This is a genomic window from Acinetobacter sp. YH12045 (genome assembly GCF_013419925.1).
Classification (GTDB): domain Bacteria; phylum Pseudomonadota; class Gammaproteobacteria; order Pseudomonadales; family Moraxellaceae; genus Acinetobacter; species Acinetobacter amyesii.
Map to the genome: position 1 here is coordinate 57672 of NZ_VOZE01000001.1, position 54227 is coordinate 111898.

A 54227-nucleotide genomic window follows, 5' to 3' on the forward strand; every position below is an offset into this window, starting at 1 on the left:
GGGTACAGTAAAGGCTCAATTTCTTTGGTTTCACCTGGTTCTAAACCCAATTGAACTAAATCGATGGCACCAATACGTGTACGAATTAAACGTAAAGTCGGGAAACCTACTGCTGAAGTCATACGACGAACTTGACGGTTACGACCTTCGCAAATTTGGATTTCAACCCAAGAGGTTGGAATGTTTGCACGGAAACGTACAGGAGGATCACGATCCCATAACCATTCTGGCTGTTGCACTTTAATGGCTTTGGCTGGCAAAGTCATACCATCTTTTAGCTCAACGCCTTTACGTAATTGTTCAAGCGCTTCTTCTGTGATGTCGCCATCGACTTGCACTAAGTAGGTTTTGAACTTTTTATTTTCAGGATTGGTGATGTACTGATTTAAACCACCATGATCGGTTAAAAATACCAAACCTTCGGAGTCCATATCTAAACGACCTGCAATACGTAGACTAGGATCGTCCACGAAGTCAGATATGGTCATATGCGCTTCGTCTTTACGGAATTGGGAGAGCACGTCATATGGCTTGTTTAAGATGACAATTTTCATACTAAATATCTAAAATATAAAGAGTAAATAAAATAGGGTGTGAATGTTACCCGTTTAATTACCCGTTTTAAGAGAGTTAGGCCCAATAATAAAAAACAAAGCCCACGAATATGTGGGCTATTGTATCAGGTTTGCGGTTTATATTCTTCGACCTTATTTTTTACATATGATGCATACCAGAAAACATCTCTATCAGTAACTCGGATTGGTTGTTGAATGTCTCCTGAATTTATAAGCGAGTAAAACTTTTCTCGACCAATCGACATAAGGTCCATAAATTCCTTTGCTCTGACTCGACGATCAATTTCCATCAAGACACCTCCTTCAAACTTTCCACAACATTTCTAGGCAACCCACTCAAATAACAACTAAATAAGTGGTAAAGCTCATCCGCGTTCATTTCATTTACTTCGATCATTCCGCCTGTGCCACTCACTACACGCTGACGAGACCAACCGCGCATATTGAAAGTAAACTCATTGTCGTAATCGACCGCATTCACAATCGCATTAAACAGTTCAACTTCCTGCGCATCCCAATTTTCAAAGTAAGGCATGTCTTTAGAAGTTAAGTTGTCAATTTGGAGCTGAGCGAATTGGGGTTTTGTTAATTGGATTTCAGTCATTGGCTGGCTCCTTATGCTCAGTCGCAATATCCGCACCACAGAAAGGGCAATAATTTAATTCAACGCGATTGCCTCGTGATTTACCTGCAACAATTGAAATTCTTCGGGAATCCATATCTCTTCGAGATTTGATTTGAGCTGTAATATCACCATAACTATTGGAAGTTACCTCTGATAACGCCTCACACATATTTATCCAATTTCCTGTGTTTTCACACTTCGCCTTTTCAATTTCGGTCATTGGTTGGCTCCTGTGTTGTCGGTGGTAATGGGTGGTACATCCAGTGACTAACATCAGAGCGAAGGTGTGTGGAATGAGCTGCAATAAATGTGTTACTTGAGTAGTAGCCATCCAAAATCACATCATCTATATCTAAGTAAAACAATATATCTTGGTCTTCGCGCGGCAAATCAGTCTCAACAGAAACCCATCCCGGCACCGCTTGGGCTTTGGCTTGCTTCGCCAAGCAAATCAAACAGGGCTCTTCATCTGAATACTGACTATTAAAAATACCAGTAGGTGATTCGCATTTTTTTAAGTGCTCATCACAGAGTAGCGACTTAATTTTTTGATCTGTTTGGGCTTTGGCTTCAAGCCACATATGCCAACCACATAAAGTTTCACGATCTTCATAATTACCATCTTCATCAAGATCAAACTGGCAGCCACGAGCGCCTAATTTATTGTCGAAGGCAATCTCAAAAGCTTGCTTTTCTTGAATATCCATCACGCCACCGCCTCAATATTTATATGCTTTCCATCAATAAGCACCTGAATTGAAATCACGCCTTGTGTGCGATCTTCCATTAATTTTTTAAAAAGAGCGGGTGCAATCATTAGCTCTTTTTGTGTCGTTTGCGCAGGTCTAACCGCAATGGTTTCAACAGCAATAAGCAGTGCGCGAATTTCTTTATTTGTGATTTGATTCATCACGCCACCTTCGCCAAATTACTCATCATCACAGCCTTGCGATACTTGCCAGCCATGGCCCATTTCAAATCCCGAATAAAACCTTTCCCATTGTTGAAATACTGCTTTAGAAAAAGCTCATAACGCTGGGATAGGTATTCGTCCAATTCGTAAAACTCTTTAATTTCGTGACGCTCGAAAGGAATCACGCTGCGTTTCACACCATCGCTAAATTGCTTTTTTACAATCATGGCGTTTTTCTTAAGTTCAATTTTGTGACCGCCACGGTCTAGCCATTCTAAAAACGCTGGTGAAATATCATTGGGTAGTTTCATGCTGCCACCTCATATTCTGCATTCAGTTCAGTCATTGCTTTATCGACGACAATGTTGAAATTAATAACTGCTTGCTCAACACCCACAATGTCCAAATCTTTTGCAAATATCCGAATAATCACGATTTGCAGATGCTCAGGCAGGCGAGGATCAAAGCTAATAAAATCACACCATTTGCGACGAGTACACGCCAATTGCCAAGTGATCTGCGGGATGTATTCCGCGGGCACTTCTTTAGTGAGCAACGTATTTAAATGAGTTGTAGTGGCAGGGCACTTAACCTCAATTTGACCATCCAAATTGATCAATCCATCAGGCGATGCACCGCTTAATTTAATGACTGGGTGATCAATTAACCCTGTGCCTTTAACAAAATTACCTGTCTCATTTTCATAAGCGGCAATCGCATTTTCTTCCTGATCTATACCCCATTGCATTGCTTTTGAGGTTGGAGTTTCCTCCTGAACACCAGTAATGCGCTCAGAAAGAATTGTTAATGTTAGGGCGTTGTATTTCTTACCTTTAACTGGTTTTGCGCCAATATCTTTAATGCGGCTTGCAGTCACTTTGCCGCAGCGATCTGCAAACCAACCTTCACTACGCTGGAGAATGGTCATAAGTTTCTCCTTGGCGTGCTAAAGCTTGATCAGCTAGTTCAGCTATTTGTTTAAGATTTACTGAATGAGTGGTCCAAAAAATACGTTTGTGTTCACCTTTAGGCAGGTTTGCATACGCAGAGCTCAATCGATCCGATCCATACTGAGCCTCATTTTGAAAATGCGGCAAGTGGTCTGCTTCAAATTTCAAATATTCAGCATTACTTTCAGTAGGGTTTACATCCATCATTGGTGCGTGATCTAGCAGTTCATCCTCTGAATAAACACCCAAAATCACATCAGGGAAGTGAAGGCGTGCCAACTTTTTAGTTGCTAAATATGCAATTTGCTGCTTGGGATCATTCACCCATAATGGCGAATTACGAACAGTACCAACCTGAGCAAATGACACATCAAGCACGCGTGGATTTGAATCGCCTTTAATAGTTACCCAAGTGCGGACGCCAATATCATGAGCTTTGCAAGTCTTACCATCTACCTTTGACCAGTCGCCATACCACTCGTAATCAGGACGGCCAACAATAGGTCCCTTAGAGATAATGACCGCATTAATTAACTGAGCTTCATAACCGAGATTTCCGTTCACAATATGGGTTTTTTGAGCCACTGCAAAAGGATTCATATCCCACTGCATAGCTTGCATGGTTACCGCTAGACAATCACCAGGTTGTCCCTGTAAATGTTTTGGCACAGTGATAGTTGCTTTACTCATAAAGTCCGCAAAAGACACCATGTTTTGCATCGCCACTGGATCAAGCACAAGGTTGGAAGTTTGTGAATTTACTGGCAATACTGGATTTGTTTGAGCTACTGCATTCATATTCTTATTCCTTAAAATTTGATCGATACGTGAGGAACTAAGCCTTTATTGATTGCGTTCAGAATGGCTTTACCTTGATCAACACCCACACCAAGATCAGTCAAGCCTTTAAGCGCTTCGCCACAGATTTGCTTTCTGTGCTCAACATCAGCCAAACGTGCTTCTTCTGCCTTACGTGCAGCCTCAGCCTGAGCAAACTGTTCAGCCTCAATGCGCTTACGCTCATTCTCAGCAGCTTGCACAGCACGCAATTCAGCAGCCTCTTTTTCAGCTTTTAATCGAGCTTCACGCTGTTCTGCCTCAGCCTTTTCACGCTGTACACGTTCAGCTTCAAAACGTGCTTTTTCCTCCGCTTCGCGAGTAGCTTTTTCAGCAGCTTCGCGGGCAATACGCTCTTCATGTTCACGCTGTAATCGAGCCTGTTCAGCAAGGCGAAGGCGTTCTAATTCAGCTTGTTCGGCTTCGTATTTTTCACGAATGGTCAGGGCGGTGCGTAAAGATTCAAGTGTTTCAAATTTGGCCAACTTGGCTTGCTCCTCATATTCTTCCAAAGATGAGTCAATCACTAAGTTTTCAAGATCGCTTATCGAATCTTTAATATTGATTGATGCCCATGGGTTTTCTGGGTTTTGGCAAATAGCCGCAGTCATTCGAATCACATTAATAAATTGCTCATGCTTCGCCACACGATCCTTTTCCGCCTGTTCCCAAGCATCACGAGGTGCCAAGATTTCATTGCGTAGCTCATCAAACTTCTTAACAGTTGCAATGCGGTCATCATCAATAAGCTTGATTTGAGCCTTTTGCTCGGCAACCAACTCTTTGCCGCACTTTTCAATAAAAGTCTTGGATTTACTAATTTTTAGAGCGAGTGAGCCAATCTGATCTCGTCCTTTTTTAGTGGTCACATCAGGCACATGTGAACGCGCTTCTTGAGCAATGCGCTCGAATAATTCAGCAGTACCGCCTGGTGTGCGAAATGCAGATACAACAATGTTTTGATCCGCGATTTCTAATTCGAATTTCGCATTCATCCGTAAATCTCCTCTGCCATATCTTCCGCAACATAAGTAGCCTGCTGTTCACACTCATCTTTGAAATGTTCTTCCGCCCATTCTTCGATAAGCGTGTTTAGCTGGTGTTGTTGATCTGGTGTTAAGTGAAAAGGCTGACCTTCGATTGCTGACACGCTTTCAAGTTTAATAATGGTGGCAGTGGTCCCTTCGATAGCTTTCCATGATGGAATGTCAATCCAGTGATCTTGCTGTGGGTCAGTTGTCTGATTCACATTGAAAGATGTGTCGCAAGCCAAAACTGGCATTGAACATTCGATTAATGCATCGCTATAAGCATCTGACTTGTGCATTAAAGAAAATTGCACTTTGCCATCTTTAATTGCGATGCCAGAAACCACTTTCATATCTGGGAAAACAGCAGCGACACAAAAAGAGTCAAAATTTGCTTTGATGTTCATGAATTGGACTCCTTGAGTGAGTCTAGGTAGTCTTTGCGCTCTAGGCCTTGCTTATATCCACGCTCAAAAGCTGCTTTGGTAGCTTCTGCTTGCCCACCAACAGCACCCATCCATGAGATATGCTCAAGAAGATCAAGCAATACTTTATTTGCTTCAGGATTTTTTGGGTTTTGGAAATACTCAGATGAATATTCACAACCATCTTGAGATTCATATTTTAAATTTGCGGAAAACTTTTTAAGACTCATCACACACCTCCCTTAATTGCCACAACAGCCTGACGATCCATTTGTTCAGCGTGCTTATAAAAAGCCATTAGAGCTAATCCAAAGAATATTGAAATGAGCAGGGCGATAGCGAAGAAATTCTTTGCGCTATTTTCAAGGCGCTCTTGTTTAGATTTAAGCGCAGATAGATTTACAACCATCTTGCGGTTTTGGTTCGATATCAACTTGCGAATAAGTTGACGGCTTGATTCTTGTTGTTCCATAATGTTCCCCGTAGTACATGCCCCGCATCCGCCAAGATTGTTCGGGGCTTTTTATTGATTACGAGGTTTATGTTCAGATAATTGAACTCTAATGTCAATACTTTGAACACTGAAAAGTAAAAAATAATTCAGAAAACTGAACATGTATTTATTTTTTTGAATAAAAAAGCCCGCGCAATGGCGGGCTAAAATTATGATTTTATTAGACTAGATTGAATTTTTTAGCAGGTCTGAACGATCCAACATATTTACCAACAAGCATGCAGTTTTCTTTAAGTGGAATGACTTGCTCACTCCAATTTGGGTTTAATGGTTTTAAGTAGTACCCATTGGTTTCAACAATAAGAGCTTTAAATGTTGCTTCTCCGTCACATTTAACCACAACCATTTCGCCTGTTTGAATATTTCCCAACTCCCAATCAGGATCTATACAAATTTTCTCACCCTCTTCAAAGTGTGGTGCGTTGCTTAAACCCCTAACTTCTAAATAAAAACTTCTTTTGCCTGCACCCGGCACAAGCGGAAGCATTTCACACTCTTCGATATTATTAATAGAATCCATATCCGTCCAACTACCTGCCTGCACCCATGATATTACTGGTGCATAACCTACTGATGCAATTGGACTTAATGATACATTTCCGTCTAAGCGACCTGATTTGTCGTCGTCTTTACCTGTCAATATCCATGTTGAAGTTGTTCTTAACGCAGTTGCAAGTGAGTCTAAATATTTTGCACTTGGGCTGTTAGGTCCATTAATCCAACCAGACACAGTACCTCTTGCAGCACCAGTGGCTCTCATCAGATCAGCTTGCGTTAATGAAAGCTCTTCCATCCTTAAAACAATTCTTTCAAATACTGCTTGCTGCATTTTAAATCCCCTTATTTTCTCTGTTCAAAAGTATGAACAATTAATTTGACAATTACCTGAACATGTTGTTCAATAAATTGAATGAAATTGTTCAAGGTTTTGAATATGAATATCCAAGATCTCATCAATCATTACGGAGTTAAAAACAAATCCCAATTAGCGATAAAGCTAAAGGTGGGCCGCTCAACAATGACTGAATGGGAAGACAACGGAATCCCTCCGCAAATACAAGCAACTTTCGAGGTGCAAACAAATGGTGTGCTTAAAGCAGATCGTTCAGCCTTGAATTTACGATTTAAAACGTTTCGTGATTCTGAAACGAAGCCACAAGCCTTAACGGCATAACCAATAAAAACACCAAGGACCAGGGGAGTCTTACCAGTGGGAGTCGACGAAATGCAAGAAGCCTTAAATTTAGGTTTTCTAGATATAAACGGGAAGAAAACCGATTCTACATCGGTGCGAATGACGCATGAAGCACTGCAAGCCATTGACGCTTTGGCTGCCATGGGTGATGTAACGCGTTCAGAGTGGATTCGTGATGCTGCCATAGAAAAGCTCATGAAATTCAAGAAACAACATGAGTATCTCAGCAAAGCATTCGGTAATACCACGAATACAGTGAATACATCGTGTGAAAACGAAAAAAGCCCAGTGGGTGCAACCACTGAGCCTTCGTGTAAATAATCAAGGGGATTAAATACATGGAAATTTTAACACAGAAAAATCAAATGATCAGCTTGGAAATTTCAGAGCTAGTTCAGTCTCGTCATGACGATGTAAAGCGCTCAATAGATCGCTTGATTGAGCGTGGTGTCATAGCACGTCCGCCAATGGCGGTTGTAGAAAAAGAAGCGAATAGTCGAATCTACAAAATTGAAGTTTACGTTTTTTCAGGCGAGCAAGGAAAGATGGATTCCATCACTGTGGTTGCTCAGCTTAGTCCTGAATTCACAGCGGCTTTAGTAAAGCGTTGGTATGAGCTTGAAAATGCTCAAGCCAAATTACCCCAATCATTTGCCGAGGCACTTCAACTCGCAGCGGATCAAGCGCGACAACTCGAACTTGCAGCACCAAAAGTCCAGTACTTCGACACAATTGTAGAGCGAGCAACTTTACTTAATGCCACACAAGTAGCTCAAAAAATTGGAATGTCTGCCGTAGCTATGAATAAGCAGCTTGATCTACTAAGCGTATACAGTCGTGGTGTGAAGCGTGCTCGCGTATTCCAACAATGGTTTATCGATAAGGGTTTTGGTGAGCTTAAGCAAACTGAGCTTGGATTTTCTCAACCAATGTTCACAACCAAAGGTGAAGCATGGGTAATTGAGAAGCTGGTGAGTGAAGGAGTGGCGGCATGAAGAATCCAACACTTGAAAGTTTTTTAAAAGATGTTGCTTCGCATCAATTGACCGTAAATTTAGATCAAGGTGTGTATAGAGATATCACGGTTAAAAAACCCCACTCAGTAGATATGCATTACAACATCACAACTCGACCAGGGTTCTTAATTTTCACTGGTGATATGGGTGATTTTATCTTTGAGCGCACTAATGACATGTTTGGCTTTTTTCGAAGTCAAGATGATGCGTATTGCATCAACACAGGGTATTGGGGTGAAAAAGTACAAGCAGGTGAAATCAGTAAGTTTGATCCAGAAACGGCATGCAATTCAGTAAAACAATATCTTACTAATTTTATTGATGATTTAGACCTTTTAGACTCAGAAGATCAAGAAAAGTCAAAACTAGCATTGGAAGCGGTGAACGACTTTATAGGTGGAAATCAGTATTCAAGTGAATTTGATTTTTGGCAAGAAATTAATTCTTGGGATGCGGATGAGGCTGGTGGTCTTGAGCTAAATGATTTTTGGGAAGCGCCAACCACAGCTAAAACCTACCACTTTGTTTGGGCGTGTTACGCCATTGTTCACGCAATCAAGTTGTATGACACATACAAAGAGCAAGAGCGAGGTGTAACTAATGCATAAATACCTACACCATATCGGCGATTTCATGCGTGACACAGTTCACTTGAATGCACTCGAGGAATGTTTTTACCGTCGTGCATTGGATTTTTATTACTTGAATGAAAAACCATTACCCAAAGAAACCCAAGTGGTTTTTCGTCGGTTACGTGCAAATACCGAAGAGGAAAAGCAAGCTGTTCTAAATGTGCTTTCTGACTTCTTTGTTGAGCAAGAAGACGGTTTTCACAATAAACGTTGTGATGCTGAAATCGCTGGATATCAGGCTCATGCCGATAAAAATCGTGAAAATGGGAAAAAGGGTGGTCGTCCACCAAAAAACAAGGACTTGCAAAACCCACAAGAAACCCAGTGGGTTAATTTGGGTTCTGAAAATGAAACCCAAAAAAACCTTAACCATAAACCATTAACCATTAACCAAGAACCATTAACCAATAACCAATATAAATATACGTTTGACCTGAACACGGTGAACACGAAATTGAAAATGGCGGGTCGTCATGAAGTAGATCAGAAATACATTGACCAACTGCAATCACAGTTCGAGTTGTACTACGCAGATCAACACATGGTTGCCAACAAAGCACTGGTGAAATTTGTTCAATGGATTATGCGAAATCAGGATTCTGAAAAACAGAATGCAGCAAAGCCGCAAATACAAACCTCTCAACAACGCACCGCATCTGAAATGGATCGTTGGAAGCAAGGTATTCAAGAAGCTCTCTCAGATGAGGTGATTGATGTAACGCCAAAAAAGCCATTTGTGATTCAGGAGGTGGGTAATGCCTAACATCACTACTCAGGACGTTATGCGTCTGATCAATAAAATGCGTGTGAACTACGGCAAGAAGTTTGTGGACCAGTGGGCAGGTGTTGATATCGCTGAACTCGCTCAAGAGATGCTTGAAAACTACCAAGGTTTGACGGTTGAAGATTTTACTCGTGGCATGGCTCGCATGAAGCGTGAAAAGTGGCCACCAACAGTTCCTGAATTCAGAGATTGGTGTGAGCCTAAATCAGAAGAATGGCTTGATGCGCATGAAGCTTGGGCTATTGCGAAAAATTCAATCGAAATGGGTACTGGTCGCGAATTGACAGTGGTGTGGACTGAGCAAGCAGCGAAAGCATTTGAGAAGTGTGCCGACTTGGTTGCTACTGGTGATAAGTATCAATTGGCTGAAGCTAAGAAGATCTTTACTGCTGTGTATGAACGATTGGTTACTGAAGCGAAAGACCTTGGTGTTAAACCGGTTTACACAACAAGTCTTGGTGTGGATAAGGATCAGCAGATTGCAGCAATTCAACAGGCTCAATTGGAGGGATTTCTACCAGCACCCGAAGCAGCTGCACAACTTGAATACAAGCAATCAAGCTCAGAGCTAAATCAAGACGCTCAGAAATTCAAAACAACTGCTCAAGAAGCGTTAGCGAAAATCCAAGATCTGATCAAGCGCGAACCCGTAAACAAGATGAACGAGGTTTTGAAAGATCCTCAGGAAGTTGAAAGCATGGAATTCGAGCATGTGGATCCATTCGATAATTTTGAGCAATACAAAGCTAGTCTTGGTTTTGAAAACAAGAAGATCCCATTTGCTTTGAGATTTATGGAAGAGGATCAACGTGTAGGAGGTGGGGTGTGAGTTTTACTGTTCCAGAGAAATACAGAATTAAATCAGGACCATTGGCGAGCAGTGATAGCTATGGAAATAATGGTGCATTTTGGGTGAAGACCAAGAAATGTGTTTTCACTGTCATTGCTAGCGATCAAATGAGCTGGGAGCATGTCAGTGTTTCACTTCCGTCACGCTGTCCAACTTGGGAAGAAATGTGTTTCATAAAGTCCTTATTTTGGAGTGAAGATGACTGTGTAATTCAGTATCACCCACCTAAAAGCGACTATGTGAATAACCATCCATTCTGCCTGCATTTATGGAGACCAACTGAGCAGACTCTGCCAACACCACCAAGTTTTATGGTTGGCAAGGCGGGTGCAGCATGAAACACCCTAAAGATAATCAAACCGTGGATTGGTGTCGCTCACAACATGCGGTAGCTCAAGGCGAAAAAATGATTGTGGTTTTAAGCCATATGTTATCCAAAAGTGGGAAATCAAGCGTTGCAGACGTGTTGGCCTTGGTGGGTGGCACTAAGCGAAGTGTACAACGTTACTTGGATCAATTAACCCAAGCGGGTTATGTGCAGCGCGATGATGCATCACCTGCGGGTTTTACGGCTACTAATAAAACAAAGCAATTATTTGGGGTGAAGGGATGAAAGCAAACGAGTTTGTTAAAAAACATGGTTGGGATGAAGCCTCCAAAATTGTTGAAGAAACGCCACTCAATTGGTGCTTTGCATGTGTGGATTTAAGGGATTTAGAGGTTAAAAGATCATACCCATCACACAGTGAATTTATATCTATTGTTGACTTGGAAAATCTGATTGCAAGTCGTGATTTGGTAGGCATTCATGGTTTGGAAAAATCAAAAGAAATCGTAGCTAATGCGCCAAGCGATGATCATTTTTACTCTTGGACTTTGGGTAATTCAGGTGTAAGAGACAAAACAGTAAATATTGGAAAGCTTCGTAAAGCCATCGCAGACGTGGAGTCATGCCAGTGAACCTAACAATCGAAAAAATGCGGGAAATTGTGGATGGTGCGCCTGAGACTGCAACAGTAATTTGCGATGGAAAATATTACGAAGAGTGGTCGCATAACGGTTGGGTGGTTTCTGATGGTGCTCAGTGGGTTGATTGTAAAAAGCCAAAAGGCCAAATAATTAAATTGGATTCAATTCGCGCAGCCATAGCAGACCACGACCGCACAGACCATGTGAGTGACATCAAGAACCACATTAGTCCAACTACAAAGGTGATTGAGGGATGAATAAACACATTGAAACCATAAAGTTGTTTGGTATAAGCCTGAAATCAGCAGTGATTGAAAATACTGAAACTACAGTTGATTCAATACAGTTAATCGGTAAGGGGTTGCTTGGGTTGCTAATGGTGTTGGGCGACTATGCGGTACGTTTAACTTTTCCAGTGTTAATTATTTTCGCCCTACCCCTAGTCACATGGCTGCGCATTAAGGGTGAGTGCGCCTTAGAAAAAGCCCGCAAAGAAGCAGTGAAAGAATATATGGACAGTATGACTTGTTTGCATCAAAAGGATGGTGCAGATGACCAGCATCTCCCTCGCTGAATATCACGCTCAATACGCGCCCAAGACGAAACCCAAGTCAGGGCGCAGCAAATTTAACGCACAGCGCATTGAAAAGGACGGAATGAAGTTCGATAGCGTCAAAGAGTACAAGCGCTATATCGAGCTTACAGCGCGAATGCAGAGGGGTGAAATTTCAGAGTTACAGTGTCAGGTCAAATTTGTCTTGGCACCTAAGGTGAAATTGGAAGGCGAGAAAAGGGCAAAACCTGAATTGAGGTATTACGCAGATTTCACATACATCGAAAACGGGAAATTCATTGTTGAGGATGTGAAGTCGGCAGTAACACGGAAATTGGCGAGTTATCGCAACAAGAAACACCTTATGAAAACAGTACACGATATCGATATTAAAGAAGTTTGAGGGATTGGGATGAACGCAGCAGCAGAGAAATTTGAACCGTTTGAGTGGCTGACCAAAGGTATTACAGCGAAGTCACCAAACTTCGAACCACAGGCACATGGCACTGGGGAGAAGCCTTTGAATTATGAGGATCGTTTAGGTGCGATTGCGAGTATGGAGACGCAGCTTGCAAAGTCAGTTACAGCGCTTATTGTCTTTGATGGGAAATGCGAAAGTGATTATGAGTATGTGCGTAATCACTTGGTTAAAATTATGTTGGTCAATACTAAGGATGATAAGAAGCGGGAGCCTGAGCATATCACCATGAATCATTTGGCATATTTGGTTGCACGTATGGTAATTGACTTTGCTTTGAATCCCGAGCTTGAGGGGAATTTTACAGCGCAAGGTCGATTGTATTATGCGGGTATTAATTCGATGCAGATGGGTGTAGATGGTTATCGTATGACTTGGAAGAAGTACGAAAATCTAATGAGTTTGGCTTTGGAGTCTGCAATTGATGAAGCATCGAATGCGATTAAAAAGTATAAGAAAAATACTTACAAAGAATTAAAAGCGTAGGTATTTCGTTTTAACGAAGACTAGGGTATAGTTTTACTATACTGGTCGTATTACGGTTATCCGAGACCAAGACTTAAAAGCTCACCAAACGGTGGGCTTTTTAATGCCCTGAGAAATGTTTTTTGTGTAAGCAATATCGGGGCACCTATGGTGGCTTCATTTAATCGTAGTGGTTTAAATCTTTATGCCGCCACCTTATTTAGGAGATTCACATGCTCCAATTTTTAAAATGCTTATTCGGCTTTCATGGTGCGGCTGAAATTGACCACACAATTGATGGTGAAGAAATCAAAGTGTGTCGGGATTGTTTGAAAGAAGTTGATTAAGTGGGTTTTGGTTAGACATGAATGCAATGAATGCATTAAATATCAATAGTTTGCGTATTTTGACTTTTCCATGAGTTGTTTATTTTTTGATATAATGAACCTTTGTAATTTAAACAAAGGAGGCAATATGCCTAATCATTTAATCAAGTGTGTTGGTGGTCCATTAGCATCCCAAGAAGTGGAACAGTTAGGTCAATGGTTCGCGATAAATGAACATGGTCGAAAATCTTACTCAAATTCACAGATATGGAATGGTGAATATGAAGGAAAGTATGTGCTTTCGAGTGTGGATTTGAACTGGGATTCCGATCATTTTATTCGAATGTATATTTGGGAAAGTAATCCAGAGGAAATTAAAAAATTTCTTTACTCGTAAAATTGCCGAACGTATTACGGCACACAAAAGCCCTGTCATTTGATGGGGTTTTTTCTTTTCTTATTTAATCGCTTATTATCGTTAAATATAAATACTAATTGGGCGCAGCAGTGGACTTAAGACAAAAATTAAACCAAGCGAGAAATGCATATATCGATAAATACAGAAGAGATCCTAATGTTATTTTTATAAGCAATAGCTTTTACAGCGAATTGGATGAGATGGTCGGTGGTTTAAATTTATATGATGCAGCCCCAAGGCATTTATGGGGAGCTAATGTAATTGTGGTTTTAACTCCAGATTACATTAAATTTGCTGAAGACTCCGATGTCAGAAAAGCTGCGCAAAGATTCCATAATGATGGATCTTGGGATAGCTACAAGGTTCAAAAAACCAGAACAACAATTGGTAGTGTAAATAATGGTGTGCATATGCCATCTGAAATAATTGAGCTCGAGCCAATTGAATTCAGTAAAGAAGAGATAGAAATCTACTTAATGCAAAATTAATTTTACTGATATGAAAACCCCGTCATTTGATGGGGTTTTTTGTTTTTAGGTGGTGGGTATGGTTGATCGTGTAGAAGCATCAAAGAATTTAGAAGTGTTAAAAGCAAATCAATCACGCTTGATGAACTACAACCATTTGTATTCAAGTTATGCATTTCGCCAAGACTGCGGTGCTGAGTTGAGAAAGATTGGTAAGCAGATCGCAAGCATAGAAGAATTACTTCATGAGAAGCCCAAAACGACTCGCTGAAATTAGAAAGCTACCGTGTGTGCGGTGTGGCAATCCAAACTCACAAGCAGCCCACAGTAATTCGGCAAAGCATGGCAAAGGGCGTGGAATCAAAAGTTCAGATGCATTCACCGTGCCGTTATGCCATTCATGCCACAGCCAATTTGATCAGTACAGGCTGGGCAATCCTGAGGAAAGTGAAAAGCTGTTTGAGCAGTGGTTGGTTAAGACTGAGTTGATGATGGGTAAAAGGGATGAAGAATACTTTTAAACTCGAACCCGCAACATTCGTCATTAAGTCATTTGAAGAAGTAGGCAAAACAATTGCCTACATGCATAAACATCACGCGAATGCGTTAAGTGATGGCAAGCCGTTGGTTGTTCGGATCAATCAAAAAGAAGATGACCGGAGTAGAGCGCAGAATCGCTTGTATTGGATGTGGATGAGTCAGTGGGCCAAGCGTCAAGGCACAGATAAGGAATACGAGCACTTGTATTTTAAGAAACGCATGCTTGCTCGGATTTATGCGCGTGATGATGTTGGACAATACAGAGCCACGTTTGCCGCTGTGACGGTGCTGCGAGAGCAAAAGCATCCGATGTATCAGCAAGTGGCAGATGGGTTAAATGAGCTAATTAGCACAAGGGATGCAACGGTAGATCAGTTCACTGAGTACCTGAATGACATTCATGCGTTTTGTAATAAACATGGGTGTTGGTTGAATACGCCTGATGATTTGATGTTTGCTTGGGAGATGAAGCATGGCGAACCTAACGCCTAAACAGCAAAGGTTTGTCGAAGAATACCTGATAGACCTGAATGCTACGCAAGCCGCGATTCGAGCGGGTTATAGTGAGAAGACTGCAAAGTCGATTGGTCAAGAAAACCTGACTAAACCTGACATTCAAAAAGCAATCGAAGAAGCGCAAAACAAACGCGCTGAACGCACTGAGATTACACAAGATTACGTGTTAAGCAATATTCAAAAAGTCATTGAACGCTGTATGCAGCAAGAAGCTGTTCAAGCAAGAGATGGTTCACCACTCTTAGTGCAAGGACCTGAGGGTGATTTAGCTTGTCTTTTTGAATTTAAGGAGACTGGTGCATTAAGAGGTTTGGAGTTGCTTGGCAAGCACTTGGGCATGTTTAAAGACAAAATTGAGCATTCAGGCGACCCAAACAACCCAATCAATATGAGTTTGAAGGTGGTATTCGAAGATGATGGAGAAGCGAGTACCGAGTAGATTTAAACCGCTTTATACGCACCTAAAAAACAACAAACTATTTTACGTTTATCACGGTGGTCGTGGGGGTGGTAAGTCGTGGGAAATTGCAGACTTTCTACTGATCGAAGGCGCAAAACAAAAGCATCGCATTCTTTGTTGTCGTGAAGTGCAAAAGTCAATTAAACAGTCTGTTCACAAGCTCTTATCGGATCGCATTGCTGCATTAGGCTTGGGTCACTTCTATCAAATCTTAGAAACAGAAATACGTGGTATTAATGGCACTGAGTTTAGTTTTGCAGGCTTACTGAATCATACGGTTGAATCAGTTAAGTCATTCGAGGGTGCAACAATCACGTGGATCGAGGAAGCGCAGACAGTGAGTGCGTTCTCGTTGTCTATTTTGATTCCTACAGTTGTTCGTACCTTTAAGCCAATGGTTATCATGTCAATGAACCCAAAGCTGCCAAGTGACGCTGTTTATTCGCAATACGTGCTTGGTGAGCGTGACGACACGGTTGTGGTGCAGATTAATTACACAGACAACAGGGAATGCCCAGCCGAATTGATTGCACTAGCTGAACAGATGAAAGCCGATGACTATGATCAATATGAGCACATTTGGCTTGGTAAACCCAAAGAGATTGCAGATGGTGCAATCTACAAAGCTGAGTTTGAGCAGATCAAGCGCGAGAATCGTATTTGCAAAGTTCCGCATGATCCAAATTTACCTGTTTATACATCGTGGGACTTAGGGATTCTCGACCCCACAGCGATTTGGTTCTTCCAGATCTACGGTAAAGAAAAGCGCGCTATTGATCATTACGAGGCGAATAACGAGCCGTTGGCGCATTACGCTCGAATTCTTGATGAGAAAGCACGGAAGTTTGGTTATCGCTATGAAAAACACTTTGCGCCACATGACATTGCAGCACGTGACTTATCAAGCGGTGTAAGTCGTGAGCAAACTATGGCCACACTTGGCTATCGAATGAATAAAGGTGCAAGGCTTGGTGTTGAAGATCGCATTGAGGCAACTCGCCAATTCTTAAAAGACTGCTGGTTTGATGCTGAGAAATGCAAACACGGCATTCGGGCATTGCAGAACTATCGTCGTGAGTTCAACGACAAATTAGATCAATTCAAAGCAACACCAGTGCATGACTGGGCTTCACATAGTTCTGATGCATTTGGTGAAGGTGCTTTGAATATTAATAAGATGTGTGAGCCAACTAAATCAGCACCACCTCCGCCACCGCCGCGACAGAATTCTTGGATGGGATAAGATGCTAGATATTTTTATATTTTCAATAATCTTTATTATTTTTGCGCCCACAGCACTTTATTGTTTTGCGAAGACACTAGACGCATTACTGTTTGAAAATTCAGTTGTTAAGTTCTTGATGTTCTTTGTGCTCACATATTTGGTTGCAGTGTCCTTTATAGGAATTATTTATAAGCTTGGGTATGTGTCATGACTGAAGAAAATAAAGATTTACTCACTGAGATCATTAAATTTCGTGATGATGCGCAGAATTACTGGCAACCTATCTATAATCAAGGTCTAAAGGACAAGCGCTTTGTAACACTGAAAGGTGAGCAATGGGATAAAAAGGCGCTTGAACAACGTAAAGCACAAGGCAAGCCAACACTTGAAATTAATCTTGTCCGTACCTATGTGCAGCAGCAGATTAATACAATGCGTCAGAACCGACCACAAGCTAAAGTTGTACCGGTTGATAGTGGTGCTGACCCTGAAACAGCAAAAGTATTGGAAGGCCTAATCAAAGACGTTGAGGAAGCTTCAAACTTTGAGAATGCTTTAGATATTGCAGCAGCCAATCAAGTACATGCTGCGGTTGGTTTTTACCGCATTACGACTGATTACATCAATGAGAAGTCATTCAATCAAGAGCCGCAATTCAAATCTATCGAAAATCCTCAAGCTGTTCTAATTGATCCGCTATCAAGGTCCTTAGATGGATCCGATATGACCAAGGCTTTAGTTTGTGAGTGGGTCGATAAAGATCAGATCGCAAAAGATTACGGTGATGATGCTGTCTCAGATTTTGAGATGGATAAATCAGAAGAGTGGACAAATACAGACGACAACACTGTTTGTATTGCTGAATACTTCTATAAAGATGAAGTGAAAGACACACTCTTGATGCTTGAAGATGGTTCAACTGAGTTTAAGTCTGTTTTGCTTAAGCAATGGACGGAAGATGATTTAAAACAGCTCACAGTGAATGAGCGTGAAACCACACGCACCGAAATCAAATGGGCCAAAGTATCAGGCGTTAAGATTTTAGAAACAGGTGTTTTTCCCGGTGAATACATTCCAATCTTTCCTGTTTATGGCGAAGTGACTTGGGTCGAAAATAAGCGCCATGTTTTTTCATTGGTTCATTTTGCAAAAGATGCACAGCGACTATTCAACTATTGGAAGTCTACTGAAGCGCATATCTTGCAGAAAAACCAAGATGAAATGACGATTGTGGATGATCGTGGTATTGCTGGTTTTGAAGAGTGGCAGAATCCATCGGGTGCAGCTTACCTTCGATTCAAGGCAACTGATGACAATGGCAATCAGATTCCATACCCGACCAAGTTGGGCGCAGCAGCTCCACCAGTGGGTATTCTGAATGCCTCAGAAAATGCCAAGACGCTTATCCCTGATATTCTGAATATGCATGCTCCACAAATGGGGCAAGATGTTAATCAACAATCAGGTGTTGCAATCGGTTTGCTGCAGCGTCAATCAGATACAGCGCAATTTCACTTTCAAGACAACTTAAACAAAACGATTCGTCATTCAGCGCGAGTATTGGTTGGTTTATTCCCAATTCTTTATGACACTGAAATGGTGCGTCGGATTGTTGGTGCGGATGGTGATAGTGAGCTTGTACGTTTGAATGCTGTACCGCAAACACCTGATGAGCAGACACGTGCAATTAACGGTATTCTGAACGATATGTCGATTGGTCGTTTTGACATTCGCATGGACACTGGCCCAAGTTTCAATACGCAGCGTGAGCAGTCATTTGCATTAATGATGCAGCTTGTACAAAGCAATCCAGCACTATTCAATTTGGTTGCTGACTTGATTGTGATTAATTCACCGTTACTGAATGCGAAAGAAATTGCTGAACGTGTGAAAATGCTTGTACCGGCTCAAGCACTTGGTAAAGACAAGATTGATCCTGAGCAAGCCAAAGCGCAAATTGCACAGCTTGACCAGCTTGTACAGAAAATGACAGCCGACTTGGAAGCATTACAAGGTCAATTGAATGACAAGAATGCTGAGCGCAATGTGGAAATCTTCAAAGCTGAATTACAAGCTCAGAAGGATATTCAGGTTGCACAGATTAATGCTGCAAGCCGTGCAGATGTGCAAGAGCTTCGAGGTGTTGTGGATCTAATTAAACAAAATATAAATTGGCAAAACACACCGCCAAATTGGACAGAACAAGGCGAGGGTGTGGACAGTTACGCACCAAGCCAACCGATTTTACCGCAGTCTGATGGATTTGAGTCGCCACCAGATATGACGCAAACAAGCTTACAAGACCCTGCCGCTGAGCAGGGTTTTTTAATGCCTGAAGAAAGTGCTCAAGAACAATTCGCTCCTGAAATTAGCCAATTCGGGGAAAGCGCTACGGCTGAAAACGGTGGAATACCACTATTGGAGAACTTAGATGATGGACAATTCTGAAACTCACGACAACGTTGAAACCGCCGCAACGGAAAATACAGGTGCTGAAAGTCAAGAGACTAAAGAATGGGGTGAAGGCGACAAAGGTACTGAAACACAGGTAAAAGAGGAAACTCAAGAGCCTGAAAAAGCAGAACCTGAGAAGCCGAAGAAAAATCGTGCTCAAGAACGTATTGAGCAGTTAGCGCGTGAAAACGCTGAACTCAAGCGCTGGCGTTCAGAGCAAGAAACAAAAGCAAAAGTTTCAGAAATCAAACGTCCTGTGATCGATGATTTTGAAGACTTCGGGAAGTATGAAGAAGCACTTGAGCAATATCACATTGATAAAGCTGAAGAACGTGTACTTGCCAAGCTTGATGAGCGTGAAAGCAGCAAATCGCAAGAAGCCAAACAAGTTGAAATGCAAACAGCAATTGCTGAACTAGAAGAACAAGGTATTGATTTTAATACCTATGCTCAGAAGGCAGAAGCTTTGCCACAGCTACCAATTCAGCTCGATCAGTTTGGCTTGTCAGCTGTAGACACATTGAAGCTTGCTAAAGATTTGCTGGACGATGAAGATACCTATATTGCTCTCTCGCAGATGAACCAAGTTCAAGCAGCAATGAAGATCGGCCAGATCATCGAAAGCAAAAAGACTAAAACCCCGCCTTCTGTCAGTAAAGCTCCAAAACCAATCAATCCAGTAAAAGCGAATGCTCCAGCTGCTCGAGACCCATCACAAATGAGTGATGACGAGTGGTATGCAGCACGTCGAAAGCAAGCGAAATAAGGAAAAGTAAATCATGGCGAATACCGTTTTAACACATCAAATGATTGCACGTGAAGCAGCGGCAATTTTAGAAGAAGAAGCACCATTTTTAGCGAATATTAATAAAGGTCGCAAAGAAGAATTTGGCGCAGACAACCAAGGCTATAAAAAAGGTGGTGAGGTCACAATTAAAGTGCCAACAGCAGGCAAAGTGTTTGATGGTGCTGAGTTTGCCGAAGGTGGCGACGCAACAGATTTTAAAGAAGACAAAGTTACTTTAAGTCTTGATACTCAAAAGCACGTTGCCCTTGAATTTGGTGCAAAAGAAAAACTACTTGATATTACTGATTTCCGTGAACGTATTTTACGCCCTCAGATTCAGACATTATCCTCTGTGGTTGAAGCAGACCTATTGCAGCGTGCATATAAAGCGACTTCAAACACTGTGGCACTTGGCACAGGCTATGAAGGTTTAGTGGATGCTCGCAATAAACTAAACCAATTCTTAACACCATCAGGTCAGCGCTCTGCGATTGTATCAGGCAAGGCGAACAAGAAAATCTCGACCGAAGTTGCGAAGTTGTTCAATCCTACGCAAACGTCTGACAAAGCTTATTTACAGGGCTTTGTAGGTAAATCGGCAGGCTTTGATATCTTTGAGCATCAATCTACACCTGTGCATACTGCAAATGGTACAGCGGCAACAATCACAACCGCAGGTGCAAACCAATCAGGTGATGTGATTAAGCTTAAAGCAGGCACGGCAGGCACGTTACTTAAAGGCACAATCTTCACGATTGCAGGCATTTATGCCGTTCATCCGCTAACCGGTTTAACTACTGGTGATTTGCAACAATTCGTTGTTCGTGCTGATACAACTGTGGCGACCACTGCAACAGATGTGCCAATTTACCCTGCAATCTCCGCATCACAACCAGGTCAAACAGTAACAGCATTGGCGGCTGATGGTGTTGTGGCAACGGTAGTATCTGTGGCGGGTAACCAAAACCTCGCATTCCATAAAGATGCGTTTACAGCTGCGTTTGCTCCGCTGGGTGTGTTGGCGGGCTGTGAAGGTTATACAGCACGTATGCCAAACGGTATGTCAATCCGTGTGATGACCTTCGGTGACGGTAAATCTGACTCCGAAGGCACTCGTATTGATGTCTTGTACGGTTTTGCTGCGGTACGTGGCAATCACGCTGTTCGTATTACTGAATAATCTAAACCCATGACAACACATGCCCCTTAATTGGGGCGTTGTCATTTTTGGGGTAATGAAATTGAGCGATCTTGATCAAATTTTTGTTCCAAAAGGAACATTAATCCATATTGACGGCATGCCTTTTGAAATCAAAGAAGATACTTATGTACTTGGTTTTAATGAGAATGCGAAACTTACAACACAACTAAGAATTGGTGCGAAAGATGACAAGCGAAAAACAAATTGAACAAGAAATTCAAGACAAAGGCTTAAATGCGCCACGATTAACGCCTGATCTTATTGATTCTAAAATTAAAGGCATTTATTACTCGAATCCGTTACAAGGTGTTAGTCCAGAAACAGCTATGAATGAAGGTACATACCAAAATTTACGATGCCTTACTTTCTGTACTATTGTTCTTGAAAATGGATTTACAGTTACTGGTGAGTCTGCATGTGCAAGTCCTGAAAATTTCGATGCTGAAATTGGTCGAAAGATTGCTTATGAAAATGCTCGAAACAAAATTTGGATGCTTGAAGGTTATCTTCTGAAAGAAAAATTACATCAAGCCAACTTGGATGAACAATTTTAAGGTGAAGCCATGAGTCAAGAATACCCAAAAATGCTCTATTCGGGCGACAAAGAAAGCTATTCAAGCCGCATCATTCACACGGCTGAAGAAGAACAGCAATTCCGCGAAATTGGCCTGCAAGATTATGCGGATCTCCCTAATCCTGAGCCGGAAGTCGAAGAAGTCGCAACAGGTGAAACACCACAAGGTTTTGTGACCACTGAGCAATTTGATGCTGTGGCAGAGCGTTTAGCTGCTGCTGAATCGGAAATTGAGCGCTTAAAACAGGCTAGCGCACCAGCGACTAATGATGGTGTTGTAAACACAAACGCAGTGGACTACAGCAATCTAAGTCGCGATGAGCTTCGTACTTTGATTGTTGAGCAAGGTAAATCCTACAAGCAAAACGACACAATCCCGCAATTAATTGCAATTTTGGAATCTTGATCTATGAACGTCAGCAAACTTATTGAACTATCACTTAAGCAATTGGGTGTGCTAGCAGCGGGTGAAAATGCCGAAGCGAATGAGATTGCTGACGCAGTGGATTCTCTCCGTGGCTTACTTGCACAGTGGGCCACGGAACGTCTTTTTATTTATAAAGTGCAGCCGGTTACTGTGGATTTACACGGTGTTGGTACATATACGCTAAATGAAACGATTCAATCTCTATCAGATCACGCCAAGCTTGATGATGCAGATATCTTGATGATTCGTGACTTGAATAACACAGGCACATATATTCCAGTTGTCTACACCGAGCAGCAACCTTTCTGGAAATTCCAAGTATTAGAAGATGCGAAAAAATTAGAAATTAACGCTTATGTGCTGCCAACTGAGCTTGAATCATTCGATGAAATTGAGCTACCTACAAAATACGAACGACCATTAATTTTAAGTCTTGCGTTAGAAATTGCACCAATGTTTGGCGTGGAGCCAAGCGCACTTTTGATTCGCAACCAAGCAAGCGCAATTGATCTTCTAAAGCGCAGCAATTCAACTCCACTTTATGTAATCAATGATTTACCCGTGGGGGTGCGCTATGGCTGTCACTACTGATCGAATTTGATACAATAAATCTGCGGATAGGGTCGCTCCTGAAAGGCATTTTACCTGAATGCTTTCCGCACTTAATCTCAGGTATTTGCAGAGGTGCAAAATGCAATATCCAGAAATAGATAAAGAGCTTATTGGTAAAAAAATAGTATCTATACGTAGCCAAGAAAAAAGAGTTTTTATAGCAACAAGCATAAGTGAGCACGAAGTTGAAGGGCACACAAACTCAGGTGGGTCTACATGGATTTATCTTGGTATTAGTGATGTTCGCTTAGCCACACAAGAAGAAATACAAAGAGGTGAGCGCTTCCACGGCTCATGTCCCCATAAGTATAGATCGTATTTTGAAATAATGAAAAAGCAGCATATACCACATGAATATCAGGAATACGCAACAGACTTTTCAAAACCCTGCATGATGAGTGTAAATGCTTGGGTTTGTGACTGGTGTGGTCAGCACATTGATCGAGATACTAACGAGGTTTTAAAACCCGCTATACGTTAAAAACCAAGTTTTTAAAAAGCTCAGACCTAAATCTGGGCTTTTTTATTGGGCAAAATTTATGAATATTATCGACATTCCAATCGTCGGGCCGTCATATCATTTAAAAGATTGGTCGATTGACTGCCAGCGCACATTAAACCTATATCCGCAAGCAGTGGAAAGCGGTACCGCGCCACAAGTTTCAGCACTACTACCGACTGAAGGTCTAACCAAGTTATTTGAATTTGTTGGTGAGTCACAGCAATATGCAGCTAAAGTTCGCGGTTTGTATGCGCTTAATGACCGTGTTTTGGTTGTTGTATCAATGCGCCTTGTGGTTATTCAAGACGGCCAGTGGCGTGATATTGGCTATCTGCGTGGACTTGATAAAGTCACTTTTGCTGATAACGGCCTTGAAGTGTTTATGACTGGTAATGATGAGTATGGATTTACAGGTCATGTCTACAATATTGCCGATGATTCACTAACTGAAATTTTAGTGGATGATGGTTCAACTGAAGATGGTAATGGATTCTTTGGGGCATCAACTGTCACTTTCCTGGATGCACGTTTCATCTGGACTGTGCCAAACACAGGGCAGATTCAATGGTCGGGATTGCTAACACATGAAACAGATGCACTGAGCTACGCTACAGCCGAAAGCCGAAGCGATAATTTAATCCGGGTAATTGCAAACAATGGCATGCTTTGGTTGATTGGTGAAAAGACAACAGAAGTTTGGATTTCCACAGGCGATAAAGATGCGCCTTTTGTGCGGCAATCTGGTGCATATATGCCTACTGGCTGTATTGCAAAAGACAGCATTGTTGAGTTTGGATCGAGCTTGATTTGGTTATCTCAAACAGACTTTGGTGCCAACCAAGTGGTGATGACGCAAGGTTATCAAACAGTCCGTATTAGCAATCACGCACTTGAATCCGCATTAGCACGATATGAAAGCACCGAAGATGCTTATGCGTGGTCATATCAACGTGAAGGGCATGCCTTTTACGTGATTTCATTCCCAACAGATCGTAAAACATGGTGTTATGACGCATCAACTCAAATGTGGCACGAGCGTAGTTGGTATAACACTGACAATTCAAATCACGAACATCACCGAGCATACTGCCACTGTTACTTCAAAGGGCAGCACTTAGTTGGAGATCGTGAATTTCCATACATTTACAAACTTGATGCTGATGCTGAAACCGATAATGGTGCTGTAATTATTCGCGAGCGCACAACACCATGTGTAAGCCCGCAAGGCAGTCGCTTGATCTTTGATGAGGTGGAATTGATCTGCCAAGTTGGGCAAGACAATAACACCAAGCCAACCGTAATGCTTGATTGGTCGGATGATCGTGGAAAAACATGGTCCAATGATCGAATAACCGAAATAGCTAATGATATTGGCGCAATTGGTGAATATGAGAAACGCGTAATTTTCCGTCGTCTAGGCCAATCTTTTGGTCGCGTATTTCGGGTTCGTATGACGGATGCAGGGCGATTAATTATTCTTGGCGCAAAGGCAAAAATACGATGACAGTTAAAGTACCCAAGGTTACACAGGTACCAATGCAACAACCAATTTCGCAAAATAATTACATGCACCCTGTTTGGGTGCTTTTTTTTGAGTCATTAGCGAAAGTTGCGAATGAAAACGCTGTGTTTTCAATGCAAAAAATGAGTGGCGAGATTAATCAGGTTGGTGATGAGGTTTTACAGATCAACACCGATCTTACTGACATGAACGCATTAATTGCCGCTATCAACGCAAGTCTTCTTGGGGTTGATTCAAACATCTTAAATTTACAAAGTGCTGTATCTCAACTTCAAAACCAATTACAAGCCCTAACGGTGCGAGTTGAAGCATTGGAGAATGCACCATGATCACAGTAATGCGTGAACATTGGGTCGACTGTATTGATGAGTTGATGCCGCTGTGTATTGAAGTTCACAACATTGATGAGCAGCAAACCTACGGATTGGAGCTTGATTTTGATCGAGACTTATATATTGAGTCCGAGGAAGCAAATCAACTTCATTGTTTGGTGATGCGTGAAAACGGAAAGGTTATTGGTTTTCATTGGATTACGATCAATCCTTTGGCTCGATTCAAAGGAAAAACACAAGCATGTACCGATGTGATTTTTGTTTTACCAAAGTACCGCCGATATTCAAATTTACTTATTCAATGTAGTGATCGATATATCAAAGAGCAAGGTTGTTATATGTGGGCATTAGCCACACTAGATGACTGCTATCGTGGCGCAGTGTGGGAGCGTAAAGGCTTCAAAAAAGCTGAAACTATCTTTATGAAAAAGGTGTGATATGTCAAAAGTCATTGGTTCTATTACTGGAGCAAACAAGCAGGCAAAAGCTGCAACTCAAGCAGCAAATACACAATACAAAGCATCACAAGAATCAAACGCCCTACAAAAAGAAATGTTTGATGAGGTGCGTGCTGATCAAAAACCATATATGCAAGCAGGAACTCAAGCCCTTGGTGGCTTATTAGGTTTAGCTGGGCTTAATGGTGCTGATACATCTCAATTATTGCAGCAAGATCCAAGTTATCAATTTCGTTTAAATCAAGGTCTTGATAGCGTTCAATCGGGTGCTGCAGCTCAAGGTGGCTTGCTAAGTGGTGCTACTCAAAAAGCTCTAAATAATTACGGTCAAAACTTTGCAAGCCAAGAGTACGGCAATGCCTACAACCGCCTTTCAAGCCTTGTGGGTATGGGGCAAAACGCAGCAGCGGGTGTTGGCAATGCAGGTATGCAAACAGCTCAAGCGGTGGCGAATAACACTATGGCAGGGGCGAATGCTGTGGCTGCGGGGCAGGTTGCTGCAGGCAACCGAACAGCTAATAATTTTAGCTCCATGTTAGGTCTTGCCAAAACAGCAGCGGGCTTTATGGGCGGCGGAATGATTTAAAGGTGACTTATGATTGATCCAAGTATTATTATGCGCGGCGCAGAACGCGCACAGTTGCAACAGCAACAAAATATGGAGGCTCTAGGCGAGCTTGGTGGGAGCTTTGGAAAATTGGTTTTAGGTCGTCGCATCAACCAGATGCAGCAACTTAAGCCTGAGGAGCGTCAAGCGTTTGCAAATAACTCAATTTTCTCCACACAGTTAAACGCTCAACTAAAAGCGGATGCTGCAGCTCAAGAAAAAGCAATGTATGACCGCTTAAAAACGGAAGCTGAAATTTCTAAAATTGGCAGCGAGGCGTACAAAAACAACCAACAGGGCGGCGGCTATGCTTTGGATAATTCAGGTAAAAAATTGGGTGCCATTCAAGGAGCTTTTCAACAAGCATCATTGACTGGTGATAAAGCTCAAGTGTTGCTTGGATTAAACGGCTTAGTTCGCACAGGCATGATAAGTTCAGAAGACTACCAAGCACAATCAGCTATCGTTAATGCAATGAATCCTGATGAGCTTAAGCAATATGCAGGCGGTATCAATTTTGCTAATGCGAAAGATCCAGCAGCGCTTCAGTATCAATCTGCCGATAATGCTGCGAATAATGCTCAGTCAGATATTAATAATCAGCGCACCACAAATGCATCGATTTATTCAACAGACGTTGGTGCAAGTACGGCTGATAAAAACCGTGCGGAGCAACATCGACAATTCGATGCAAATTTATATGTTCAGCAAAACAAGCCTTTAGACTACTTTACTGCCGCAGACGGTACTCGATACGCTGTTTATGCTAATGGGCAAGGTATTCCAGTTTCAGGCCCGAGTGGTGCGCCAGTTAAAGCTCAACAAGCAGGTGCAATGAATTCTACGATTCAAGGTGCGATTTTAGACACTGACGATAAAGTGTCATCTACTAAGAACGCTATTACCAACTTAAAGGACGCTCTTAAATACAGCGAAAAAGCATACGATGGCATTGGTGCTGCACAGCGGGCAACTGCACGCGGGCTCTTTGGTGAGGATGAGCGAGCTACAGCTACCACTATGCTTGATAACATTGTGACTGGTAATGCTTTAGAGATGCTAAAATCTACATTTGGGGCAGCACCAACTGAGGGTGAGCGAGCCATCTTGCTTCAATTGCAAGGTTCCGCAAATCTACCTAGAGCGCAACGTGAAGCGATTTACACGCGGGCAATTCAAATGGCTGAGGCTCGACTTGCTTCTAATCAACAGAAAGCAGCTGATTTGCGTAGTGGCACGTATTTTTCGCAACAGCAACAAGGCATCCCGTATGCGAATGCGGGGCAGCAATCACAAAGCACATTTAATCTCTTTGATTAATTTATATGCTATATTTCCCTCATTACGGTGGGGGATATTATGTTTAAAATTATTAGCACATGGATAATAAGCATTGTTTTGTTTCTTTTGGTTGCTTGGTTTTTAACATGGTTGCATGGTTTTTTTGGCGGCAGTGTTTTTTTGATAGTCGTCTTAATACTGTTGCTTGAGCGATATATTAATCGAGTAGAGAAGCAGCTTAATAGGCTGCAGGCAAGAAATATTGAGCTTGAAGAAAAGTGCAATAATCTCACCTGGCAGGTGCATGATATGAAAAATCAGATTAATGATAAGTTTTAGAAAGGGGTGGGCATGAAAAAATCATTATTAGCAGTAGCTCTTATGTGTGCAAGTTTCGGGATTTATGCGAACAGCAATTGCTATGGCAGTGACACTATGTACACATGCACAGACTACAAAACAGGGAACACTCACCAAGTAACAAAGTTTGGTAATAATACTCAGGTTAATTCATATAACAGTCGCACTGGCTCACAATGGAGTCAAAATACACAAACTTACGGAAACCAATCATACACCAATGGTCGCGATCAGAACGGCAATACTTGGCGACACAATACAAACCAACTTGGTAATACTCAGTTTTACAATGGTAATGATAGTAAAGGTAATTACTACAATGGAAGCTGCAACCCTTACGGTGGATGCACAACCAATAGGTACGGACAGTAAAGTTTTAAAAACCCACTTCGGTGGGTTTTTTATTGCCTAAGGAAAAGTTATGGCGAAGCTATCGCAATTACAGCAAGCGTATGCAAACCCCAATATGCGCAAAATGTTGAATCTTATTGCAAGTTCTGAGGGTGTGAAACACGGTTACAACACACTATTCGGCAATCAGCAATTCAATAACCTGGGCGCACACCCAAATGTCCGTAAAGCATTTAAGCAAACTGATGGCACAACCAATCACACCACAGCCGCAGGACGATATCAATTCCTAAATAGCACTTGGAACAATCTAGCTAAGCAGTACGGCTTTCGTGATTTCTCCCCTCAATCTCAAGACTTGGGTGCAATTGCATTGATCGCAAGTCGTGGTGCTTTGGATGATGTGTTGCAAGGTAATTGGCAATCCGCAATCGGAAAGCTCGGCAAAGAGTGGGCATCACTACCAAGTTCCACGTATAAGCAGGGCAAACGCTCTTGGGATTTTGTTAACAAGCATCTAGGATCAAATATTCAACAAGGCAATCATCCTAAATTTGTAGATTTAAAGGCACTAGGGTACAAGCCGCAAACCACCCAACAAACGCAGCCGAATTTTGTAGATCTGCGAAAGCTAGGATATTCGGGCAATCCGCAGCAAAACACTCAACCGCAATTTGTGGATCTGAAAACACTTGGTTACAAGGGATAAATCATGTCTAGCGCAGAACTTAAAGCATTTATTGATAAAGCACAGTCCAGTGGTATGTCGGACATTAATATTTATCTTGCAATGATGGACAGCCCTAAATTTTCAAAAGGAATTAAAAAAGGCAATGATATGGGGATGACAAATCGCCAAATTGCCGCAGGGCTCGGCCTAAATATTCCAGAGCATCGAGCAGTAAACCCACGGCAAGAAGCAGAAAAAGAGCAGGCGAAAAAGGCGGGTAAAACACAGCCTTGGGAATCGGCATTACTTGGCGCATCAGACTTAGGTGCTGGTGTTGTACAAGGTTTTTCATACGCTGCGGATGGTATTAACAAAGGGATTAATAAGGTTGCAGGAACTAAGCTAGACACCAAATCTTATGATCGTTTCACCAAAGGGCGAAAAGACATTGAAAACTTTCATGAGTTACGCCGTCAAGAAAATGGACAGGGTTTTGATGGTTGGCGTTTGGGTGGTCAGATTGCTGCAACAGCACCTATGGCAGCTTTAGGCCGCGGCTATCAAGGGGCTAAAGTATTAAGCCAAGCAGGCGCAAAAGTTGCAGGGCATAATGCTCTAGTAGGTGCGGCTGTGGGTGGTGCAGGCTTTGCCGAGAATGCAGATAAGCGTCTTTCAAACACAGCACTCAGCGCAATAGGTGGTGCGGGTGGTGGTGCAATTGGTGAAAAATTAGGGCAAGGTGTGGCTAAGGCTGGAAATGCAATAAAAAACCAATCGGCACGTTTCTCTACTGAGCAGACTAACCGAATTCTGCAAAGTATTGACAATAAACTAGATGATGCACTCAAAACACAAGGGATGCGCTTAAGTGAACTGTCAGACGAAGTTGCTAATGGCTTGCGTAATGAAGCAAAAAAAGCAATACAAGCGGGCAAAGAGCTGAATCCTGAAGCAATTGCACGCAAGGTTGCACTTGAAAATGTTGGCATCAAAGGCACTCGCGCACAAATCACTGGCAATGCAAAACAGTGGCAGCAAGAAGCGGAATTGGCAAAAGTTCAAGGTGTGGGGGATGATCTGCGTGAAAAATTCATTTCTGACAACAAACAGCTCTCAGATTTATTGGACGAACAAATCACAGCAACTGGTGGAAAATCAGTAGATCAGTTTGGTGTAGGTAAAGATGCTGCTGAATCACTATTAGATCAACATGCATCGAATAAGCAGTTTGTGAAAGAAGCTTACAATGCGGCAAAAAACGCGCCTGGCAATGATGTTTTAATTAATGGGCAAGGCTTCTCAAGCGATGTTTTTACAGCATTGGATGATCAAGCGCTTGCCACTTTCCTACCTGCCGACATTCGCAATATCGTGAAGCAGATTAATGATAACCCGCAGTATTTCACGCTTAGAAAAGGTGAAGAGCTGATTAAGGTTTTAAACAATCATTACAAGTCATCAATGCAAATGGGGGAGCCAACCGCGACAACACATGCGCTTGGTGTGGTGCGACAAGCATTGCAAAATCGACAAGATGAAGCATTGCAAGGTTTGCTATCACAAGGCGGTAATGATGCTGCACAGCTTTATCAATTTGCACGTGAAGCGCATAAAGCAAACAAATCACTGCAAGCCCAAATGCCGATGCTGCAAGACGCTTTAAAACAACAAGCTAAAGGCAGTGTGAATTTTGATGATCTATATAAAAAGCATGTGCTGAATGGCAAAGTTGAGGAATTAACCCAAACTATTGAGGTGCTTAAAAACACCAATCCGCAAGCCATTGCAGATATTCAACAAGAAGTCATCAAGGATATTTCTGCAAAAGCGGTGAATGCGAATGGCCAGTTTAGTCCCGCAGGAATGAAACGCGCTTTGGATGCTCTGGGTGATCGAAAGTTGAATGTGATTTTTTCACCCGACCAAGTGAAACGCTTAAAGGATATTCGTCAAGCTGGGCATTATGCGGTGACACAACCAAACCACGCATACGTGAATAACTCAAATTCAGGCTCAGGTTTGGTTAATTATTTCGCCAAAATTATTGGTGCAATTGATGGTGTTGGTAAGCGCATTCCATTTGTGAGCAATGTTGTCACTGGGCCAATTAAACAAGCTGCACAGCACAACCAAGCAGCTCAAGCACTTAAAGGTGGATCGATTGCCACAAATACTACAAGTGCTGTAAATCCAGCTAGCTTGTCTTTAATAGAAAGACTCGCCCAAGCAGGCGTTCTAACCGGCGCAAACGATATGAAATAACCCTCTTCGGAGGGTTTTTTAATGGGTGAAATTCATGCTCCAACATCGACTAGCAACACCGGTTATTCAACCGAGAATGCACTTCTCCGATAAAGAAGGACAACCACTAATAGGTGGCAAGGTGTATTCATTCAAAGTGGGTGAGGATATTTTCAAGCCTACCTACCGAAATTCTGAGTTTACCGCAGTCAATCAAAATCCAATTTTGTTAGATCAGGCAGGCAGTGCATTAATTTATGTACGTGGATCTGTACAACTTAAAATTTACGACAAATCAGGCGTTTTTATCGAGGAGAAAATTGTGTATCAGCAGCAAATGCGTACGCAGTTTTTCGATAAATATGGCAAGGCTTTAGGTAGTGGAAAAGTATGGACTTATGACTATCAATCTACGATTAAAAAACCTTCGTATGAAAATGCGGATGATACTTTATTAAATCCAAATCCCGTTGTTTTGGATGAAAACGGCTATGGCTCAATCAGCATTGTTGGTGCTTATCGGCTGCGGCAGTACGATAAAAAGGGCGTGTTTGTCAGTGATCAGGATTTTAAAAGGCCGCCTGCGAGAGTGCTGACGAGCACAGTTTATCCGCTGTATTTTGAGGAGGGTGTTGTTACAGGCTTTTCAATGACGAGTGGTGAGCAGCGTGTTGTTATGAATGAAGCATCACTTAAAGATGAGAAAATAGGCACATCTTTTTCAATTTTATCTGCAAGTGTTCGAGATGTTTTCAATCAAACATTGTTGCTTGAAAATGTATCCACAAAATTTTCAATTACTAGCGTTGTAATTCGAGAAGCCGCGAATATCACAACGATGAAACCAGAGGCGGCACTCACAAATTTTGTGCTCAGTGCTGCAAACCAAAAAAATGTGCTGATTTCAAACATAGCACAACCAGAAACAGTGTCTACTGCGTTTGGTTTATTAGGTGCAAAAATAACTAATTAGGAGTAGTTATGAATATTAAATCACACTGTAAAGTTGGGGCTAGATTTAAGCTTATTGCACATAACGGCGACGGTGTTCCTATTCGAGAAAGCGAATGGTTTGATAATCTTGTCTTGAATACTGGGTTGGATAGAATGTCGGTAGGCACATGGATTGACCGATGTTGTGTTGGCACGGGTAATAGCACACCCACACCAGCTCAAACAAATCTTGACAGTTTTGTTGCATCAACTACAACAAGTCAAGTTAATAGTATTGACACGTCGGATATCTCCTCGGCACCACCCTACTTTGCAGCAAAAAGAACGTGGAGGTTTGATGCGGGGGTTGCGGCAGGTAATATCTCAGAAGTGGGGATGGGTTGGACAGATACAGACTTGTGGAATAGAGCGCTAATACAGGACATTAATGGAAATCCGACAACAATTACTGTTTTAAGTGATGAATATTTAGATGTTGTTTCCGAAATCCGAGTATATCCAAGCGAAACTATTAGTGGTTCTTTTGATCTGCTTGATAAGAATGGCGCAATCGTTAGTACACACTCATATATTGGAATGCCTTGGTTTAGCTCAGCTACTTTTGCAGCAGGAAAAATTATTTTAGCTAGTAGCTCAACTTTTAAGCCTGCAGAAATCTACACAGGGGGGATTGGTAATCAAATAACTTCAGCACCAAGTGGTGCAAAACAAACATTTACAACATCAAACTCATATCCGAGCCCACGAACCGTTAGGTCTACACTCTCACTGACTCTCAATGATGCGAACATCACCCATAAGTCTTTTCTTACAAAATACATGGGATTGCTTTCGACCAGCTCAGGTAGCGCTGGATATAAGTTGGAAATTAACCCGCCAATCACAAAAGCACCAACACAAACAATGCGATATGTATTCGAAATGAGCTGGGGTCGCTATGAGTCTACCTGAAGATAAACTCTCAACACGCCCCATTTACGGGGCTTTTTTAGTGCCTGATAAAGCCGAACCGCTTGTAGATTTTGAATGGGGCGGGGTGGATTTACTCGACACATCACAAGGATTGCAAGTTTATATTTGGAAGTGTTACTACCGCGACAATTGGATTTGCATTGAAAATGATGTGGTGCAATATCAATTACTTAATGTTGAAAATGTGAAGTCTTTAAGCCTGTCTTTTGACTTTAATATGCATCCGACCATTGCATATACGGTTGAAAATATTAATAAATCACGCTCGGCATTTTTATATTGGTATGACAGTGCACAAGCAACGCAAATCACCACTGAATACGGCACTCAATACATTACCCCGCAGGTCTCACTAGATGACCACCGGTTACACCAATCTGCAAATGCCGATATTATTTTTGCATACATCAAGAACGGCAATTTGTATTACAGACAGCAACGTGACCGCTTTTTAATCGAGCGACTTTTAGAAAGTGATTTAGGTGATGTGGAGCTCACACAGATCGGCATGACGACTAAAAATAGATTTCAATTTGCATTCGCATAGCACCTTCAGGTGCTTTTTATTGCCAAAAATTAGGGGGGGCACAATGTCGAATACGACACAAATTGTAGATGCATCTGGACCAGTAGCAACAGGCGCAGGTGCAGGGCTAACTGTTGTAAGTTGGCTTGCAACGTGGGATTGGGGTTTTTTAGTCGGTGTCATTATCGGCTTGGCTGGTCTTGCGATCAGTTTTGCAAACTACTTATCAAATAAGCAATTTCAAAAGCGCAAAGATCAACGTGAGCAGGAAGAACATGAACTAAAAATTGCGAAATTGCGAGGGCAATGCAATGTCAAACAAGACTAAATATTGGACGTATGGATTAGCAGCTTCGGCTGCTTTTTTTGTGGGTTTGGAAAAGCATGAAGGTTTTTCAGCAAAGCCGTATAAAGATAGCGGTGGGGTTGTAACACAGGGCATTGGATCTACAACCAAACCAGATGGTAAGCCAATCAAAATGACTGATCCGCCAATCACGCGCAAGACCGCTCAAGAATGGGCAAAAGCGCACGTGTCTAAAGATGAGGTTATATTTCGAAAGTCGCTTGAAGGTGTGAAACTATCTCAAGTAGAGTACGACACATTTTTAGATTTTTCATACAACTTCGGTCAAGCCAACTGGCGCTCATCTTCAATGCTACGCAACCTGAAGGCTGGGCAGTACAAGGCCGCTTGCGATTCATTGCTGAAATGGAAATATGTAGCAAAACGTGATTGTTCAGTGCGTTCAAACAATTGCTATGGCGTTTGGACTCGACAACTTGAACGTCATCAAAAATGCATAGGAGCGCAATAGTGCCATTATTACTTTGGAAATATAAAACATGGATCGCAATTGCGGTCTTTTCTTTTTTATACATAGGGCAAATTGCTTATACCAATCACTTGTCTGGGAAGCTGCGCAAGGCGGAGGAGCAGTGTAGTGCAAAAATCCAAGAAATTGAGCAGAAGCATCTAAAAGCTTTGGCTGAAAAACAAAATCTAATTAATCAGGTAAGTGCAGACTATGAAACACTTAAATCAGAACAGCGCATTAAAACAGAAACAATCACACGTGAAGTTCAAAAAATTATTGAGCGGCCTGTTTATCGCAATGACTGCTTTGATGACGACGGCGTGCAGCAACTCAACTCACTTATCGCCAGTGGTGCCAGCAAACCTCCTTGAGCCTTGTGCGGATTTACTGCAATTGGAGTCGGGGCAGGGTAAAGATTTAATGCTTTGGTCAATTGATACGGTAGCAAAATATAATGATTGCAAAGCGCGACATGGTGCAATTGTAAAAGCCCTCAAAGGAGGGCTTCTTTAAATCACTCATTAACTATCTCCACACCTTCCCAAAATTCACCTTTCTTCTTAGCTAGAAAAATATCAGCATCCCGAACGCTCATAAAATACTTGGCTTTCTCATAATCGCTGGTCCAGCACCAACCAGATTGATCTACAAAATTCACTTCTGATAACTCCCAATAATCCAACTCATCTTCTTGTTTTACATAGGAGAGATACTTTTTATTTTTCTTCATAACAATCATAGATTCACCTCACCAGCTATCAACCATATCAGCCCAATCTTGCATCATTTTCCTACGCTCATTTAGATGTTTAGCATGATTGTATGAGGCTTTAGTTTTATTGCCGCTTACATGGGCTAACTGGAGCTCAATCCAGTCTTCTTTATAGCCTTTTTCATACAAAGCTGTTGAAGCAGTTGCACGAAAATCATGAGCAGTAACTGCTGACATACCCATGTATTCAAGCATTCTATTTAGTGTAGTCCTAGACAACATATTATTACGACGTTGAGGTGAAGGGAAAACATAAATTTGATCTCCCGATAATGCGTACTGTTGCTGAAGCAAATCAAAAAGCTGTGACGAAATTGGGACGATATGAGTCCTATTTTTCTTCATAACACGATCTTGTTGCGTTTGTCTTGATGATCGGGGAAGCGTAATAGTCTTGGATTCAAAATCAATGTATGACCATTCCAACCTCCTTATCTCCACCGTCCGCAACATTGAATAAAGCATTGCTAAGCCGGCATTTCTGACAACTGTAGAGCCGTTATAGCTATCAATTTTTCTACGCAGTTCTTTTCTTTCCTGGGGATCAAGCGCTCTTGCATGCTCGACTGCCGGCTGAGATACCACACTTCTTAATGCGTATGTAGGATCATTATCCAATCGAGATGTGATAATTGCATAACGCATGACTAGGCCGATAAATCTACGATTTAAGTTTGCTGCTGCTTCACCTGTTCCGAATTTAGGGGATGCACTGATGCGACTTATGGTGTTTTTCATCACAGATAATATGTGAGCAGATGTAATGTCTTTAATTGGTAATGAGCCAATTTCTTTATACACATCCATCTGCATGCAATTTTTGAATCGCTCAACATAATCAGGGGATTTGTATTTCATTTGCTCAGCTGCATATTCTTCAGCTATAGCCTTGAATGTATTGCTGGCTTTAATTCTTTTTTCTAATTTTTCTTTCTTCTTTTCTTGTGATGGATTTAATCCTTTAGCTAATTTTGCACGTGCATCATCTTTTAGTTTCCTCGCTTCCTGCAGGGTTACAGCAGGATATTCACCAAAACTAATAGTTCCTTCTTTACCATTCAGTGTGTATTTGAAGCGCCATATCTTCGTACCAGTAGGGCGAACCTCTATATAAAGCCGCTCAGCATCTAAAATGCGATAAGACTTATCTTTAGGTTTAAGTGTTTTTACTTTTGCATCTGAAAGCATGACGGGTAACACGGGTAATTTTAATGTTACCCGCCAAGATACCCGTTTTTGATGCGAATTAAAATGGAATTTATCGAACTGTAGCGAACTTTAATTATTCTAATTTAAGGCTTAATGGCAGATGTGGCGAACTATAAAGGATTATAGCGAATTATTATTATCAGAATTGTTTAAGATGACGATTTTCATAGGAAATAACTTCTATTAAATACAATAATTCAAATTGGTTAAGATTTATTCAATAGGGAAATGCAGCTATTTCCCATCTAAATCTCAAAAAAGGTAGATTTGCTTTAGAGTATTATGCGTGAAGCGCAATTAAAAGTCTTATCAAACAGCAATTATTTTTCACTCGCTTCTCAGGGAGGATCATAAAAATGGGTTATCAGAAGATCGTCGTTCCAGTGGATGGGACAAAAATTACAGTAAATTCAGACTTATCATTCAATGTTCCCAATAATCCAATTATTCCATTTATTGAAGGCGATGGTATTGGTGTTGATATCACTCCAGTGATGAAAACCGTGGTGAATGCCGCAGTACAAAAAGCTTATGGTGGAAAACGTGCCATAGAATGGATGGAAGTCTATTGTGGTGAAAAAGCCAATAAAATTTATGGCACCTATATGCCCGAAGAAACCTTTGAGGCTTTACGCGAATTTGTGGTTTCAATTAAAGGGCCGTTAACGACGCCTGTCGGTGGCGGTATTCGTTCGCTTAATGTTGCATTACGTCAAGAATTAGACCTCTACGTCTGTGTGCGTCCTGTACGTTGGTTTAAGGGCGTTCCTTCACCCGTTCAGCATCCTGAACGTACAGACATGGTGATCTTCAGAGAGAATTCAGAAGATATCTACGCAGGGATTGAATGGAAAGCAGATTCGCCTGAAGCCAAGAAAATGATCAAATTTCTTAAAGAGGAAATGGGTGTTACTAAGATTCGTTTTGAGGAAAATTGCGGTATCGGTATTAAGCCTGTATCTAAAGAAGGTTCTCAGCGTTTGGTTCGGAAAGCTATTCAATTCGCCATTGATAATGATAAGCCGAATGTCACCTTGGTGCATAAAGGCAATATCATGAAATATACCGAAGGTGCGTTTAAAGAGTGGGGTTATGAAGTCGCACTTGAGCGCTTTGGTGGTGAATTGCTAGATGGAGGTCCTTGGGTCAAAATAAAAAATCCGAAAACTGGCAAAGAGATCGTGATTAAAGATGCGATTGCAGACGCTTTTTTACAACAAATTCTCATGCGTCCGACCGATTATTCAGTCATTGCTACTCTAAATTTAAACGGTGATTATATTTCAGATGCTTTGGCGGCCGAAGTTGGCGGTATTGGTATTGCACCGGGTGCCAATATTGGTGGCGCTGTGCAAGTATATGAAGCGACACATGGCACAGCGCCTAAATATGCGGGTCAAGACAAAGTAAACCCTGGGTCTATTATTCTGTCTGCAGAAATGATGCTGCGAAATATGGGCTGGACTGAAGCGGCAGATCTAATTATTAAAGGTATTGCGGGGGCGATTGAAGCCAAAACAGTGACCTATGATTTTGAACGACTCATGCAAGGTGCAAAACTCTTGCGTTGTTCGGAGTTTGGACAAGTCATCATTGAGCATATGGACTAAGTTTATTTGCTAATCTAGGTGTAAAAAAGCTAGATGTATAAAAAGGCTAGGTAAAAAGGACTGAATGATTCAGTCTTTTTTATGGGGAATAATTAAAAACACAGAATCATAGCTTATCAATACCATTCAAAAAACAGCAATCAAAAGATGACTTCACGCAATCAATCAGATGGTCTGGCATGCTTGTCATGTTACTAAAAGTTTAAAACCACACTATTCGAGTGAACTTAGGTAATGCAGAAAATAGAGGGAGATTGATTTCAAAATAATTATTCGCCTGAGATATTACAATGACGTAATTCGAAACATTTATCGGGTTGGATCCTTAAAAATTAGCGGTACATTGGTTGTTGTCCTTTAGTAGAAGTACACCTAGCAGCAGTACATTGCGATATTTGTGATGAAAAGGAGAAATGAAATGTCTCGTAAACAGCATCAACAAAACCAACAATCTGATCACCAACAGCAGCAAAATGATCAGCAACAGCAACAGCAACAGCAACAGCAACAGCAACAGCAACAGCAACAGCAACAGCAACAGCAACAGCAACAAGACCAAAAGAAACAACAGCCGCATCAACGAAATCAGCGTCAACAACATCGTTAATAGGCGAAATACTTTGTGAATCAAAGTTCATTTGGCCGAATGGTTGTTAATTGATCGAAATTTAAGTTTTATACGTAGACGAGAAGGAGATGAATTTGTCTAAGAAAACCAAATCACTTAAAAAGGAAATTAAAGCGAGGTTGAACAAAATTTCAAAGCATAATTCTGCTTTGAAAAAGTTAAAGAAAAAGCTGAAAAAAGCTTAGTCCATTCACGATTTATCAAAAAGAAAAGACCTATTTAAATAGGTCTTTTCTTTATATACATGATTGGTGATGTAGTTGAATGTCTTGTGATCTACCTAGACGAGATGCTTACTTAATTTTGCTGTTCGAGTGAACCAATAGAGTTGCATTGTTCCAATGCAGAGTACGCATGCGGCCAAAATAAATTGCTGTGAATAATCAATACCAATTCGCTGTAAAAAACTAAAGCTTATACCACCGATTAATTGAATAGATGCAAAGCACAGGGTTGCAATACTCCAGAGCTTTTTATAGGCGCTACCATAGATTTGCAGAATGGTATAAGAGGTGAGAAAAACCACTGCCGGATTGAGCAAGCCTGTAGCAAAAGAAGATAAAAAAGTAAAAAGTGGATGGATATTAATAATTGCTATAAAAATCGCCAAGACATAGCTGCTATATAATATTTTAAGAGCACTAATATTTCCCAGTTTTTGTGCCAAGCAGTAAGCAGCAAAGGCTCCTAAAGCACTTCCTAGACCATATAAAATCCAATTGAAATTGATCCCGATCGGGCTCAGGTGTAGGGTGTGAGTTAAATAGTCAATCCAAAATAATGAATGGGGCACGTAAGCAAATGCACTGGTGCTATACACAATTAAGAGACAATAGAAAATTCCATCGACTTTATGTTCTACTGCAGGAATCGCGGTGAGTGTTGTGAGCTGTAATTTAAAACTCTTCAAAAGCACGCTGAGTAACATACAAATCAGGCTTGAAAAAGAAAACAAAATCAACCAAGCCCACATTGTCGAAATATCTTGGATGTAAGGCAAAAATAGCGTTGCCATTAACACCCCTAAGCCAATCCCACTGAAACCAATAAAGTTGATTTTAAAGCGGTCTTGAAGCTGTGAACATTGGGCCACGACACTTGGGGAGAGGATCATTAGTAAGCCGCCGCTGATCCCTGAAATAACGCGCCAAGTGCTATACCAAAGTTCTGAAAAACCTGAAAATGCACAACTGAGTAAACTGAGTGTCCCTGCAATAGCTGCGAGTTGGATATAATTCACCATGCTTTTATTTTGGGGTAATTTCATGGCCCAAAATGCACCGATCAAGTAGCCGAGCAAATTGGCACTGCCTAAGATGCTGGCAAAACTTGGGCTCCAACCAAATGCTTCACGGGTTGAAGGGAGTAGTGCGGTATAGGAAAAACGTAAGATCCCGATGCCAAGGCACATACTTAGACAGAGAAATAAGCTCAGTTTAATTTTGTTTGAGAACATCCTGTACTCATGTATTTTTATGATTGGTTAAAAAATAACATGAATATGCTGTAGAAAAATCAACAGATCTTAAAGTTTTGACTAAGGTCTAAGCTAAAAATTAATTCTTAAAAATTTAACTATTCAAAAAAATAGCTGTGGTGTGCGTACAGTAAGAAATCAAATTTAAAGATACAGTAATAAAAAAACCGTACATGGCGTACGGTTTTTTATTTTTAAAGCACTTATGAATTAACGCATTTTCGCCAAGAAACGACCTAAACGAGTGAGTGCTTCACGTAGTTCATTTTCAGCAGGCAAGAACACCACACGGAAATGATCAGGTGTTGGCCAGTTAAAACCCGTACCTTGAACCAACAGTACTTTTTCAGCACGGAGGAAATCTAGCATGAATTTCTCATCGTCTTGAATTGGGTAAATTTCAGGATCCAATTTAGGGAAGCAGTACATAGCACCCTCTGGTTTCACACAAGATACACCCGGAATATCATTCAACATTTCCCAAGCAATGTTACGTTGTTCATATAAACGACCGCCCGGACGGATGAGATCATTAATCGATTGATAACCGCCTAAAGCTGTTTGAATCGCATATTGCGCTTGGTGGTTGGCACATAGACGCATCGACGCCAACATGTCTAAACCTTCAATGTAGTCGAGCGCGCGTGATTTATCGCCTGTAATTGCCATCCAGCCTGAACGGTAACCTGCAATTCGATATGCTTTAGATAAGCCATTGAAAGAAATACACAACTGATCACCTGCCAATGACGCAACAGAAACATGTTCAATACCGTCATAAACGATCTTGTCGTAAATTTCATCAGCAAACAAAATTAAGTCGTATTTCTTCGCAAGAGCTACAATTTGCTCAAGCACATGACGTGGGTAAACCGCACCTGTTGGGTTGTTCGGGTTGATCACCACGATACCGCGAGTATTCGGGGTGATTTTACTTTCCATGTCGGCAATATCTGGATACCAGAAATTTTCTTCATCACATTTATAGTGAATGGCTGTACCGCCAGAAAGGTTAACTGCTGCAGTCCAAAGCGGATAATCCGGCATTGGCACCAGCATTTCATCGCCATCGTCGAGCAAGCCTTGCATCGCCATCACGATCAGTTCAGATACGCCATTGCCGACATACACGTCATTCACGTGCATGTTTAAGATGCCTTTTTGCTGGTAGTACTGACAAATCGCTTTACGCGCAGGGAAAATGCCTTTTGAGTCGGTATAACCAATTGCATTGGGCAGGTTCAGTGCCACGTCGTTAATAATTTCTTGAGGCGCTTCAAAACCAAAAGGAGCAGGGTTGCCGATATTTAATTTAATAATTTTATGGCCTGCCTCTTCCATCTCATTGGCCGCTCGTAACACTGGTCCGCGAATGTCGTAGCAAACATGCTCGAGCTTAGACGATTTCTTAATTTCGCGTGGGGTGTTAAACGTATTCGGCATTTTTATATTCTCGGAAAGAGTGGAGGTCACTTTTGCATAACGGTATAAATAGCTTTTAAATGTCTCGGTCGTTACTAAATCGAGATGATGTTCGTCTCTGAGTAAAGCAACTATTTTTTCATGCGTAAACCCTGCCTGTTGATATTGTTTGATCACGGGCAGCAGATTTTTAAAAATTACGCTCTTTTTCTGCGACATTTTTTAATCCTGAGCAAGAGTAGCGCTAAGATTATCACTAAAGTTGCTCACAAAAAAGCATTTAATTTTGTATTTTGCTTACCATGATTTTATATTTGCTTACTTTTTGCTTTTTTGGTCATTATATAGATTTTGTAAATTGTTGAATAAAGACTAGAAATTTAAGATTGAATGACGTAAATATAGGATTATCCTATTTTAAATACCACGATATAAAGGGACGTCATCATGGGAAAACTCAATAAAACAGAAAGAGAATGGCAAAGAGAATTGTCGCCAGAAGAGTTTCGCATAACGCGTCAGAAAGGCACGGAGCAAGCTTTCACTGGAAAATATTGGAATACGAAACAAGCTGGCACGTATGTATGTCGTTGTTGCGGGGAACCGCTTTTTTCTTCTGAAACAAAATACGATAGCGGTTGTGGTTGGCCGAGCTTTTATAAGCCGATTGAACCTGCTGCAGTAGAAGAAAATGTAGATACGACACACGGTATGGTCAGAACAGAAATTGTTTGTCATCATTGTGACGCACATTTAGGGCATGTTTTTACTGATGGCCCACAGCCGACTGGATTACGTTATTGTATTAATTCGGCATCCTTAGAATTAGAAACAAAACAAAAAAATGATGAGGAAACTTATCCATGACCACCATTCACCAGTTTGAAGCAGAATTACTGGACGGAAGTAATAAATCCTTTGCAGATTATGAAGGCAAGGTTTTATTAATTGTAAATACCGCTAGTAAATGTGGGTTTACTCCTCAATTTGCTGGTTTGGAGAAAATTTACGAACAATATAAAGATCAAGGTTTTGAGGTTTTAGGTTTTCCATGCAACCAATTTGGCGGACAAGATCCGGGTTCGAATGATCAAATTGGCGCGTTTTGTCAAAAAAACTATGGCGTATCTTTCCCGATGTTTGCCAAAGTGAATGTAAAAGGCCCAGAAGCGCATGTGATTTTCCGTTATTTAACCAATAACTCGAAAGGCGTATTGGGAAATGGCATTAAGTGGAATTTTACGAAGTTTTTAATTGGAAAAAATGGTCAGGTCTTAAACCGCTATGCACCCACGACCAAGCCTGAAACATTGAATGAAGATATTGAAAAAGCTTTGGCTCAGTCAAAATGAAGTGAATTATTGGCGGAACTGAGGTTGATATAAAGGCGCGGAAGCGTCTTTATTTTTTGGATGTTTTATACTGAAGTCTCTTTATTTGAAGGTCATAACATTGTTTAAGCAGATGGTTAAACGTCGAATTTGTGTTTTAACGTTTTTTTTACTTGTATGTGTGGAGATAGCTTGGGCAGATAGCAATCCAAGTGCATCTGAACCTACAAAAATGTCTGTTGTTGCAAGCAATCTAGACCTTACTACAGATGCTCGGGTCAACGCATTATTGCAAATATTAAAAACACCTATAAAAGAATACCAACCTACGCGTGTTGCAGATGTAATTGATCCACATGTAAAACCGAAAATGTATGAAGTCTCTTGGGTAAATGCACCGCAATATGTGCTGTCTGCGTCTGAGATGAAAACATATAAGCAACCTGTCAAACTACAGCTCACTGTGATTGCTGCAACAGGCTATATTGGTGGCTCAAAACTCATTGCAAGTTCAGGCTCTAAAAACTTTGATCAAAAAGTACAAAAATCCTTATTAGTTGCACGACTTGAACCTATTCCGATGGTTGATAAAAATCTCAGTTATACCGTTGAACATGAATTTACTCTTCATCCACCTCAATAAGCATATAGCATAAGGCAAATTTTAAGTTCCATAAGTGATCTGTTATTACTGGTGCATCTAATTGATAATGAAAGATATTATTTTGCAACTAGCTAAAACCATTCAGGTGGCTGTTTATCTTTTCGCTTTACAACAATTCGTTATGACCATACTTATTTTTCATACAGCGTTTAACAGTGAGAGAACCTCGAACATTTAAATTGAGTGCAACATTTGATTTCTAATAGTGTTCAATGATTTCTTAATGATTGTTTATAAATAATTATTGCTAGATGATTAGCTCTGAATGATTGTTAAGAAATGACTCAAATAAAAATGCCCCAAATTTGGGGCATTTTTTGTTTTAAGCAGAACGCTTTAAATCAATTAAAGGACTGCTTTTAAGCGACGAATCACTTCTTCACATTGGGCAATATCGGCAACCAGGGCTAAACGGACATGGTTTTCACCCGGATTCCCTTGTGCTGTATCACGTGATAAATAACGGCCTGGAAGCACTTTAACGTGTGCTTTTTCCATCAGCATTTTGGCAAAAGTTTCATCATTATCCACTTTTAACCAGTAGTAGAACCCTGCATCAGGTTTTTGTAATGGTAGTAGGTGACCCAGTTCGCGTTGGAATAATTCAAATTTTGCACGGTACTGGACGCGGTTTTCTTCGACGTGTGCTTCGTCATCCCAAGCTGCAATTGAAGCCAACTGGTGTTGAACAGGCATCGCAGCGCCATGATAAGTACGGTATTGTAAATAAGGTTTTAAAAGTGCCTCGTCACCTGCCACAAAGCCAGAACGCATACCCGGTAAGTTAGAGCGCTTAGACAATGAGTGGAATACCACGCAGTTTTTATAGTCATCACGGCCCAATTCAGCACAAACTTCAAGTAGACCAATGGGTGCTTCATCAAACCAAAGCTCTGAGTAGCATTCATCAGATGCAATCACAAAATTATATTGGTCAGACAGAGCGATCAGTTTTTTAAACTGTTCTTTAGAGAGCACCGCACCTGTAGGATTACCCGGTGTGCAGACAAACAATAAAGCGGTTTTTTCCCAAACTTCAGCTGGCACAGCGTCAAAGTCGCCAAGGTAGTTATTTTCATCTGTACAGTTGATGAAGTAAGGTTCTGCACCCGCAAGTAAAGTTGCGCCTTCATAGATTTGGTAGAACGGATTTGGCATCACCACATAAGGGGCATCTTCACGTTTAACCAAAGCTTGTACAAACGAGAAGATCGCTTCACGCGTACCTGACACAGGCAGGACGTTGGTATCTGCACTGATGCTATTCAGTTTAAAGCGACGGGTTAACCAATTTGCAATACTTGTGCGAAGCTCAGGTAAACCCTTGCTGTTTGGGTAAGTGGATAAGTGCTGAAAATTATCAATAATGGCCTGTTTCACAAACTCCGGTGCAGGATGCTTTGGCTCACCAATTGAAAGGGGAATCAAAGGCAAATCTGCGGGTTTCACATCCTGAAATAGCTTATTTAGCTTTTCAAATGGATAAGGGTGCAATAATGACAAACTGGAGTTCATGGAATGGATACCGATCAATTTAAGTTAATGATGACTACAAACCTGATTCGAAGCTTCATCGAGTGCTGACTTTAACTGTGCAGCAAACGTTTCCGCTTCTGAATCACTCATAGGTGAGCCATCTTTTTTAGTGACATAGAAAATATCTTCAGCACGTTCACCGAGCGTCGCAATTTTCGCAGAGTGAATATCTAGGCCTTGCATCATAAATAAACCACCGACTTTAGCAAGTAAGCCTGGATGGTCAAGTGTCGCAATTTCAACCATATTTTGTTGAAGTGCTTCATTAAAAGAAATACTCACGGTATTTTCAATATCAAAATGACGCAGTTGACGTGGAATACGACGCTGCATTAGGCCTGGGTATTTGTCAGATTGGCTTAAGGCTTTTTTGAGCGCTTCAATAACGGTTTGCTCACGCTCTGGATCTGTCAATAAGGTGCCAAAACGGTCAAGTACAACATAAGTGTCCAAACTAAATGCAGTGGATGCAGTGATAATACGGGCATCCTGAACGTCTAGATTCATTCTGTCCAGAATTGCCACTGTTGTTGCAAACAAGTTAGGCTGATCTTGTGTGTAAATAAAGATCTGTACCGCATCTTGTGCAAATTTACGATGTGCTCGCATCATCACCAATGGTTCTGCATTATTGCCATGTTTTAAAATGGCGCGCGTATGCCATGCGATTTCATCGGCAGATTCTTTTAGGAAATATTCATCACCGAGTTCTTGCCAAACAGTTTCTACATCGTAGAGCGAAAAATCGTTGACTAATAGTTCACTGGCCGCAAATTTAGTGTCTTCGATCAGCATTGGATAATCTACAGGACGACCCAAACCAGAACGAATCACATCACGCGCTTGTGTATACAGTTGGCGCATGAGGGATGCACGCCATGTATTCCAAAGCGTCGGATTGGTTGCGTTAATATCGGCAACTGTCAAGGTATAGAGATAGTCGAGATGCTCCATATCGCCCATTTTCTCAGCAAATTCTTTCACCACATCTGGATCGGAAATGTCTTTTTTCTGAGAAGTAACGGACATCAATAGATGGTTTTGAATCAACCATGCGACAAGGTTGCATTCACGTTCAGTAAACCCATGGGTACGGCAGAAATCAATTGCATCCGCTGCACCAAGTTCACTGTGGTCACCGCCGCGACCCTTGGCGATATCATGGAAAATTGCCGCTAAATAAACAATGTCACGGCGCGCCAGTCGTTGGAATACGGAGCTAACGACAGGGAAGTCTTTAGCAAATTCAGGCTCTTTAAAACGGTTTAAATTACGTAGTAATAAGAGGGTGTGGGCATCGACAGTATAAATATGGAACAAGTCGTATTGCATGAGTCCCATGATTTGCCCAAAGGCAGGAATATAGTTGCCGAGCACGCCATAACGTTTCATCGCCACCATGGTGTCGTATAAACGGTAGGGTGAGCGAATGATCGCCATAAATAAGGCTTGATGTGCAGGATTGTCACGGAAGTTTTGATCAATACGTTTTGCCGCAAGAGACAATAGACGTAAAGTTCGGGCACGAATCCCTTCAATTTCTGGACGATTCGCCAAGAGGTAGAAAATTTCTAAAATAGCACTTGGATTTTCAGAGAAAATTTTATGATGCTGCACCGCCAATTTGCCATCAACTAATTTGAAGTTGGCATTGATTTCTTCAATCTTACGTTCATAGTCAGGCAAACGTGGCGTAATGACCGACTCATTAAAATAAGCCAAAAGCATTTCATTCAAAGTCGTCACTTGCTGAGCGCTACGGTAGTAACGTTTCATGAACTGTTCGATTGGATAATTCGGTGATTTACCTTCTTCGCGTTGATAACCAAATTTAGCAGCAATGTCACGTTGATAATCAAACAGTAAGCGGTTTTCGTCGCGCTTGGTTAAGCGATGTAAATGATGGCGGATTTCCCAGAGAAAGCTTTCTGTTTCTTCAAGAACGCCAAGTTCAAACTCTGAAATAAAACCCAAATGTACAAGGTCATAGATGCGATTGACACGGAAATGACGCTTAGCAATCCATCCGATTTGGTTGATATCGCGGATACCACCGGGCGCATTTTTAATATCAGGTTCTAAGTTGCTTTCGGTATTGTTATGTTGAGCATAGCGTTTGGCTTGCTCTTGCATTTTGGCATCATAGAAGGTTTTATCCGTCCATGTCTGTGACACGATACGGCGTGGCCATTTAGCTAGGTGTTCATTGCCCACAATCAAACGTGCTTCGATCAGCGCTGTTGCCACGGTTAAATCATTGGTGGCTTGAGCAACACAATCGTTAATAGTACGTACACTGATGCCCGGTTTGAAATTACCAACATCCCAAAGAGTTGAAATAAAGCTGGAGATGAGTTTTTCTTGTTCTGGGCTGATTTCATCTTCAGACAAAATCATGATGTCGACGTCGGAGTATGGCAGCATTTCACGGCGACCATAGCCACCTACAGCAAACAAACCGAGATCGGTTTGGTCAAGTTCAGCATGTGTCCATAAGAACTTTAAAGCTTCATCGATTAGATTCGATCGAGCCAAAATCACATCACGAATCGACTGTCCATTTTCAAAGCATTCCTGTAGCTGATTTTCAACATCTGAGCGCCATTGGTTAATCGCCTGAATGTCGTGGTTACTTTTAATGTAATTCAGCAGAGGAAGCGTATTGATCATGAACAGTGGTCCGTTAAGGTGTTACAAACTTAGTTTTGTTGAACACTGACTTGTTGTACAGCATGTTGAGCAAGTTCACGCGCGTGATCTGTGGTTTCAGCGCGTGCTGTTGCTACGCCCATACGGCGACGTTTAAAGCCTTCTGGTTTACCAAAGAGGCGTAAATCGGTGTCTGGATTAGCCAAAGCAAGATTTAAGCCAGTAAATGATAAATTGGTATCATCCACGCCTGCATAGATGACTGCGCTCGCAGCAGTACTGTGTCGAGCAGTATTCACAGGCAGACCAAGAATGGCACGTGCATGCAGTTCGAATTCGCTTTGGAATTGCGATGCAAGAGTGACAAGGCCTGTATCGTGTGGACGAGGTGATACCTCACTAAACCATACTTTATCGCCTTTGACAAACAGTTCCACCCCAAAAATGCCACATCCACCTAATGCAATGGTTACTTTATTGGCAATACGCTTGGCTTCCTCTAAAGCAAGAGCAGTCATGATTTGTGGCTGCCAACTTTCTACATAGTCACCAGCGTCTTGGCGGTGGCCAATCGGGTCGCAAAATGATGTTTCAATTTCACCTGTTTCTGCATTTTTAGCACGAACAGTCAGCAGGGTGATTTCAAAGTCAAAGTCAATTTGTGATTCTACGATCACTGTACCTTGATTTACACGTCCACCTGTTTGTGCATATTCCCAAGCAGCATCGACTTCATCAAAGCTTTTTACACGTGACTGTCCTTTACCCGAAGACGACATGACAGGCTTAACAAAATTTGGATAGCCAATGTCATCGCATGCAGCACGGAACGCTTCAAGGGTATTGGCAAATCGGTAGGCTGAAGTTGGGAGTCCAAGCTCTTCGGCAGCTAGACGGCGAATCCCTTCACGGTTCATCGTCAGGTTTACAGCTTTTGCTGATGGGATTACTGTTGCGATATTTTGTTCTTCAATCTCGACCAAAACTTGAGTCGCAATGGCTTCAATTTCAGGGACAATCAAATGAGGCTTAACTTGAGCAATTAAGGCTTTAAGTGCCTGAGGATCTGCCATATTTAAAGTATGAGAAAAATGTGCAACTTGCATGGCAGGAGCATGGTCATAACGATCGGCAGCATGAACTTCTACACCCAAACGTTGCAATGAAATCACAACTTCTTTACCGAGTTCACCAGAACCTAACAGTAAGACTTTATACGCTGAAGACTGAAGTGGAGTACCAATAGTGACGCTCATGTAAATCATCCATGCTTGATTTTATGGGAATTTAAGCATAGCAGAACTTGTTCGAGAGATAAGCGAGTGTTCACATAAATAAATGATATTGTCCAACAATTTTTTTTATATCTTTATGGGTAAGCGTTCGTGTAATTATTTATTTGTGGGAAATATTAAAAAATCATATTTAGTTGTTTTTATTTAAATTCACTTTAAATATGCCTGCATTTTTTTCAGATGCAGGGAATGGCTTAAAATTCAAATTTGCACATTGAAGCGCACGGAGCTATATAGATGTTTGGCGGAAATAGGGCCAGTACAGTAATCCGAGCAGTGGTACGGTGCATATACATAAAATCAATATTAAGCCAAGATTAAGCCTAAAACGGCAGTGAAATAAAGCGCATCTGTAGCCACCGACAGAAGGTGAAATGATGAATTGAGCCATGAACTGAGGCTGAAAATACACAATAGAAAAATCAATAAAAAACCCGACAGCTGTAGAACATTGCTGAACAGACGAGGCATCGATATATGTGGAAACATCAGGCGACGTGGATGTAAGTGCAGAATCTGCTGTGTGCAGTTATATAAGCCTACAATCTTTTGTTGCTGATTTTTTCGCTATATAAATGGTGCGGATCAGATCTGCAGGTTGGCAATGTACAGTGCAGAAATTACCACTGAACAGCTGGCTTTGAATGAAGCATTGAAAATATACGCTTTCGATGGGCCTATGCAGTCCCCAACTCAATTTAGATGGTTGTATAGAATGAATATAAATTTTGTCTTGAATAAAATGGTACTTTGCCATCTATTGGTTTTCGCTAGATTTTTTATGTTATGCGTTGACTATCTCATAAATATTGCTAATTAAAAAGCACAGGCTGAAGAAGCGTGTACTTGAGGGGGATTTGGATTGTCGCTGACTCAGCTTTAGAGATGAAAAGGTATATAGGTATAGACTAAGCCATAAGTCAGTGCCGCAGTCAGCGTAGCAGGGACAATTTTCTTAAACTTGAAATACAAGCCTGCAAGCACAGCAAATCCAACTAACATGGCAAAGCTTTTATTTGGGGTTTCAAGCAGAGGCGGTAAGGTTGCAACCACCAACATCGAACTAATTGCGGCAATACCAATCGAGCCCAAAGCGATTTTGAGCCATAAAGAACCACGCTGCTGTGAACCTTGCTGAAATTTTTGAATAACAAAAAATGGCCCAAACCTTGATGCAAAATTCGCAATTCCGACCAAGATCCCGACCAAGATAATTTCTAGATTCATGATGCTTCACCCATATGTTCAGGATCAGGTTTTTTTAAGACATAATGTTTGAATAAACCGGCAAAAATACCAGAAGAAATACCGATAAAAATCGCGGCAGACAAGTCGATAAAGTAGCAGGCAATCGCAGAAACAATAATTGTAACCGTGACCACAAATGTATGTTTTTTCTCAAATGCTGCGAGTAAAAAGCTTAAAAACAATGCAGGCAGTAGGAAGTCGAGTGCAGCTTGTAAAAATTGTGGAAGGTTGCTGACTTGATCGGCAAATAAACCGCCTAAAAATGATCCTGTTGCCCATGACAGCCAACTAAATAAGCTGAGTCCTAACATCCAAGATTCTGACCATTCTTGACGACGTTGCGACAGTTTGATCATGCCTGATGCAAAAACTTCGTCGGTTAAACCCCAAGCCCAAACTGCAGTTTTCTTTAAGTTGAGTCGATCTTGAATTAGGTTTTGTAAGGCAGGACCATAGAGTAAATGGCGGATATCGAGGGCAATTACAGTAAGAGCAGTCATCCAAATAGATGTTCCACTTCCCAGTAACGCAACGACGAGAAACTGACTGGCACCTGCATACATAGAGCATGATAAGAATAAGGCTTCCCACGCAGTGAAACCAAATTGAGTCGCAGAAACCCCAAATGCAAAAGAAACAGGAAGATAGGTAAAGATAATGGCTTGACTATCTTTAGCACCTTGCCAAAAACCCGCAGGCTGAACTGTAGGAAGTTTGTGCTCAGACACGACACACCTTTGAAAGAGTTGAACAACAGGTCAAATGATGATTGAGTATTGTACTCGAATTCACTAGCATATTGCCGAATATGTTTGCTGAAATGAGCCGGATATGCAGAGGTTGAAGATGCGTGGGATACTGATTGTTTCATTATTGAGCAGCACGGTGTTGTTGCAGGCCTGTGGTAATGATGGAGCTGAACAAGCTCAAGTCGAAATTAAAGCAGCACCCAAATTAACCAATGATGCAACGGAGTATGCTGCCAAAGCTTGGGAGTTTATCAATGAAGCCGATCCGATTGTTTATGCAAAGCAAGTTGATCAGATGGAAGAGAAAGTCCGTGTTCCAGCACGTAAATTGAGTACCGAATGGCGTATCAATGTCAAAATGACCGATTCTGTGACTGAAGGTAAATATGCACTGTGTCGTAAAGCTTTGACAAGTCTGGAAATTTGGGCACGTGAAAGTATTGATCAGAGTTCGACTGTTGCACAGAAGCAAGCAGATTATGAGCGTGATAAAAATCAATGCAAAGGTGCGATTGAAAACCCTGAACTCGGAAATACCGATCCGAAAAAAGTAGGCGTTTAACTTGATCAAAGCAGTGAAGTTTCACTGCTTTTTTTGGGAAAATATCAAAAAACAAGAATAAATCTATAATAGAGGATTGGAAAATCCTCCTAAAATCATCGCTATTTCATATAAAAATTAAATCAGTGCGCTGCCGTAGTATTGAGCTAAATTCCAAATTGCATGGTTTTTTTCTGAAGTTAAATAGATAAAGCATTGATAATGAATAGTAAAAATATCTTTTGAGAAAAATTTATTGATAAAAATCCCCCATTTTAGAACGCCAGTCGTCTGACCTTCTTTTTAATTAATATCTTTAATATATTAATAATATAAAGTATGGATAATGTGATAAAAAATTAAAATTATCATTATTTGATAAAGTATGTAAAAATTACTACGTAAAAGATGAAGTATGTAAGTTAAATTAAAGACGTTGAATAGGTGATTAAGATGAAAAAAACATTAATGAAGTTATCGGTTTTGGCTGTTTTGACTACAGCGGTCAATGTACAAGCAGCGACTGAAGATAAATCAGAAGCATCAACTCAAGAAGTTGCAGCATGTACAAATGGTTTTGACAGTGTAAATGTTTGCCAATTATTGTCTTGATCAAAACTCGATAAAGCGAAGTGCCACAAATAAAAGCAAAATAACTATAAAGAATCATTCTGGTGCAATTAAATGCACTTATTTAAATCACAAATGTCAGACATCATGCACAGGAAGTGCATGAGCAATCTGATGTAACTGCGCTAGATCTAAAATTTCAATTTGTTTAAACGCAACACGAAGCACCTGCATTTTTTCCAACTGCTGAAGCTCCTGATTGACTGATTGTCTTGAGCAATTCATCAGTTGCGCGAGTTGTTCCTGCGAGATGTATATGGTGTGTTGCTCAATTTCCAAATGATTTCCATATCCATTTAAGATAAACAGCAGGCGCTGTGCGAGACGTTGACTTAAACTCTGCGTTTGTAACGCTATGAGTTCCATAAAGGCATAGCGAAGCTTTTGACTGGTGAGCTGGGCAATATGAAACCAAAACTCAGGGTGTTGTTGTAATAATTGCTGAATTGCTTGAGCCGGTAAGTGTAATAAGGTGGATTTTTTGGTACAGATGGCATCGTGAGAACGTGGTAATTGGTCAACCAAGGATATTTCGCCAAACCACATAATCGGCTCAGCAATGGCGGCAATCGCTTCTTTGCCATGAATATCGATATAGCCTAAGCGAACTGCACCTTCTAAGACCGCATACATACCATTAAAACGCTGTCCTGATAAAAAAACACGTGCGTCTTTTTCGAAAGTTAAGGTCAGGGCATGGCCGCAGATAAAGTCTTGGAAGGAAACATTTAAGCCTGAATACCACACATTTTTATTGAGTTGATGCACATATTGAGCGTCCAGCACAGCATATCCTTATTTTATGGTCCAACTTGTCTATTAGCTGACAACTTTATTGATGCATTTTTTATATAGTGAAATGAGTGAATGAACAAGGAGTAAGTTGATGAGCAAGCTTGAAAGACTGCTAAGCCAATATGCAGCATATCATTTAGATCGAAAAAATGTGCTAACGCATTTTGTGGGTATTCCGCTTATTGTGTTTTCGATTATGTGTTTAACCGCACGAGCAGGGCTGATGATTTCAGGTTTTGAACTGACCCTTGCATTGTTGTTGATTATTGCCAGTGTCATCTATTACCTGAGTTTAGATAAAATTTTCGGTTTGATCATGCTTTTGGTGTTTGCAATCACATATCCCTTAGCCTTAATGATCGCAAAAATGAGCCTTATGTCTTGGCTGATCTGGAGTGTGGGGATCTTTGTAGTGGGTTGGATCATCCAGTTTATCGGTCATTATTATGAAAAGAAAAAGCCTGCGTTTATGGATGATGTCATTGGCTTGGCAATAGGGCCTTTATTTGTTCTAGCTGAGTTTGTGTTTCTACTCGGCTTTCGTAAAGAGCTTGAACAACGCATGCTGACAGAAGCAAGAAGACAGCGCGCAGAGATGGATGCAAAAGCATTACATACTGCTCACCCATAAATGATTTAAATAAAAAAGCCGAATAATTCCAGCTTTTTTTTTACGATGTGTTAATTCTCAACTGTTTAGGATTTAACAGCTGCTTTATGTTGTTCCGCAGCGACCTTTTGTGCAGCGATTTTTGCTTTTGCGTCAGTATTTGCAGCTTTGGCAGCATGGGCTGAAGTTTTAGCTTCTGATTTTGCTTGTGTTGCAAGATGCTGTGCTTGAGCTGCATCATGTTTTGCTAATTTTTGATTATGTTTCACTTTACTCTGAGCCAATTGGCTGGCTTGTTTTGCATCGTGTCGAGCGACTTTTGCATCATGCTGCGCAACTTGTGCTGCATGTGTAGCGGTATGTTCCTGATGTTTTGCATCTTTTGCAATGGAAACACAAGTACCACCTTTATGGTTTGCACCTGTACCACCTGTAAGTGTGGTGCCTTGTGGACATGCAAACGCAGTTGCACTAAGCATTGTAAAGATACCTGCTGTTAGAATTGTGCTGATTTTTTTCATTGCTATTGTTCTATGAAAATAGGCATTAGTGCCTATGGGTAAATTTATAGCAGAACGGTAGAGATTTAAGTCGTTGCACTGTGGTGACTCAGCAACCAAATCATGTATTCGTGTCGATATAATTTTGTTT

Annotated in this window: 76 protein-coding genes (1 of these 76 only partly in view); 51 read left to right on the forward strand and 25 right to left on the reverse strand. The window is 41.2% G+C overall.

The features are described 5' to 3' along the window. The 14 genes from FTU02_RS00265 to FTU02_RS00330 form a co-directional block, all read right to left on the reverse strand. Nucleotides 1-554, reverse strand: the 5' portion of a protein-coding gene (locus tag FTU02_RS00265; RefSeq protein WP_078194376.1) for an rRNA large subunit pseudouridine synthase E. Its footprint begins 235 nt before the window's first position; 554 of the gene's 789 nt are visible here — the first part of the coding sequence; the start codon lies at nucleotides 552-554; its stop codon lies beyond the left edge, outside the window. Nucleotides 555-679: 125 nt separating this feature from the next. After that, nucleotides 680-865, reverse strand: a complete 186-nt coding sequence (locus tag FTU02_RS00270) for an AlpA family transcriptional regulator (protein ID WP_180122618.1) — start codon at nucleotides 863-865, stop codon at nucleotides 680-682. Next, nucleotides 865-1179, reverse strand: coding sequence for a hypothetical protein (locus tag FTU02_RS00275; protein ID WP_180155165.1), 315 nt, complete (start codon nucleotides 1177-1179; stop codon nucleotides 865-867). Before FTU02_RS00275 ends, FTU02_RS00270 begins: the two co-directional genes overlap by 1 nt. Beyond that, entirely contained in the window at nucleotides 1172-1420 is a 249-nt protein-coding gene (locus FTU02_RS00280; protein ID WP_180155167.1) for a hypothetical protein, read from the reverse strand. Before FTU02_RS00280 ends, FTU02_RS00275 begins: the two co-directional genes overlap by 8 nt. Continuing rightward, a complete protein-coding gene (locus FTU02_RS00285) occupies nucleotides 1407-1907 on the reverse strand; it encodes a hypothetical protein (RefSeq protein ID WP_180155169.1) in 501 nt (166 codons plus the stop codon). Before FTU02_RS00285 ends, FTU02_RS00280 begins: the two co-directional genes overlap by 14 nt. Continuing rightward, a complete protein-coding gene (locus FTU02_RS00290; protein ID WP_180155171.1) occupies nucleotides 1907-2110 on the reverse strand; it encodes a hypothetical protein in 204 nt (67 codons plus the stop codon). The genes FTU02_RS00285 and FTU02_RS00290 overlap by 1 nt, the downstream gene beginning before the upstream one ends. Further along, a complete protein-coding gene (locus tag FTU02_RS00295) occupies nucleotides 2110-2424 on the reverse strand; it encodes a hypothetical protein (protein WP_180155173.1) in 315 nt (104 codons plus the stop codon). Before FTU02_RS00295 ends, FTU02_RS00290 begins: the two co-directional genes overlap by 1 nt. Beyond that, the gene (locus tag FTU02_RS00300) at nucleotides 2421-3041 is read right to left on the reverse strand and encodes a lambda exonuclease family protein (protein ID WP_180155175.1); all 621 of its coding nucleotides are present in this window, start codon (nucleotides 3039-3041) and stop codon (nucleotides 2421-2423) included. Before FTU02_RS00300 ends, FTU02_RS00295 begins: the two co-directional genes overlap by 4 nt. Next, nucleotides 3022-3861 carry a RecT family recombinase gene (locus FTU02_RS00305; RefSeq protein WP_180084840.1) on the reverse strand — a complete coding sequence of 280 codons (840 nt, stop codon included), beginning with the start codon at nucleotides 3859-3861 and terminating at the stop codon, nucleotides 3022-3024. Before FTU02_RS00305 ends, FTU02_RS00300 begins: the two co-directional genes overlap by 20 nt. Before the next feature lie 11 nt (nucleotides 3862-3872). Further along, nucleotides 3873-4895 (reverse strand): hypothetical protein, encoded by a 1023-nt coding sequence (locus tag FTU02_RS00310; protein WP_180155176.1) that lies wholly within the window; start codon nucleotides 4893-4895, stop codon nucleotides 3873-3875. Further along, a complete protein-coding gene (locus FTU02_RS00315) occupies nucleotides 4892-5335 on the reverse strand; it encodes a hypothetical protein (protein ID WP_180155178.1) in 444 nt (147 codons plus the stop codon). The genes FTU02_RS00310 and FTU02_RS00315 overlap by 4 nt, the downstream gene beginning before the upstream one ends. Next, nucleotides 5332-5583: a hypothetical protein gene (locus FTU02_RS00320; protein WP_180155180.1), complete on the reverse strand. Its 252-nt coding sequence runs from the start codon at nucleotides 5581-5583 to the stop codon at nucleotides 5332-5334. Before FTU02_RS00320 ends, FTU02_RS00315 begins: the two co-directional genes overlap by 4 nt. Beyond that, entirely contained in the window at nucleotides 5583-5825 is a 243-nt protein-coding gene (locus FTU02_RS00325) for a hypothetical protein (RefSeq protein WP_180155181.1), read from the reverse strand. Before FTU02_RS00325 ends, FTU02_RS00320 begins: the two co-directional genes overlap by 1 nt. A 202-nt stretch (nucleotides 5826-6027) precedes the next feature. Further along, the gene (locus FTU02_RS00330; protein ID WP_180155184.1) at nucleotides 6028-6696 is read right to left on the reverse strand and encodes a LexA family transcriptional regulator; all 669 of its coding nucleotides are present in this window, start codon (nucleotides 6694-6696) and stop codon (nucleotides 6028-6030) included. A 105-nt stretch (nucleotides 6697-6801) separates the two neighbouring features. Between FTU02_RS00330 and FTU02_RS00335 the strand changes: the two genes are divergently transcribed. From FTU02_RS00335 to FTU02_RS00545, 43 genes are all read left to right on the forward strand, one after another. Then, nucleotides 6802-7041: a helix-turn-helix domain-containing protein gene (locus tag FTU02_RS00335; RefSeq protein ID WP_180155186.1), complete on the forward strand. Its 240-nt coding sequence runs from the start codon at nucleotides 6802-6804 to the stop codon at nucleotides 7039-7041. Between the two features lie 51 nt (nucleotides 7042-7092). After that, nucleotides 7093-7383 (forward strand): ribbon-helix-helix domain-containing protein, encoded by a 291-nt coding sequence (locus FTU02_RS00340; RefSeq protein ID WP_180155188.1) that lies wholly within the window; start codon nucleotides 7093-7095, stop codon nucleotides 7381-7383. 17 nt (nucleotides 7384-7400) lie between these two features. Further along, a complete protein-coding gene (locus tag FTU02_RS00345) occupies nucleotides 7401-8057 on the forward strand; it encodes a phage antirepressor KilAC domain-containing protein (RefSeq protein ID WP_180155190.1) in 657 nt (218 codons plus the stop codon). After that, nucleotides 8054-8686, forward strand: coding sequence for a hypothetical protein (locus tag FTU02_RS00350; RefSeq protein ID WP_180155192.1), 633 nt, complete (start codon nucleotides 8054-8056; stop codon nucleotides 8684-8686). The genes FTU02_RS00345 and FTU02_RS00350 overlap by 4 nt, the downstream gene beginning before the upstream one ends. Then, nucleotides 8679-9473, forward strand: a complete 795-nt coding sequence (locus FTU02_RS00355) for a YdaU family protein (RefSeq protein ID WP_180155194.1) — start codon at nucleotides 8679-8681, stop codon at nucleotides 9471-9473. The genes FTU02_RS00350 and FTU02_RS00355 overlap by 8 nt, the downstream gene beginning before the upstream one ends. Then, nucleotides 9466-10323 carry a hypothetical protein gene (locus tag FTU02_RS00360; protein WP_180155196.1) on the forward strand — a complete coding sequence of 286 codons (858 nt, stop codon included), beginning with the start codon at nucleotides 9466-9468 and terminating at the stop codon, nucleotides 10321-10323. Before FTU02_RS00355 ends, FTU02_RS00360 begins: the two co-directional genes overlap by 8 nt. Further along, nucleotides 10320-10682 (forward strand): hypothetical protein, encoded by a 363-nt coding sequence (locus FTU02_RS00365; RefSeq protein WP_180155100.1) that lies wholly within the window; start codon nucleotides 10320-10322, stop codon nucleotides 10680-10682. The genes FTU02_RS00360 and FTU02_RS00365 overlap by 4 nt, the downstream gene beginning before the upstream one ends. Further along, complete coding sequence (locus FTU02_RS00370) at nucleotides 10679-10957, forward strand: hypothetical protein (protein ID WP_180155198.1); 279 nt, start codon at nucleotides 10679-10681, stop codon at nucleotides 10955-10957. Before FTU02_RS00365 ends, FTU02_RS00370 begins: the two co-directional genes overlap by 4 nt. Beyond that, nucleotides 10954-11304 (forward strand): hypothetical protein, encoded by a 351-nt coding sequence (locus FTU02_RS00375; RefSeq protein ID WP_180155200.1) that lies wholly within the window; start codon nucleotides 10954-10956, stop codon nucleotides 11302-11304. The genes FTU02_RS00370 and FTU02_RS00375 overlap by 4 nt, the downstream gene beginning before the upstream one ends. Continuing rightward, nucleotides 11301-11570 (forward strand): hypothetical protein, encoded by a 270-nt coding sequence (locus FTU02_RS00380; protein ID WP_180155202.1) that lies wholly within the window; start codon nucleotides 11301-11303, stop codon nucleotides 11568-11570. Before FTU02_RS00375 ends, FTU02_RS00380 begins: the two co-directional genes overlap by 4 nt. Further along, nucleotides 11567-11887, forward strand: coding sequence for a hypothetical protein (locus FTU02_RS00385; RefSeq protein ID WP_180155204.1), 321 nt, complete (start codon nucleotides 11567-11569; stop codon nucleotides 11885-11887). Before FTU02_RS00380 ends, FTU02_RS00385 begins: the two co-directional genes overlap by 4 nt. Further along, nucleotides 11865-12269 carry a DUF1064 domain-containing protein gene (locus tag FTU02_RS00390; protein WP_180155206.1) on the forward strand — a complete coding sequence of 135 codons (405 nt, stop codon included), beginning with the start codon at nucleotides 11865-11867 and terminating at the stop codon, nucleotides 12267-12269. The genes FTU02_RS00385 and FTU02_RS00390 overlap by 23 nt, the downstream gene beginning before the upstream one ends. A gap of 9 nt (nucleotides 12270-12278) precedes the next feature. Next, entirely contained in the window at nucleotides 12279-12830 is a 552-nt protein-coding gene (locus FTU02_RS00395) for a hypothetical protein (protein ID WP_180155208.1), read from the forward strand. Between the two features lie 453 nt (nucleotides 12831-13283). Continuing rightward, nucleotides 13284-13532 carry a hypothetical protein gene (locus FTU02_RS00400; protein WP_180155210.1) on the forward strand — a complete coding sequence of 83 codons (249 nt, stop codon included), beginning with the start codon at nucleotides 13284-13286 and terminating at the stop codon, nucleotides 13530-13532. A gap of 110 nt (nucleotides 13533-13642) precedes the next feature. After that, nucleotides 13643-14041 carry a hypothetical protein gene (locus FTU02_RS00405; RefSeq protein ID WP_180155212.1) on the forward strand — a complete coding sequence of 133 codons (399 nt, stop codon included), beginning with the start codon at nucleotides 13643-13645 and terminating at the stop codon, nucleotides 14039-14041. Between the two features lie 58 nt (nucleotides 14042-14099). Beyond that, nucleotides 14100-14291: a hypothetical protein gene (locus FTU02_RS00410; RefSeq protein WP_180155214.1), complete on the forward strand. Its 192-nt coding sequence runs from the start codon at nucleotides 14100-14102 to the stop codon at nucleotides 14289-14291. Beyond that, a complete protein-coding gene (locus FTU02_RS00415) occupies nucleotides 14266-14541 on the forward strand; it encodes a DUF968 domain-containing protein (RefSeq protein WP_180155216.1) in 276 nt (91 codons plus the stop codon). Before FTU02_RS00410 ends, FTU02_RS00415 begins: the two co-directional genes overlap by 26 nt. Next, nucleotides 14525-15052, forward strand: a complete 528-nt coding sequence (locus FTU02_RS00420) for a hypothetical protein (RefSeq protein ID WP_180155218.1) — start codon at nucleotides 14525-14527, stop codon at nucleotides 15050-15052. The genes FTU02_RS00415 and FTU02_RS00420 overlap by 17 nt, the downstream gene beginning before the upstream one ends. Then, on the forward strand, nucleotides 15033-15515 hold the full coding sequence (locus tag FTU02_RS00425; protein ID WP_180155220.1) for a terminase small subunit: 483 nt from the start codon (nucleotides 15033-15035) through the stop codon (nucleotides 15513-15515). Before FTU02_RS00420 ends, FTU02_RS00425 begins: the two co-directional genes overlap by 20 nt. Further along, nucleotides 15490-16779 carry a PBSX family phage terminase large subunit gene (locus FTU02_RS00430; RefSeq protein ID WP_180155222.1) on the forward strand — a complete coding sequence of 430 codons (1290 nt, stop codon included), beginning with the start codon at nucleotides 15490-15492 and terminating at the stop codon, nucleotides 16777-16779. Before FTU02_RS00425 ends, FTU02_RS00430 begins: the two co-directional genes overlap by 26 nt. A 189-nt stretch (nucleotides 16780-16968) precedes the next feature. Then, nucleotides 16969-19209 carry a portal protein gene (locus tag FTU02_RS00435; protein WP_180155224.1) on the forward strand — a complete coding sequence of 747 codons (2241 nt, stop codon included), beginning with the start codon at nucleotides 16969-16971 and terminating at the stop codon, nucleotides 19207-19209. Then, entirely contained in the window at nucleotides 19193-19981 is a 789-nt protein-coding gene (locus tag FTU02_RS00440) for a hypothetical protein (protein ID WP_180155226.1), read from the forward strand. The genes FTU02_RS00435 and FTU02_RS00440 overlap by 17 nt, the downstream gene beginning before the upstream one ends. A 13-nt stretch (nucleotides 19982-19994) precedes the next feature. Further along, nucleotides 19995-21182, forward strand: a complete 1188-nt coding sequence (locus FTU02_RS00445; protein WP_180155228.1) for a P22 phage major capsid protein family protein — start codon at nucleotides 19995-19997, stop codon at nucleotides 21180-21182. A gap of 19 nt (nucleotides 21183-21201) precedes the next feature. After that, entirely contained in the window at nucleotides 21202-21411 is a 210-nt protein-coding gene (locus FTU02_RS00450) for a hypothetical protein (RefSeq protein ID WP_180155231.1), read from the forward strand. Further along, on the forward strand, nucleotides 21389-21757 hold the full coding sequence (locus tag FTU02_RS00455; RefSeq protein ID WP_180155233.1) for a Gp49 family protein: 369 nt from the start codon (nucleotides 21389-21391) through the stop codon (nucleotides 21755-21757). The genes FTU02_RS00450 and FTU02_RS00455 overlap by 23 nt, the downstream gene beginning before the upstream one ends. A 9-nt stretch (nucleotides 21758-21766) precedes the next feature. Then, nucleotides 21767-22183, forward strand: coding sequence for a hypothetical protein (locus FTU02_RS00460; RefSeq protein ID WP_180155235.1), 417 nt, complete (start codon nucleotides 21767-21769; stop codon nucleotides 22181-22183). A gap of 3 nt (nucleotides 22184-22186) precedes the next feature. Beyond that, entirely contained in the window at nucleotides 22187-22795 is a 609-nt protein-coding gene (locus tag FTU02_RS00465) for a hypothetical protein (protein ID WP_180155237.1), read from the forward strand. A gap of 100 nt (nucleotides 22796-22895) precedes the next feature. Further along, entirely contained in the window at nucleotides 22896-23297 is a 402-nt protein-coding gene (locus FTU02_RS00470; RefSeq protein ID WP_180155239.1) for a hypothetical protein, read from the forward strand. Nucleotides 23298-23355: 58 nt separating this feature from the next. After that, nucleotides 23356-24822 (forward strand): packaged DNA stabilization protein, encoded by a 1467-nt coding sequence (locus FTU02_RS00475; protein WP_180155241.1) that lies wholly within the window; start codon nucleotides 23356-23358, stop codon nucleotides 24820-24822. Further along, nucleotides 24819-25169: a hypothetical protein gene (locus tag FTU02_RS00480; protein WP_180155243.1), complete on the forward strand. Its 351-nt coding sequence runs from the start codon at nucleotides 24819-24821 to the stop codon at nucleotides 25167-25169. Before FTU02_RS00475 ends, FTU02_RS00480 begins: the two co-directional genes overlap by 4 nt. After that, complete coding sequence (locus FTU02_RS00485; RefSeq protein WP_180155245.1) at nucleotides 25166-25609, forward strand: GNAT family N-acetyltransferase; 444 nt, start codon at nucleotides 25166-25168, stop codon at nucleotides 25607-25609. Before FTU02_RS00480 ends, FTU02_RS00485 begins: the two co-directional genes overlap by 4 nt. A gap of 1 nt (nucleotide 25610) precedes the next feature. Further along, nucleotides 25611-26216, forward strand: a complete 606-nt coding sequence (locus FTU02_RS00490) for a DNA transfer protein p32 (protein WP_180128963.1) — start codon at nucleotides 25611-25613, stop codon at nucleotides 26214-26216. A gap of 9 nt (nucleotides 26217-26225) precedes the next feature. Beyond that, entirely contained in the window at nucleotides 26226-27557 is a 1332-nt protein-coding gene (locus tag FTU02_RS00495) for a hypothetical protein (protein ID WP_180155247.1), read from the forward strand. 39 nt (nucleotides 27558-27596) lie between these two features. After that, complete coding sequence (locus FTU02_RS00500) at nucleotides 27597-27857, forward strand: hypothetical protein (RefSeq protein WP_180155249.1); 261 nt, start codon at nucleotides 27597-27599, stop codon at nucleotides 27855-27857. 12 nt (nucleotides 27858-27869) lie between these two features. Further along, nucleotides 27870-28250 carry a hypothetical protein gene (locus FTU02_RS00505; protein ID WP_180155251.1) on the forward strand — a complete coding sequence of 127 codons (381 nt, stop codon included), beginning with the start codon at nucleotides 27870-27872 and terminating at the stop codon, nucleotides 28248-28250. Between the two features lie 49 nt (nucleotides 28251-28299). Beyond that, on the forward strand, nucleotides 28300-28938 hold the full coding sequence (locus tag FTU02_RS00510; RefSeq protein WP_180155253.1) for a glycoside hydrolase family 104 protein: 639 nt from the start codon (nucleotides 28300-28302) through the stop codon (nucleotides 28936-28938). 3 nt (nucleotides 28939-28941) lie between these two features. Then, nucleotides 28942-31161, forward strand: coding sequence for a hypothetical protein (locus FTU02_RS00515; protein WP_218956140.1), 2220 nt, complete (start codon nucleotides 28942-28944; stop codon nucleotides 31159-31161). 34 nt (nucleotides 31162-31195) lie between these two features. After that, nucleotides 31196-32113 (forward strand): hypothetical protein, encoded by a 918-nt coding sequence (locus FTU02_RS00520; protein ID WP_180155255.1) that lies wholly within the window; start codon nucleotides 31196-31198, stop codon nucleotides 32111-32113. An 8-nt stretch (nucleotides 32114-32121) separates the two neighbouring features. After that, complete coding sequence (locus tag FTU02_RS00525) at nucleotides 32122-33045, forward strand: hypothetical protein (RefSeq protein ID WP_180155257.1); 924 nt, start codon at nucleotides 32122-32124, stop codon at nucleotides 33043-33045. Continuing rightward, entirely contained in the window at nucleotides 33032-33613 is a 582-nt protein-coding gene (locus FTU02_RS00530) for a hypothetical protein (RefSeq protein WP_180155259.1), read from the forward strand. The genes FTU02_RS00525 and FTU02_RS00530 overlap by 14 nt, the downstream gene beginning before the upstream one ends. A 43-nt stretch (nucleotides 33614-33656) precedes the next feature. Next, nucleotides 33657-33920: a hypothetical protein gene (locus FTU02_RS00535; protein ID WP_111884541.1), complete on the forward strand. Its 264-nt coding sequence runs from the start codon at nucleotides 33657-33659 to the stop codon at nucleotides 33918-33920. Beyond that, entirely contained in the window at nucleotides 33904-34410 is a 507-nt protein-coding gene (locus FTU02_RS00540; RefSeq protein WP_180155261.1) for a lysozyme, read from the forward strand. Before FTU02_RS00535 ends, FTU02_RS00540 begins: the two co-directional genes overlap by 17 nt. After that, nucleotides 34392-34781, forward strand: coding sequence for a hypothetical protein (locus tag FTU02_RS00545; RefSeq protein ID WP_218956141.1), 390 nt, complete (start codon nucleotides 34392-34394; stop codon nucleotides 34779-34781). Before FTU02_RS00540 ends, FTU02_RS00545 begins: the two co-directional genes overlap by 19 nt. Nucleotides 34782-34924: 143 nt before the next feature. Here FTU02_RS00545 and FTU02_RS00550 read toward each other — a convergent pair whose 3' ends face one another. Both FTU02_RS00550 and FTU02_RS00555 read right to left on the reverse strand, forming a co-directional pair. Further along, nucleotides 34925-35149, reverse strand: a complete 225-nt coding sequence (locus FTU02_RS00550) for a hypothetical protein (RefSeq protein ID WP_180155263.1) — start codon at nucleotides 35147-35149, stop codon at nucleotides 34925-34927. A 9-nt stretch (nucleotides 35150-35158) separates the two neighbouring features. Beyond that, complete coding sequence (locus FTU02_RS00555) at nucleotides 35159-36370, reverse strand: integrase arm-type DNA-binding domain-containing protein (RefSeq protein ID WP_180155265.1); 1212 nt, start codon at nucleotides 36368-36370, stop codon at nucleotides 35159-35161. 377 nt (nucleotides 36371-36747) lie between these two features. Here FTU02_RS00555 and icd point away from each other — a divergent pair, with 377 nt between their 5' ends. Together icd and FTU02_RS00565 are read left to right on the forward strand one after the other, a co-directional pair. Beyond that, on the forward strand, nucleotides 36748-38001 hold the full coding sequence (gene icd / locus FTU02_RS00560) for an NADP-dependent isocitrate dehydrogenase (RefSeq protein WP_180115314.1): 1254 nt from the start codon (nucleotides 36748-36750) through the stop codon (nucleotides 37999-38001). A gap of 418 nt (nucleotides 38002-38419) precedes the next feature. Beyond that, entirely contained in the window at nucleotides 38420-38608 is a 189-nt protein-coding gene (locus FTU02_RS00565) for a hypothetical protein (protein WP_180155267.1), read from the forward strand. Between the two features lie 301 nt (nucleotides 38609-38909). Here the strand turns inward: FTU02_RS00565 and FTU02_RS00570 are convergent, their stop codons facing one another. Then, nucleotides 38910-40085: a YbfB/YjiJ family MFS transporter gene (locus FTU02_RS00570; protein ID WP_180155269.1), complete on the reverse strand. Its 1176-nt coding sequence runs from the start codon at nucleotides 40083-40085 to the stop codon at nucleotides 38910-38912. A 231-nt stretch (nucleotides 40086-40316) separates the two neighbouring features. Next, nucleotides 40317-41747 (reverse strand): pyridoxal phosphate-dependent aminotransferase, encoded by a 1431-nt coding sequence (locus tag FTU02_RS00575; protein ID WP_078189059.1) that lies wholly within the window; start codon nucleotides 41745-41747, stop codon nucleotides 40317-40319. Nucleotides 41748-41975: 228 nt separating this feature from the next. Between FTU02_RS00575 and msrB the strand changes: the two genes are divergently transcribed. The 3 genes from msrB (at nucleotide 41976) to FTU02_RS00590 (ending at nucleotide 43502) form a co-directional block, all read left to right on the forward strand. Next, nucleotides 41976-42395, forward strand: coding sequence for a peptide-methionine (R)-S-oxide reductase MsrB (gene msrB / locus FTU02_RS00580; protein WP_111885906.1), 420 nt, complete (start codon nucleotides 41976-41978; stop codon nucleotides 42393-42395). Then, nucleotides 42392-42880: a glutathione peroxidase gene (locus FTU02_RS00585; protein ID WP_078194370.1), complete on the forward strand. Its 489-nt coding sequence runs from the start codon at nucleotides 42392-42394 to the stop codon at nucleotides 42878-42880. Before msrB ends, FTU02_RS00585 begins: the two co-directional genes overlap by 4 nt. Before the next feature lie 211 nt (nucleotides 42881-43091). Then, a complete protein-coding gene (locus FTU02_RS00590) occupies nucleotides 43092-43502 on the forward strand; it encodes an energy transducer TonB (RefSeq protein WP_180103207.1) in 411 nt (136 codons plus the stop codon). Nucleotides 43503-43868: 366 nt separating this feature from the next. Here FTU02_RS00590 and dapC read toward each other — a convergent pair whose 3' ends face one another. The 5 genes from dapC to FTU02_RS00615 all read right to left on the reverse strand — a co-directional run bounded on the left by dapC (nucleotide 43869) and on the right by FTU02_RS00615 (nucleotide 50979). Continuing rightward, a complete protein-coding gene (dapC, locus tag FTU02_RS00595) occupies nucleotides 43869-45038 on the reverse strand; it encodes a succinyldiaminopimelate transaminase (RefSeq protein ID WP_180155271.1) in 1170 nt (389 codons plus the stop codon). A gap of 24 nt (nucleotides 45039-45062) precedes the next feature. Further along, nucleotides 45063-47729 (reverse strand): [protein-PII] uridylyltransferase, encoded by a 2667-nt coding sequence (gene glnD, locus FTU02_RS00600; protein ID WP_180108278.1) that lies wholly within the window; start codon nucleotides 47727-47729, stop codon nucleotides 45063-45065. 29 nt (nucleotides 47730-47758) lie between these two features. Next, nucleotides 47759-48973: a formate-dependent phosphoribosylglycinamide formyltransferase gene (gene purT / locus FTU02_RS00605; RefSeq protein WP_180155273.1), complete on the reverse strand. Its 1215-nt coding sequence runs from the start codon at nucleotides 48971-48973 to the stop codon at nucleotides 47759-47761. 909 nt (nucleotides 48974-49882) lie between these two features. Next, nucleotides 49883-50230 carry an L-valine transporter subunit YgaH gene (gene ygaH, locus FTU02_RS00610; RefSeq protein WP_078189050.1) on the reverse strand — a complete coding sequence of 116 codons (348 nt, stop codon included), beginning with the start codon at nucleotides 50228-50230 and terminating at the stop codon, nucleotides 49883-49885. Next, the gene (locus tag FTU02_RS00615; protein ID WP_078194362.1) at nucleotides 50227-50979 is read right to left on the reverse strand and encodes an AzlC family ABC transporter permease; all 753 of its coding nucleotides are present in this window, start codon (nucleotides 50977-50979) and stop codon (nucleotides 50227-50229) included. Before FTU02_RS00615 ends, ygaH begins: the two co-directional genes overlap by 4 nt. Before the next feature lie 103 nt (nucleotides 50980-51082). Between FTU02_RS00615 and FTU02_RS00620 the strand changes: the two genes are divergently transcribed. Both FTU02_RS00620 and FTU02_RS00625 read left to right on the forward strand, forming a co-directional pair. Continuing rightward, entirely contained in the window at nucleotides 51083-51562 is a 480-nt protein-coding gene (locus FTU02_RS00620) for a hypothetical protein (protein ID WP_180155275.1), read from the forward strand. Nucleotides 51563-51994: 432 nt separating this feature from the next. Beyond that, nucleotides 51995-52153, forward strand: coding sequence for a hypothetical protein (locus FTU02_RS00625; RefSeq protein ID WP_227591814.1), 159 nt, complete (start codon nucleotides 51995-51997; stop codon nucleotides 52151-52153). 96 nt (nucleotides 52154-52249) lie between these two features. Here the strand turns inward: FTU02_RS00625 and FTU02_RS00630 are convergent, their stop codons facing one another. Beyond that, complete coding sequence (locus tag FTU02_RS00630) at nucleotides 52250-52957, reverse strand: Crp/Fnr family transcriptional regulator (RefSeq protein WP_180155277.1); 708 nt, start codon at nucleotides 52955-52957, stop codon at nucleotides 52250-52252. Between the two features lie 100 nt (nucleotides 52958-53057). Between FTU02_RS00630 and FTU02_RS00635 the strand changes: the two genes are divergently transcribed. Then, nucleotides 53058-53597, forward strand: coding sequence for a DUF962 domain-containing protein (locus FTU02_RS00635; protein WP_180034646.1), 540 nt, complete (start codon nucleotides 53058-53060; stop codon nucleotides 53595-53597). Between the two features lie 65 nt (nucleotides 53598-53662). Here the strand turns inward: FTU02_RS00635 and FTU02_RS00640 are convergent, their stop codons facing one another. After that, a complete protein-coding gene (locus FTU02_RS00640) occupies nucleotides 53663-54055 on the reverse strand; it encodes a hypothetical protein (protein WP_180155102.1) in 393 nt (130 codons plus the stop codon). Between the last annotated feature and the right edge of the window lie 172 nt (nucleotides 54056-54227).

Coding starts and splice junctions, on each gene's coding strand:
- FTU02_RS00400 (WP_180155210.1), top strand. CDS start 13,284: ATGCCTAATCATTTAATCAAGTGTGTTGGTGGTCCATTAGCATCCCAA.
- FTU02_RS00640 (WP_180155102.1), bottom strand. CDS start 54,055: ATGCTTAGTGCAACTGCGTTTGCATGTCCACAAGGCACCACACTTACA.
- FTU02_RS00460 (WP_180155235.1), top strand. CDS start 21,767: ATGAGTCAAGAATACCCAAAAATGCTCTATTCGGGCGACAAAGAAAGC.
- FTU02_RS00360 (WP_180155196.1), top strand. CDS start 9,466: ATGCCTAACATCACTACTCAGGACGTTATGCGTCTGATCAATAAAATG.
- FTU02_RS00445 (WP_180155228.1), top strand. CDS start 19,995: ATGGCGAATACCGTTTTAACACATCAAATGATTGCACGTGAAGCAGCG.
- FTU02_RS00525 (WP_180155257.1), top strand. CDS start 32,122: ATGAATATTAAATCACACTGTAAAGTTGGGGCTAGATTTAAGCTTATT.
- FTU02_RS00285 (WP_180155169.1), bottom strand. CDS start 1,907: ATGGATATTCAAGAAAAGCAAGCTTTTGAGATTGCCTTCGACAATAAA.
- glnD (WP_180108278.1), bottom strand. CDS start 47,729: ATGATCAATACGCTTCCTCTGCTGAATTACATTAAAAGTAACCACGAC.
- FTU02_RS00295 (WP_180155173.1), bottom strand. CDS start 2,424: ATGAAACTACCCAATGATATTTCACCAGCGTTTTTAGAATGGCTAGAC.
- FTU02_RS00540 (WP_180155261.1), top strand. CDS start 33,904: ATGTCAAACAAGACTAAATATTGGACGTATGGATTAGCAGCTTCGGCT.
- FTU02_RS00535 (WP_111884541.1), top strand. CDS start 33,657: ATGTCGAATACGACACAAATTGTAGATGCATCTGGACCAGTAGCAACA.
- FTU02_RS00505 (WP_180155251.1), top strand. CDS start 27,870: ATGAAAAAATCATTATTAGCAGTAGCTCTTATGTGTGCAAGTTTCGGG.
- icd (WP_180115314.1), top strand. CDS start 36,748: ATGGGTTATCAGAAGATCGTCGTTCCAGTGGATGGGACAAAAATTACA.
- FTU02_RS00340 (WP_180155188.1), top strand. CDS start 7,093: ATGCAAGAAGCCTTAAATTTAGGTTTTCTAGATATAAACGGGAAGAAA.
- FTU02_RS00300 (WP_180155175.1), bottom strand. CDS start 3,041: ATGACCATTCTCCAGCGTAGTGAAGGTTGGTTTGCAGATCGCTGCGGC.
- FTU02_RS00520 (WP_180155255.1), top strand. CDS start 31,196: ATGCTCCAACATCGACTAGCAACACCGGTTATTCAACCGAGAATGCAC.
- FTU02_RS00585 (WP_078194370.1), top strand. CDS start 42,392: ATGACCACCATTCACCAGTTTGAAGCAGAATTACTGGACGGAAGTAAT.
- FTU02_RS00480 (WP_180155243.1), top strand. CDS start 24,819: ATGACAGTTAAAGTACCCAAGGTTACACAGGTACCAATGCAACAACCA.
- FTU02_RS00590 (WP_180103207.1), top strand. CDS start 43,092: ATGTCTGTTGTTGCAAGCAATCTAGACCTTACTACAGATGCTCGGGTC.
- FTU02_RS00515 (WP_218956140.1), top strand. CDS start 28,942: ATGTCTAGCGCAGAACTTAAAGCATTTATTGATAAAGCACAGTCCAGT.
- FTU02_RS00390 (WP_180155206.1), top strand. CDS start 11,865: ATGACCAGCATCTCCCTCGCTGAATATCACGCTCAATACGCGCCCAAG.
- FTU02_RS00545 (WP_218956141.1), top strand. CDS start 34,392: ATGCATAGGAGCGCAATAGTGCCATTATTACTTTGGAAATATAAAACA.
- FTU02_RS00330 (WP_180155184.1), bottom strand. CDS start 6,696: ATGCAGCAAGCAGTATTTGAAAGAATTGTTTTAAGGATGGAAGAGCTT.
- FTU02_RS00485 (WP_180155245.1), top strand. CDS start 25,166: ATGATCACAGTAATGCGTGAACATTGGGTCGACTGTATTGATGAGTTG.
- dapC (WP_180155271.1), bottom strand. CDS start 45,038: ATGAACTCCAGTTTGTCATTATTGCACCCTTATCCATTTGAAAAGCTA.
- FTU02_RS00440 (WP_180155226.1), top strand. CDS start 19,193: ATGATGGACAATTCTGAAACTCACGACAACGTTGAAACCGCCGCAACG.
- FTU02_RS00450 (WP_180155231.1), top strand. CDS start 21,202: ATGCCCCTTAATTGGGGCGTTGTCATTTTTGGGGTAATGAAATTGAGC.
- FTU02_RS00625 (WP_227591814.1), top strand. CDS start 51,995: ATGAAAAAAACATTAATGAAGTTATCGGTTTTGGCTGTTTTGACTACA.
- FTU02_RS00495 (WP_180155247.1), top strand. CDS start 26,226: ATGATTGATCCAAGTATTATTATGCGCGGCGCAGAACGCGCACAGTTG.
- FTU02_RS00455 (WP_180155233.1), top strand. CDS start 21,389: ATGACAAGCGAAAAACAAATTGAACAAGAAATTCAAGACAAAGGCTTA.
- FTU02_RS00510 (WP_180155253.1), top strand. CDS start 28,300: ATGGCGAAGCTATCGCAATTACAGCAAGCGTATGCAAACCCCAATATG.
- FTU02_RS00345 (WP_180155190.1), top strand. CDS start 7,401: ATGGAAATTTTAACACAGAAAAATCAAATGATCAGCTTGGAAATTTCA.
- FTU02_RS00635 (WP_180034646.1), top strand. CDS start 53,058: ATGAGCAAGCTTGAAAGACTGCTAAGCCAATATGCAGCATATCATTTA.
- FTU02_RS00305 (WP_180084840.1), bottom strand. CDS start 3,861: ATGAATGCAGTAGCTCAAACAAATCCAGTATTGCCAGTAAATTCACAA.
- FTU02_RS00430 (WP_180155222.1), top strand. CDS start 15,490: ATGATGGAGAAGCGAGTACCGAGTAGATTTAAACCGCTTTATACGCAC.
- FTU02_RS00570 (WP_180155269.1), bottom strand. CDS start 40,085: ATGTTCTCAAACAAAATTAAACTGAGCTTATTTCTCTGTCTAAGTATG.
- FTU02_RS00490 (WP_180128963.1), top strand. CDS start 25,611: ATGTCAAAAGTCATTGGTTCTATTACTGGAGCAAACAAGCAGGCAAAA.
- ygaH (WP_078189050.1), bottom strand. CDS start 50,230: ATGAATCTAGAAATTATCTTGGTCGGGATCTTGGTCGGAATTGCGAAT.
- FTU02_RS00320 (WP_180155180.1), bottom strand. CDS start 5,583: ATGAGTCTTAAAAAGTTTTCCGCAAATTTAAAATATGAATCTCAAGAT.
- msrB (WP_111885906.1), top strand. CDS start 41,976: ATGGGAAAACTCAATAAAACAGAAAGAGAATGGCAAAGAGAATTGTCG.
- purT (WP_180155273.1), bottom strand. CDS start 48,973: ATGATTTACATGAGCGTCACTATTGGTACTCCACTTCAGTCTTCAGCG.
- FTU02_RS00335 (WP_180155186.1), top strand. CDS start 6,802: ATGAATATCCAAGATCTCATCAATCATTACGGAGTTAAAAACAAATCC.
- FTU02_RS00290 (WP_180155171.1), bottom strand. CDS start 2,110: ATGAATCAAATCACAAATAAAGAAATTCGCGCACTGCTTATTGCTGTT.
- FTU02_RS00465 (WP_180155237.1), top strand. CDS start 22,187: ATGAACGTCAGCAAACTTATTGAACTATCACTTAAGCAATTGGGTGTG.
- FTU02_RS00415 (WP_180155216.1), top strand. CDS start 14,266: ATGAGAAGCCCAAAACGACTCGCTGAAATTAGAAAGCTACCGTGTGTG.
- FTU02_RS00435 (WP_180155224.1), top strand. CDS start 16,969: ATGACTGAAGAAAATAAAGATTTACTCACTGAGATCATTAAATTTCGT.
- FTU02_RS00310 (WP_180155176.1), bottom strand. CDS start 4,895: ATGAATGCGAAATTCGAATTAGAAATCGCGGATCAAAACATTGTTGTA.
- FTU02_RS00555 (WP_180155265.1), bottom strand. CDS start 36,370: ATGCTTTCAGATGCAAAAGTAAAAACACTTAAACCTAAAGATAAGTCT.
- FTU02_RS00620 (WP_180155275.1), top strand. CDS start 51,083: ATGCAGAGGTTGAAGATGCGTGGGATACTGATTGTTTCATTATTGAGC.
- FTU02_RS00385 (WP_180155204.1), top strand. CDS start 11,567: ATGAATAAACACATTGAAACCATAAAGTTGTTTGGTATAAGCCTGAAA.
- FTU02_RS00420 (WP_180155218.1), top strand. CDS start 14,525: ATGAAGAATACTTTTAAACTCGAACCCGCAACATTCGTCATTAAGTCA.
- FTU02_RS00350 (WP_180155192.1), top strand. CDS start 8,054: ATGAAGAATCCAACACTTGAAAGTTTTTTAAAAGATGTTGCTTCGCAT.
- FTU02_RS00395 (WP_180155208.1), top strand. CDS start 12,279: ATGAACGCAGCAGCAGAGAAATTTGAACCGTTTGAGTGGCTGACCAAA.
- FTU02_RS00550 (WP_180155263.1), bottom strand. CDS start 35,149: ATGATTGTTATGAAGAAAAATAAAAAGTATCTCTCCTATGTAAAACAA.
- FTU02_RS00270 (WP_180122618.1), bottom strand. CDS start 865: ATGGAAATTGATCGTCGAGTCAGAGCAAAGGAATTTATGGACCTTATG.
- FTU02_RS00315 (WP_180155178.1), bottom strand. CDS start 5,335: ATGAACATCAAAGCAAATTTTGACTCTTTTTGTGTCGCTGCTGTTTTC.
- FTU02_RS00280 (WP_180155167.1), bottom strand. CDS start 1,420: ATGACCGAAATTGAAAAGGCGAAGTGTGAAAACACAGGAAATTGGATA.
- FTU02_RS00575 (WP_078189059.1), bottom strand. CDS start 41,747: ATGTCGCAGAAAAAGAGCGTAATTTTTAAAAATCTGCTGCCCGTGATC.
- FTU02_RS00475 (WP_180155241.1), top strand. CDS start 23,356: ATGAATATTATCGACATTCCAATCGTCGGGCCGTCATATCATTTAAAA.
- FTU02_RS00470 (WP_180155239.1), top strand. CDS start 22,896: ATGCAATATCCAGAAATAGATAAAGAGCTTATTGGTAAAAAAATAGTA.
- FTU02_RS00530 (WP_180155259.1), top strand. CDS start 33,032: ATGAGTCTACCTGAAGATAAACTCTCAACACGCCCCATTTACGGGGCT.
- FTU02_RS00500 (WP_180155249.1), top strand. CDS start 27,597: ATGTTTAAAATTATTAGCACATGGATAATAAGCATTGTTTTGTTTCTT.
- FTU02_RS00355 (WP_180155194.1), top strand. CDS start 8,679: ATGCATAAATACCTACACCATATCGGCGATTTCATGCGTGACACAGTT.
- FTU02_RS00370 (WP_180155198.1), top strand. CDS start 10,679: ATGAAACACCCTAAAGATAATCAAACCGTGGATTGGTGTCGCTCACAA.
- FTU02_RS00565 (WP_180155267.1), top strand. CDS start 38,420: ATGTCTCGTAAACAGCATCAACAAAACCAACAATCTGATCACCAACAG.
- FTU02_RS00425 (WP_180155220.1), top strand. CDS start 15,033: ATGGCGAACCTAACGCCTAAACAGCAAAGGTTTGTCGAAGAATACCTG.
- FTU02_RS00275 (WP_180155165.1), bottom strand. CDS start 1,179: ATGACTGAAATCCAATTAACAAAACCCCAATTCGCTCAGCTCCAAATT.
- FTU02_RS00325 (WP_180155181.1), bottom strand. CDS start 5,825: ATGGAACAACAAGAATCAAGCCGTCAACTTATTCGCAAGTTGATATCG.
- FTU02_RS00375 (WP_180155200.1), top strand. CDS start 10,954: ATGAAAGCAAACGAGTTTGTTAAAAAACATGGTTGGGATGAAGCCTCC.
- FTU02_RS00410 (WP_180155214.1), top strand. CDS start 14,100: ATGGTTGATCGTGTAGAAGCATCAAAGAATTTAGAAGTGTTAAAAGCA.